Annotated in this window: 52 protein-coding genes, 1 other RNA gene and 1 pseudogene (1 of these 54 cut by a window edge); 34 read left to right on the plus strand and 20 right to left on the minus strand. The window is 68.7% G+C overall.

What is annotated here, in order from left to right; genetic code table 11:
* From K2X73_RS10035 to K2X73_RS10070, 8 genes and pseudogenes are all read left to right on the plus strand, one after another.
* Nucleotides 1-422, plus strand: a pseudogene (locus K2X73_RS10035) (hypothetical protein); the annotation flags it as partial.
* Between the two features lie 41 nt (nt 423-463).
* The gene (gene ptsP / locus K2X73_RS10040) at nt 464-2,734 is read left to right on the plus strand and encodes a phosphoenolpyruvate--protein phosphotransferase (protein ID WP_294110474.1); all 2,271 of its coding nucleotides are present in this window, start codon (nt 464-466) and stop codon (nt 2,732-2,734) included.
* Nucleotides 2,735-2,834: 100 nt separating this feature from the next.
* Nucleotides 2,835-3,788 carry a helix-turn-helix domain-containing protein gene (locus tag K2X73_RS10045; RefSeq protein WP_294110475.1) on the plus strand — a complete coding sequence of 318 codons (954 nt, stop codon included), beginning with the start codon at nt 2,835-2,837 and terminating at the stop codon, nt 3,786-3,788.
* 50 nt (nt 3,789-3,838) lie between these two features.
* Nucleotides 3,839-4,765: a hypothetical protein gene (locus K2X73_RS10050; RefSeq protein WP_365980553.1), complete on the plus strand. Its 927-nt coding sequence runs from the start codon at nt 3,839-3,841 to the stop codon at nt 4,763-4,765.
* Complete coding sequence (gene tilS, locus K2X73_RS10055; RefSeq protein ID WP_294110477.1) at nt 4,753-5,820, plus strand: tRNA lysidine(34) synthetase TilS; 1,068 nt, start codon at nt 4,753-4,755, stop codon at nt 5,818-5,820. Before K2X73_RS10050 ends, tilS begins: the two co-directional genes overlap by 13 nt.
* Nucleotides 5,821-5,883: 63 nt before the next feature.
* Nucleotides 5,884-7,827 carry an ATP-dependent zinc metalloprotease FtsH gene (gene ftsH / locus K2X73_RS10060; protein ID WP_294110598.1) on the plus strand — a complete coding sequence of 648 codons (1,944 nt, stop codon included), beginning with the start codon at nt 5,884-5,886 and terminating at the stop codon, nt 7,825-7,827.
* 54 nt (nt 7,828-7,881) lie between these two features.
* Complete coding sequence (locus tag K2X73_RS10065) at nt 7,882-8,262, plus strand: hypothetical protein (protein ID WP_294110478.1); 381 nt, start codon at nt 7,882-7,884, stop codon at nt 8,260-8,262.
* A gap of 68 nt (nt 8,263-8,330) precedes the next feature.
* Complete coding sequence (locus tag K2X73_RS10070) at nt 8,331-8,699, plus strand: hypothetical protein (RefSeq protein ID WP_294110479.1); 369 nt, start codon at nt 8,331-8,333, stop codon at nt 8,697-8,699.
* A 461-nt stretch (nt 8,700-9,160) separates the two neighbouring features.
* Here the strand turns inward: K2X73_RS10070 and K2X73_RS10075 are convergent, their stop codons facing one another.
* The gene (locus tag K2X73_RS10075) at nt 9,161-10,219 is read right to left on the minus strand and encodes a putative sulfate exporter family transporter (RefSeq protein ID WP_294110480.1); all 1,059 of its coding nucleotides are present in this window, start codon (nt 10,217-10,219) and stop codon (nt 9,161-9,163) included.
* Between the two features lie 209 nt (nt 10,220-10,428).
* Between K2X73_RS10075 and K2X73_RS10080 the strand changes: the two genes are divergently transcribed.
* From K2X73_RS10080 to K2X73_RS10115, 8 genes are all read left to right on the plus strand, one after another.
* Nucleotides 10,429-11,664 (plus strand): MFS transporter, encoded by a 1,236-nt coding sequence (locus K2X73_RS10080; RefSeq protein ID WP_294110481.1) that lies wholly within the window; start codon nt 10,429-10,431, stop codon nt 11,662-11,664.
* 278 nt (nt 11,665-11,942) lie between these two features.
* The gene (locus K2X73_RS10085; RefSeq protein WP_294110600.1) at nt 11,943-12,977 is read left to right on the plus strand and encodes a serine hydrolase; all 1,035 of its coding nucleotides are present in this window, start codon (nt 11,943-11,945) and stop codon (nt 12,975-12,977) included.
* A 110-nt stretch (nt 12,978-13,087) separates the two neighbouring features.
* Nucleotides 13,088-13,645, plus strand: a complete 558-nt coding sequence (locus K2X73_RS10090) for a fasciclin domain-containing protein (protein WP_294110482.1) — start codon at nt 13,088-13,090, stop codon at nt 13,643-13,645.
* A 233-nt stretch (nt 13,646-13,878) separates the two neighbouring features.
* Nucleotides 13,879-15,096 (plus strand): DUF3419 family protein, encoded by a 1,218-nt coding sequence (locus tag K2X73_RS10095; protein ID WP_294110483.1) that lies wholly within the window; start codon nt 13,879-13,881, stop codon nt 15,094-15,096.
* Nucleotides 15,096-15,737: a class I SAM-dependent methyltransferase gene (locus tag K2X73_RS10100; protein ID WP_294110484.1), complete on the plus strand. Its 642-nt coding sequence runs from the start codon at nt 15,096-15,098 to the stop codon at nt 15,735-15,737. Before K2X73_RS10095 ends, K2X73_RS10100 begins: the two co-directional genes overlap by 1 nt.
* Before the next feature lie 38 nt (nt 15,738-15,775).
* The gene (locus K2X73_RS10105; RefSeq protein ID WP_294110485.1) at nt 15,776-16,333 is read left to right on the plus strand and encodes a Uma2 family endonuclease; all 558 of its coding nucleotides are present in this window, start codon (nt 15,776-15,778) and stop codon (nt 16,331-16,333) included.
* Nucleotides 16,330-16,773 carry a DUF3429 domain-containing protein gene (locus K2X73_RS10110; protein WP_294110486.1) on the plus strand — a complete coding sequence of 148 codons (444 nt, stop codon included), beginning with the start codon at nt 16,330-16,332 and terminating at the stop codon, nt 16,771-16,773. The genes K2X73_RS10105 and K2X73_RS10110 overlap by 4 nt, the downstream gene beginning before the upstream one ends.
* Before the next feature lie 62 nt (nt 16,774-16,835).
* Nucleotides 16,836-18,368, plus strand: coding sequence for a DUF1570 domain-containing protein (locus tag K2X73_RS10115; protein WP_294110487.1), 1,533 nt, complete (start codon nt 16,836-16,838; stop codon nt 18,366-18,368).
* A 116-nt stretch (nt 18,369-18,484) separates the two neighbouring features.
* On the opposite strand, the gene hemA is transcribed toward K2X73_RS10115, so the two are convergent.
* The 3 genes from hemA to bamE all read right to left on the minus strand — a co-directional run bounded on the left by hemA (nt 18,485) and on the right by bamE (nt 20,943).
* The gene (hemA, locus tag K2X73_RS10120; RefSeq protein ID WP_294110489.1) at nt 18,485-19,720 is read right to left on the minus strand and encodes a 5-aminolevulinate synthase; all 1,236 of its coding nucleotides are present in this window, start codon (nt 19,718-19,720) and stop codon (nt 18,485-18,487) included.
* Between the two features lie 103 nt (nt 19,721-19,823).
* A complete protein-coding gene (locus tag K2X73_RS10125; protein ID WP_294110491.1) occupies nt 19,824-20,324 on the minus strand; it encodes an RcnB family protein in 501 nt (166 codons plus the stop codon).
* 127 nt (nt 20,325-20,451) lie between these two features.
* A complete protein-coding gene (bamE, locus tag K2X73_RS10130; protein WP_294110493.1) occupies nt 20,452-20,943 on the minus strand; it encodes an outer membrane protein assembly factor BamE in 492 nt (163 codons plus the stop codon).
* An 84-nt stretch (nt 20,944-21,027) separates the two neighbouring features.
* On the opposite strand from bamE, the gene K2X73_RS10135 reads away from it, so the two are divergent.
* The 6 genes from K2X73_RS10135 (at nt 21,028) to K2X73_RS10160 (ending at nt 26,431) form a co-directional block, all read left to right on the plus strand.
* The gene (locus K2X73_RS10135) at nt 21,028-21,540 is read left to right on the plus strand and encodes a ubiquinol-cytochrome C chaperone family protein (protein ID WP_294110495.1); all 513 of its coding nucleotides are present in this window, start codon (nt 21,028-21,030) and stop codon (nt 21,538-21,540) included.
* Nucleotides 21,534-22,067, plus strand: coding sequence for a DUF177 domain-containing protein (locus K2X73_RS10140; RefSeq protein ID WP_294110497.1), 534 nt, complete (start codon nt 21,534-21,536; stop codon nt 22,065-22,067). Before K2X73_RS10135 ends, K2X73_RS10140 begins: the two co-directional genes overlap by 7 nt.
* 48 nt (nt 22,068-22,115) lie before the next feature.
* The gene (crtY, locus tag K2X73_RS10145; RefSeq protein ID WP_294110499.1) at nt 22,116-23,288 is read left to right on the plus strand and encodes a lycopene beta-cyclase CrtY; all 1,173 of its coding nucleotides are present in this window, start codon (nt 22,116-22,118) and stop codon (nt 23,286-23,288) included.
* Nucleotides 23,285-24,763: a phytoene desaturase gene (locus K2X73_RS10150; protein WP_294110500.1), complete on the plus strand. Its 1,479-nt coding sequence runs from the start codon at nt 23,285-23,287 to the stop codon at nt 24,761-24,763. Before crtY ends, K2X73_RS10150 begins: the two co-directional genes overlap by 4 nt.
* Nucleotides 24,764-24,926: 163 nt before the next feature.
* Nucleotides 24,927-25,508 (plus strand): TIGR00730 family Rossman fold protein, encoded by a 582-nt coding sequence (locus K2X73_RS10155; protein WP_294110502.1) that lies wholly within the window; start codon nt 24,927-24,929, stop codon nt 25,506-25,508.
* Complete coding sequence (locus tag K2X73_RS10160) at nt 25,505-26,431, plus strand: phytoene/squalene synthase family protein (RefSeq protein ID WP_294110504.1); 927 nt, start codon at nt 25,505-25,507, stop codon at nt 26,429-26,431. Before K2X73_RS10155 ends, K2X73_RS10160 begins: the two co-directional genes overlap by 4 nt.
* A gap of 12 nt (nt 26,432-26,443) precedes the next feature.
* Here K2X73_RS10160 and K2X73_RS10165 read toward each other — a convergent pair whose 3' ends face one another.
* Nucleotides 26,444-26,869: a hypothetical protein gene (locus K2X73_RS10165; protein WP_294110506.1), complete on the minus strand. Its 426-nt coding sequence runs from the start codon at nt 26,867-26,869 to the stop codon at nt 26,444-26,446.
* A gap of 45 nt (nt 26,870-26,914) precedes the next feature.
* Nucleotides 26,915-27,163, minus strand: a complete 249-nt coding sequence (locus K2X73_RS10170; RefSeq protein ID WP_294110507.1) for a hypothetical protein — start codon at nt 27,161-27,163, stop codon at nt 26,915-26,917.
* 92 nt (nt 27,164-27,255) lie between these two features.
* Here K2X73_RS10170 and K2X73_RS10175 point away from each other — a divergent pair, with 92 nt between their 5' ends.
* Nucleotides 27,256-29,070: an ABC transporter ATP-binding protein/permease gene (locus K2X73_RS10175; RefSeq protein ID WP_294110508.1), complete on the plus strand. Its 1,815-nt coding sequence runs from the start codon at nt 27,256-27,258 to the stop codon at nt 29,068-29,070.
* A 27-nt stretch (nt 29,071-29,097) separates the two neighbouring features.
* Nucleotides 29,098-29,763 (plus strand): hypothetical protein, encoded by a 666-nt coding sequence (locus K2X73_RS10180; protein ID WP_294110510.1) that lies wholly within the window; start codon nt 29,098-29,100, stop codon nt 29,761-29,763.
* A 52-nt stretch (nt 29,764-29,815) separates the two neighbouring features.
* Here the strand turns inward: K2X73_RS10180 and K2X73_RS10185 are convergent, their stop codons facing one another.
* Entirely contained in the window at nt 29,816-30,397 is a 582-nt protein-coding gene (locus tag K2X73_RS10185) for a pyridoxamine 5'-phosphate oxidase family protein (protein WP_294110511.1), read from the minus strand.
* Entirely contained in the window at nt 30,394-30,978 is a 585-nt protein-coding gene (locus K2X73_RS10190) for a TlpA disulfide reductase family protein (RefSeq protein WP_294110513.1), read from the minus strand. The genes K2X73_RS10185 and K2X73_RS10190 overlap by 4 nt, the downstream gene beginning before the upstream one ends.
* Before the next feature lie 16 nt (nt 30,979-30,994).
* Between K2X73_RS10190 and argH the strand changes: the two genes are divergently transcribed.
* From argH to K2X73_RS10215, 5 genes are all read left to right on the plus strand, one after another.
* Complete coding sequence (gene argH, locus K2X73_RS10195; RefSeq protein ID WP_294110515.1) at nt 30,995-32,374, plus strand: argininosuccinate lyase; 1,380 nt, start codon at nt 30,995-30,997, stop codon at nt 32,372-32,374.
* The gene (locus K2X73_RS10200) at nt 32,371-32,604 is read left to right on the plus strand and encodes a hypothetical protein (RefSeq protein WP_294110517.1); all 234 of its coding nucleotides are present in this window, start codon (nt 32,371-32,373) and stop codon (nt 32,602-32,604) included. Before argH ends, K2X73_RS10200 begins: the two co-directional genes overlap by 4 nt.
* Before the next feature lie 162 nt (nt 32,605-32,766).
* The gene (lysA, locus tag K2X73_RS10205; protein WP_294110519.1) at nt 32,767-34,023 is read left to right on the plus strand and encodes a diaminopimelate decarboxylase; all 1,257 of its coding nucleotides are present in this window, start codon (nt 32,767-32,769) and stop codon (nt 34,021-34,023) included.
* Nucleotides 34,014-34,790 (plus strand): NAD(P)-dependent oxidoreductase, encoded by a 777-nt coding sequence (locus K2X73_RS10210; protein ID WP_294110521.1) that lies wholly within the window; start codon nt 34,014-34,016, stop codon nt 34,788-34,790. The genes lysA and K2X73_RS10210 overlap by 10 nt, the downstream gene beginning before the upstream one ends.
* Nucleotides 34,787-35,737, plus strand: coding sequence for a CorA family divalent cation transporter (locus tag K2X73_RS10215; RefSeq protein WP_294110523.1), 951 nt, complete (start codon nt 34,787-34,789; stop codon nt 35,735-35,737). The genes K2X73_RS10210 and K2X73_RS10215 overlap by 4 nt, the downstream gene beginning before the upstream one ends.
* Nucleotides 35,738-36,093: 356 nt before the next feature.
* Here the strand turns inward: K2X73_RS10215 and K2X73_RS10220 are convergent, their stop codons facing one another.
* The 4 genes from K2X73_RS10220 to K2X73_RS10235 all read right to left on the minus strand — a co-directional run bounded on the left by K2X73_RS10220 (nt 36,094) and on the right by K2X73_RS10235 (nt 40,151).
* Nucleotides 36,094-37,236, minus strand: a complete 1,143-nt coding sequence (locus K2X73_RS10220) for an aminotransferase (protein ID WP_294110525.1) — start codon at nt 37,234-37,236, stop codon at nt 36,094-36,096.
* 115 nt (nt 37,237-37,351) lie between these two features.
* Nucleotides 37,352-37,684, minus strand: coding sequence for a DMT family protein (locus K2X73_RS10225; protein WP_294110527.1), 333 nt, complete (start codon nt 37,682-37,684; stop codon nt 37,352-37,354).
* Nucleotides 37,685-37,761: 77 nt separating this feature from the next.
* Nucleotides 37,762-38,103: a transfer-messenger RNA gene (gene ssrA / locus K2X73_RS10230) on the minus strand.
* Nucleotides 38,103-40,151, minus strand: coding sequence for a thioredoxin family protein (locus K2X73_RS10235; protein ID WP_294110529.1), 2,049 nt, complete (start codon nt 40,149-40,151; stop codon nt 38,103-38,105). The genes ssrA and K2X73_RS10235 overlap by 1 nt, the downstream gene beginning before the upstream one ends.
* Nucleotides 40,152-40,201: 50 nt before the next feature.
* Between K2X73_RS10235 and K2X73_RS10240 the strand changes: the two genes are divergently transcribed.
* Nucleotides 40,202-41,851 (plus strand): alkaline phosphatase family protein, encoded by a 1,650-nt coding sequence (locus tag K2X73_RS10240; protein ID WP_294110531.1) that lies wholly within the window; start codon nt 40,202-40,204, stop codon nt 41,849-41,851.
* Nucleotides 41,848-42,192 carry a VOC family protein gene (locus K2X73_RS10245; protein WP_294110532.1) on the plus strand — a complete coding sequence of 115 codons (345 nt, stop codon included), beginning with the start codon at nt 41,848-41,850 and terminating at the stop codon, nt 42,190-42,192. Before K2X73_RS10240 ends, K2X73_RS10245 begins: the two co-directional genes overlap by 4 nt.
* Here the strand turns inward: K2X73_RS10245 and K2X73_RS10250 are convergent.
* The 6 genes from K2X73_RS10250 to K2X73_RS10275 all read right to left on the minus strand — a co-directional run bounded on the left by K2X73_RS10250 (nt 42,189) and on the right by K2X73_RS10275 (nt 48,343).
* The gene (locus K2X73_RS10250) at nt 42,189-43,130 is read right to left on the minus strand and encodes a right-handed parallel beta-helix repeat-containing protein (protein WP_294110533.1); all 942 of its coding nucleotides are present in this window, start codon (nt 43,128-43,130) and stop codon (nt 42,189-42,191) included. The genes K2X73_RS10245 and K2X73_RS10250 overlap by 4 nt on opposite strands.
* A gap of 85 nt (nt 43,131-43,215) precedes the next feature.
* Nucleotides 43,216-43,791, minus strand: coding sequence for a DUF427 domain-containing protein (locus K2X73_RS10255; protein WP_294110535.1), 576 nt, complete (start codon nt 43,789-43,791; stop codon nt 43,216-43,218).
* Nucleotides 43,788-44,612 (minus strand): protein phosphatase 2C domain-containing protein, encoded by an 825-nt coding sequence (locus K2X73_RS10260; RefSeq protein WP_294110537.1) that lies wholly within the window; start codon nt 44,610-44,612, stop codon nt 43,788-43,790. The genes K2X73_RS10255 and K2X73_RS10260 overlap by 4 nt, the downstream gene beginning before the upstream one ends.
* 46 nt (nt 44,613-44,658) lie before the next feature.
* Entirely contained in the window at nt 44,659-45,966 is a 1,308-nt protein-coding gene (locus K2X73_RS10265; protein ID WP_294110539.1) for a dihydrolipoamide acetyltransferase family protein, read from the minus strand.
* Between the two features lie 3 nt (nt 45,967-45,969).
* The gene (locus tag K2X73_RS10270) at nt 45,970-47,028 is read right to left on the minus strand and encodes an alpha-ketoacid dehydrogenase subunit beta (RefSeq protein ID WP_294110541.1); all 1,059 of its coding nucleotides are present in this window, start codon (nt 47,026-47,028) and stop codon (nt 45,970-45,972) included.
* 7 nt (nt 47,029-47,035) lie between these two features.
* Nucleotides 47,036-48,343, minus strand: coding sequence for a 3-methyl-2-oxobutanoate dehydrogenase (2-methylpropanoyl-transferring) subunit alpha (locus tag K2X73_RS10275; protein ID WP_294110543.1), 1,308 nt, complete (start codon nt 48,341-48,343; stop codon nt 47,036-47,038).
* A 337-nt stretch (nt 48,344-48,680) separates the two neighbouring features.
* Here K2X73_RS10275 and K2X73_RS10280 point away from each other — a divergent pair, with 337 nt between their 5' ends.
* From K2X73_RS10280 to K2X73_RS10290, 3 genes are read left to right on the plus strand one after another with little or no spacing between them, the layout of a single operon-like run.
* On the plus strand, nt 48,681-50,954 hold the full coding sequence (locus K2X73_RS10280; protein WP_294110545.1) for a glycosyltransferase family 4 protein: 2,274 nt from the start codon (nt 48,681-48,683) through the stop codon (nt 50,952-50,954).
* Between the two features lie 49 nt (nt 50,955-51,003).
* Nucleotides 51,004-52,305, plus strand: a complete 1,302-nt coding sequence (locus tag K2X73_RS10285; RefSeq protein ID WP_294110547.1) for a glycoside hydrolase family 130 protein — start codon at nt 51,004-51,006, stop codon at nt 52,303-52,305.
* A gap of 48 nt (nt 52,306-52,353) precedes the next feature.
* Entirely contained in the window at nt 52,354-52,845 is a 492-nt protein-coding gene (locus K2X73_RS10290; protein WP_294110549.1) for a hypothetical protein, read from the plus strand.
* A 7-nt stretch (nt 52,846-52,852) separates the two neighbouring features.
* On the opposite strand, the gene pbpC is transcribed toward K2X73_RS10290, so the two are convergent.
* Nucleotides 52,853-54,949 carry a penicillin-binding protein 1C gene (pbpC, locus tag K2X73_RS10295; RefSeq protein ID WP_294110551.1) on the minus strand — a complete coding sequence of 699 codons (2,097 nt, stop codon included), beginning with the start codon at nt 54,947-54,949 and terminating at the stop codon, nt 52,853-52,855.
* On the minus strand, nt 54,949-56,269 hold the final stretch of the coding sequence (locus K2X73_RS10300) for an MG2 domain-containing protein (protein ID WP_294110554.1). 4,421 nt of this gene lie beyond the right edge of the window; only the last 1,321 of its 5,742 coding nucleotides appear in the window; its start codon lies beyond the right edge, outside the window; its stop codon occupies nt 54,949-54,951. Before K2X73_RS10300 ends, pbpC begins: the two co-directional genes overlap by 1 nt.

Genomic DNA, 56,269 nt, shown 5'->3' on the forward strand with positions numbered 1-56,269 from the left:
CGCCCGCCCCCGCCCCCGCCGCACCGGCCACGCCCGGCGCCGCCGCGCCGCCGCTGCCCGGGGCGGGGGAGGCGGTCTATGATCTCGATCGCGGCGGCGGCGCGCTGCCCGGCTATGCCCCGCCGCGCTGGCTCCACAAGGCGACCGACGAGGAATTCTTCCCGTTGGTCGACCCCGAGCTGATGCAGCTGGAGCTGGAGGTCGAATATCGCGTGCAATGCACGATCGCGCTCGACGCGCGCGTCGCCTGCCGGGTGCTGCGCGAGGTGCCCTTCTATCCCGGCCTGCGCCGCGCGATCCAGGCGGCGGTGCCGCTGCTGCGGATCGCCCCGCCCAAGCGCGACGGTCGCCCGATCGAGGGCCAGCGCGTCGAGTTCAACTGGCGGGTGACCGTCTCGCACGGCGATCTACGCCTGCGCTGAGGGCATTGGCGCAGTCGCCGGCCATCTGCTAGCCTTGTCCCATGCCGAGTACCGCCGCCGCCGCCGCCCGCGAAATCCTGGTGCGCCTGCACGACGTGATGGCCGCGAAAAGCTCGGCCCAGGCCAAGCTCAATCAGGTCGTCCAGATCATCGGCGAGATCACCAACAGCGAGGTCTGCTCGATCTATCTGCTGCGCGAGGGGCTGCTCGAACTCTACGCGACGCGCGGGCTCGATCAGGCGGCGGTCCATGTCACAAAGCTCGCGCCGGGCGAGGGGTTGGTCGGCACGATCGCCGAGGAGGTGGAGACGCTCAACCTCGACGAGGCCGCCGCCCATCCCAATTTCGCTTATCGCCCCGAAACCGGCGAAGAGCGCTTCCACAGCTTCGCGGGGGTGCCGATCATCCGCCGCGAGCGCGCGGTGGGCGTGCTCTGCGTCCAGCACATCGAATCGCACCGCTATGCCGATGTCGAGGTGGAGGCGCTGCAGACGGTGGCGATGGTGCTCGCCGAGCTGATCGCCAACGCCGATCTGATCGATGGCGCCGCCGGCCCCACCCGCGCCACCCCGCAAAACGCCAAGCGGATCACCGGGCTGAAACTGGTCGAGGGGATGGCGCGCGGGGTCGCGGTGTTCCACCAGCCGCGCATCACCATCGAGCATACCGTCGCCGAGGATATCGAGACCGAGCGCCACCGCGTCTATGCCGCCTTCGCCAAGATGCGCGAGCAGATCGAGCGGATGGCGGCGCAGGCCGAGTTCGGCGTCGGCGGCGAGCATGAGGAAGTGCTCGAGACGTACAAGATGTTCGCCTATGACGAAGGCTGGTCGCGCCGGATCAACGAGGCGATCGACGCCGGCCTGACCGCCGAGGCGGCGATCGAGCGCGTCCAGCAGCGCACCCGGATGCGGATGCGCCAGATCGACGATCCGCTGCTCGCCGAGCGGATGCACGATCTGGAGGATCTCTCCAACCGGCTGCTGCGGATCGTCTCGGGCCAGATGGGCACCGCCGCGCAGATGGGGCTGCGGCAGGATTCGATCCTGATCGCGCGCAACCTGGGGCCGGCCGAGCTGCTGGAATATGATCGCCGGCGGCTGAAGGGCGTGATCCTGGAGGAAGGCTCGCTCACCGCGCATGTGACGATCGTCGCCCGCGCGATGGGGGTGCCGGTGCTGGGGCGGGTGCGCGACATTCGCCGGCTGGTCGCCGAAGGCGATCTGCTGCTGCTCGACGTGACCGAGGGGACCGCCTTCGCGCGGCCGACGCCCGCGATCGAGGAGGGCTTCGCCGCGAAGCTGCTCTTCACTCAGAAGCGCCGCGCCTCGTTCGCCGCGCTGCGCGAGCTGCCGCCGACGACGCGCGACGGCAAGCGGATCACGGTGATGGTGAATGCCGGCCTGCGCGACGATGTCGGCGCGGTGGAGCTGACCGGCGCCGACGGGATCGGGCTGTTCCGCACCGAATTCCAGTTCCTCGTCTCCGCCACGCTCCCGCAGCGCGAGCGCCAGCAGCGGCTGTACCGCGACGTGCTCGACGCGGCGGGCGACAAGCCGGTGGTGTTCCGCACGGTCGATATCGGCGGCGACAAGGTGCTCCCTTATCTGCGCGACGAATCGGGCGAGGAGGAGAATCCGGCGATGGGCTGGCGCGCGCTGCGGCTCGCGCTCGAACGTGACGGACTGATGAAGGTCCAGGCGCGCGCGCTGATCGAGGCGGCGGCGGGCCGCACGCTCCATGTGATGTTCCCGATGGTGAGCGAGCCCTGGGAATATGAGCAGGCACGCGACCTGTTCGAGGCGCAGTATCGCTGGGTCGCCGAGCGCGGGCGCAAGCTGCCGAGCGCGATCCGCTATGGCTGCATGCTCGAAGTGCCGGCGCTGGCCGAAACGCTCGACCTGCTGCTCCCCCGGCTCGATTTCCTGTCGGTGGGGACCAATGACCTGACGCAGTTCCTGTTCGCCGCCGACCGCGCCAACCCCAAGCTCGCCGAGCGTTACGACTGGCTGAGCGCGTCGATCCTGCGCTTCCTCGCCCGCGTCGTCGGCCAGGTGCGCGCGCATGGCGTCGATCTGGGGGTGTGCGGCGAGATGGGCGGGCGCACGCTGGAGGCGATGGCGCTGATCGGGCTGGGGATCGATCGGCTGTCGATCACCCCGGCGGCGGTCGGGCCGATCAAGGCGATGATCCGCTCGCTCGATCACGGCGCGCTCACCGCCGAGCTGGCGCGGCTGCTCGCCGCCCCGCCACGCGACCTGCGGGGCACGCTGCGCGCCTGGGGACAGGCGAATGGCGTTGAATTGAGCTGATTCCATGGGCGGGGCGCGGTCCCGCGCGTTGACAGGGCCAAACCGCTTTGAAACAAGCCTTGCGAAATCCTGCCATCAGCTTTCTCGCGCGGAGACCCGCATGACCGACGCCGAGCCCGGCGCAGATCCCACGCTCTTCGCGAAGAGCCCCGGCGAGAAATTGCGCGAGGCTCGCGAGGCGCAAGGCCTGTCGCTCGCCGAGATCGCCGCGCGCACGCGGGTGCCGATCCGCCACCTGCAGGCGATCGAGGCGGCGGATTATGCGGGGCTCCCCTCCCCCACCTACGCAGTGGGCTTCGCCAAGGCCTATGCCCGCGCGGTGGGCGTGGACGAAGTGGTGATCGGCCGCGAAGTGCGCGGCGTGGGCGACGGCGTGCCGCGCACCGCCGCCCCCTCGGTGCCGCTGCGGCGGATCGATTACGGCCCGCGCGATCCCAGCCGCCTGCCCCCCAGGGGGCTCGCCGCCGCGCTCGCGCTGGTCGCCTCGATCCTGCTCGGCGGCGTCGCGATCTGGTATGGCACCGGCTGGTTCCGGGGCGACAGCAGCGCGGTGATCACGGTGCCCGAGCCGGCGCCCACCACCCGCCCGACGCCGACCCAGACGGTCGCGCCCAAGCCCGCCGGCGGCCAGGTCACGCTCGCCGCCACCGATCTGGTGTGGCTGCGCGTCTATGACGCGACCGGCAAGACGCTCTACGAGCATGAGCTGAAGCCCGGCGAACGCTATGACGTGCCGCCCGAGGCCGATCGGCCGATGATCAATGTCGGCCGGCCCGACAAGCTCACCGTCACCGTCAATGGCAGCACCGTGCCGCCGCTGGGCGACGGCAAGCGCGCGATCAAGGATGTCGAGATTTCGGCCACGGCGCTGCTTGCGCGCGCCGCCGCGCCGGTCGCGGGGACGTCGCAAGCGACACCCGCCGCCCCGCCCCCCGCGACCACGGCGCCCTCGAAACCGCGTGCGAGCGCCACGCCTGAGGCAGGCGTTCCGCCCGCCTTCCGTCCCGCGGCGGCCGAGGATAGCGACAACGCCACCGCGCCGCGGCTTCCCTAGGCTGGCGCGCGCCCGGCGAGGCGCTATAAGCCGGGCCGGGAGACCTGATGATGACGCGCTTCTGGACCGCCGCCCTGCTCGCCACCCTGTCGTTCGCCAGCGTATCGCTCGGCGGCGCCGCCCATGCCCAAAGCGCGATCGAGGGCCGGGTCGACCGGCTGGAGCGCGAGATGCGCGCGGTGCAGCGCAAGGTGTTTCCGGGCGGCAACGGCCAATATTTCCCGCCCGAGATCACCCCGCCCGAACAGACGGCCCCAGCCCCCGGCGTGCCCGCGACCAGCCCGGTCGCCGACCTGACCGCGCGCGTCGCCGCGCTCGAAACCCAGCTCTCGACGATGACGGGCCAGGTCGAGCAGAACCAGTATAAGCTGCGCCAGCTCGAAGATGCCTTCGCCGCCTATAAGCGCGCGACCGATGCCCGGCTGAAGGCGATCGAAGATGCCGCCGCGCCACCGCCGCTGACGGGCGCGAGCACCGCCCCGGCCGGCGCGCCCGCGACCACGCCGCCGCCCGCCAAGCCCGCCACGGCCGACCCGGCGCGCGCCAAGGCGGTCGCCGCCGTCGAAAAGCCCGCGACCGGCGATCCGGCGGAGGACGGCTATGTCTATGGCTACCGCCTGTGGTCGGCCAAATATTATGCCGAGGCCGAGACGCAGCTGGGCGATGTGGTGGCGAAATATCCCAAGCACCGCCGCGCCAGCTGGGCGCAGAATCTGCTCGGCCGCGCCTATCTGGACGATAACCAGCCGCAGCAAGCGGCACGCGCTTTCCTGACCAACTATCAGAAATTCCCCGAAGGCGAGCGTACGCCCGACAGCCTTTATTACCTGACGGTCGCGCTCAAGAAGCTCGGCAAGCCCTCGGCCGATATCTGCAAGGTCTATGCGGAGCTGGAGGAAGTGTACGCCGCCAAGCTGACGCCGCAGCTGAAGGCCGATGTCGCGCGCGGGCGCGCGGCGGAGAAGTGCAAGCCCTGACCGGCCTCGACTCTCTGGCGGTCGAGCGGCTCCGCGCCGATCTGACCGCGCTCGTCGGGCCGCTGGCGGATCGGCGGCTGGGGGTGGCGGTGTCGGGCGGTCCGGACAGCATGGCGCTGCTTGCGCTCGCGGCGGCGGCGTTTCCGGGCCAGGTGATCGCGGCGACGGTCGATCACGGCTTGCGCGCGGAGAGCGCCAACGAAGCGGCGATGGTCACGCGCTGGTGCGAAGACGCCGGGGTGCCGCACGCGACCCTTGCGATCGCGGACCGGCCGGGCGCGCGGGACAATCTCCACGACTGGGCGCGACGCCAGCGTTATCGCCTGCTCGGCGACTGGGCGGTCGCCGGCGGGGCATCGCTATTGGCGACCGCGCACCATGCAGACGATCAGGCCGAAACCTTCCTGATGCGCGCCGCGCGGGGTTCGGGCGTCGCGGGGCTGGCGGGCATCCGGGCGGTGCAGCCGTTGGCCGATCTGATCGCGCGCGCTGGCCAAGTTCCTCCCCCGCCGGGGGATGAGCTTGGTGGCATCACCCTCCTCCGCCCACTCCTCACCTGGCGCCGCGCCGAACTGCGCGCGCTCGCCGAAGCCGCCAGGTTTCCCTTCATCGACGACCCGAGCAACGCCGATCCCCGCTTCGATCGCGCCCAATATCGCGCGCTGCTCGCCCGCACGCCATTGCTCGACGCCGCGCAAGTCGCCCGGAGCGCGGCCCATGTCGCCGAGGCCGAAGCGACGCTCGCCGCGATCGAAGCGTGGCTCTGGCGCGAGCGCGTCAGGCGCGAGGAGGATAGTCTGGCGCTCGACATCGCCGAGCTTCCCCGCGAACTCCGCCGCCGCCTCGCGCGCGGGGCGATCGAGCAAGTGCGCTTGATCCGTGGCATCACCCGCCCAACCTTTTCCGCCGCGACCAATATCGAGTCGCTGCTCGACGCGCTGGAGGCCGGCAAGGCGGCGACCCAGGCCGGGGTGATCGCGCGCCCCGTCGGCACGCTCTGGCGATTCGCCGAAGCGCCGCCGCGCCGATTGTCCGGATCGGCGCAATCCGGTTGATGTTCCATTGCCATTAATCCTTCGCGTCCTATGTTGGACGCTGAAGAGGTCCATGCGATGCCGATGAACGACAACGACAAGCAGCCCGAAAACAACCCCTGGATGAAGAGCCTGATGGTGTGGGTGGCGATTCTCGTCGGCCTCGCGCTGTTCGTCACGCTCATCGAAACGGGGACGCAGAGCAGCGCGGCGAGCAACACACTCGCTTATTCGCAGTTCCTCGGCAAGGTCGAGGAAGGCTCGGTGCGCGAGGTGAACGTCGCCGGCGATGTCGTCACCGGCGTGCTCACCAATGGCGACAAGTTCCGCACCTACGCGCCGCAAGACCCGCAGCTGACCGACCGACTGCTGCGCAAGAACGTGACGATCACCGCCCGGCCCGAGGAAGGCCCGTCGATCTGGCAGTATATCCTTGTCCAGTCGCTGCCGTTCCTGCTGTTCCTCGGCATCGCCTTCTTCGTGCTGCGCCAGATGCAGAAGAATTCGGGCTCCGGCGCGATGGGCTTCGGCAAGTCGCGCGCGCGGCTGCTCACCCAGAAGGAAGGCAAGGTCACGTTCGATGATGTGGCCGGCATCGACGAAGCGCGCGAGGAATTGCAGGAAATCGTCGAATTCCTGAAGGATCCGACCAAGTTCGCGCGCCTGGGCGGCAAGATTCCCAAGGGCGCGCTGCTCGTCGGCTCGCCCGGCACCGGCAAGACGCTGCTCGCCCGCGCGATCGCCGGCGAGGCGGGGGTGCCGTTCTTCACCATTTCGGGCTCCGATTTCGTCGAGATGTTCGTGGGCGTCGGCGCGAGCCGGGTGCGCGACATGTTCGAGCAGGCGAAGAAATCGGCGCCGTGCATCGTCTTCATCGACGAAATCGACGCGGTCGGCCGCCATCGCGGCGCCGGGCTCGGCAATGGTAATGACGAGCGCGAGCAGACGCTCAACCAGCTGCTCGTCGAGATGGACGGGTTCGAGGCGAACGAAGGCATCATCATCATCGCCGCGACCAACCGGCCCGATGTGCTCGATCCCGCGCTGCTGCGCCCGGGCCGCTTCGACCGCCAGGTGCAGGTGCCGCGCCCCGATATCGAGGGCCGGATCAAGATCCTGCAGGTCCATATGAAGAAGGTGCCGCTCGCGCCCGACGTAGACGCTCGCGTGATCGCGCGCGGCACGCCGGGCTTCTCGGGCGCCGATCTCGCCAATCTGGTGAACGAGGCGGCCCTGCTCGCCGCCCGGCGCGGCAAGCGGCTCGTCGCGGCGCGCGAGTTCGATGACGCGCGCGACAAGGTGCTGATGGGCGCCGAGCGCCGATCGATGGTGATGACCGAGGACGAGAAGCGGATGACCGCCTATCACGAGGCGGGCCACGCCCTGGTCTTCGCGCACGAGCCGACCGCCGATCCGATCCACAAGGCGACGATCATCCCGCGCGGCTTCGCGCTCGGCATGGTCCAGCCGCTGCCCGAACGCGACACCTACAGCTATCACCGCGACAAGATGCACGCCGATCTGGCGGTGGCGTTCGGCGGGCGCGTCGCCGAGGAGCTGATCTTCGGCTATGACAAGGTGAGCTCGGGCGCCTCCAACGACATCATGCAGGCGACCCGCCTCGCCCGCGCGATGGTGACGAAATGGGGCCTTTCAGACCAGGTCGGCCCGCTCGACTTCAGCGAGAGCGAGGACAGCTTCACCGGCTATAGCATGGCACGCGCCAAGCCGATGTCGGACGAAACCGCGCGGCTGATCGACGCCGAGGTGAAGCGCTTCGTCGAGCAGGGGCTGAGCCGTGCACGGCAGCTGCTGACCGATCATATCGATCAGCTCCACACCATCGCCAACGCGCTGCTCGAATATGAGACGCTGACCGGCGAGGAGATCAAGCGGCTGATCGGCGGCGGCAATATCGATCGCCCCGATCCGAACGCGAACAAGCCGACGCTGCCGGCGATCGGCACCTCGGTGCCCAAGACGCGGCGCCCGGGGCCGTTCGGCTCGCCGAGCCCACAAGGCGCCTGACCGCTTCAGCCGGGGTTCATTGTGATACCGCAATGAACCCCGGCGGAGGTGTTCATGAAGAAGATCATTTTGGCGGCGCTGGCCGCCTTCGTCGCTTCGGCGGCGGTCGCGCAGGCAGCGCCGCCGACGCTCGGCCAATGGCTCGCGCGCCAACGCGCCCTGGCGGCGCAAGGGCCGGTGGACCTGGAATCGGCGGCCTTCAAAGCCCTATATGCGGATGTGGCCACGGCCCTCGCGGCGGGCCGCGCCGCCCATAACGCCGATCTCGCCGCCGGTCGCCCCCCTGCGGCCTGCTTGCCGCCCCCCGGGCAACAGCAGCTCGACTGGAACACAGTCAATGGCTGGCTCCGCGCCCGCCCCGAGGCCGAGCAAGCGCAAAGCCTGAACGAAGTGATCGGGCGTTTCCTGCGGGAAAAATTCCCCTGCGCACGCTGAGCCCGCCGCCCTTTTGCCGCCATGCTGTGCCGCTATCCGCGCCCGCGCCAATCATTGGGGAGAGAATGATGCGCCTGATTACCAAGCTGTTCGCCGTCACCGCGATCCTGCTGCCCGTCGCCGCGCAGGCGATGACGGTGCAGGAATTCCTCAACAAGGCCGACGCGCTGAAGGCGCAGGGCGTGCTCGCGCTCGCCTCGCCCGACATCGCGCTGCTGCGTGACGAGGTGAAGGCGGCGGGCGCCGCCTATCGCGCCGATCTCGCGCGCGACGCCGCCGCCGGCAAGAAACCGAGCAGCTGCCCGCCGCCCGTCGGCAAGACCGGGATCACCAGCGACGAGATCATCAAGGAATTCCGCGCCCTGCCGCCCGCGCAGCGCAAGCTGAGCGTGAAGCAGGCCTGGGTGGGCCTGATGACCAAGCGTTATCCCTGCTGAGCATGATCGACTTGGTCTGCTCCTCCTCCCCTTCAGGGGAGTTGCAGGTAAACCGTGCCCCGCACGGTTTAGGATCGTCCGGGGGACGATCCGACCTGCAACTGGTTGGGAGGTGGCGGCTGTATGCCGAGCGCGGCGCTTGTTAACTGCCCCCACCCCAACCCCTCCCCTAAAGGGGAGGGGCTTAACGAGAATGCTATCTCGACTGATGATGCTCTATCGACAGCGAGCAGACTTCGAACCTAGAACCACCTATCGAACGGCGCGCGCTTTCCCTTGAAACCTGCTTCCCCGGCGAAGGCCGGGGCCCAGCATCGTGGCGGTGGTAGGGAAAGCGCCACGTCCGAAGCGGCGCACCGCTGGGCCCCGGCCTTCGCCGGGGAAGAAAACGATAGCAGGCGCGCTGGCGCGTGCGCTGTGCCGTCATCGCTTCGCGCCAACGCCCGCTCGTAAGGAGTCCTTCACCCCACCAGCCACAATGCAGCCCCGGTCGCGAGCGCCAATGCCACCAAGGTCGCGCTCGCGATCACGTAGAGCGGCCGCGCGCCGCCTTCCATCAGCTGGCGCATCGGGGAGCGGATCGCAGTCGCCGTCACCGCGGTCGCCAGCATCGCTCCCGCCAGTCCTTCCGCCCCGATCGTCACCATGCGCGGCAGCGGCACCAGCGAGTTGACGCCCGCCAGCACGAAAAAGCCGATCACGAACCACGGCACCCCGGCCTTGGGGCCGCTGCCCTCGCCCTTGAAGAACAACGCGATCACCCCGAGAACGGGGGCGAGCAGCGCAACCCGGGTGAGCTTCACGATGGCCGCATTCTGCCCGGCGCCGGGCGAATAAGCATAGCCCGCGCCCAGGGTCTGCGCGACATCGTGGATCGACGCGCCGAGCATATAGCCCGCCTTCACGTCGCTCAGCATCATCAGCTGGGCAAGGCTGGGGTAGAGCACCAGCGCGAGCGCGCTCATCGCCGAAATGCCGACCAGCACCAGCGTCAGCTGCCCCTGGTTGATCCGTCGCTCGCCCAAGGTCGTCGCGATGGCAAGCGCCGCCGACGCGCCGCAAATCGCGACCGCGCCCCCCGCGAGCACCCCGAACGCGCTCGAAAACCCGAAGCGCCGCGCGGCGATCACCCCGCTGCCGATCACCGCCGCCACCGTCACCACCACGCACAGCAACGCGGTGGGGCCGAGCGCGACGATCTGCGCGAAGGTGACGCGCACGCCGATCAGCACAATTCCCCAGCGCAGCAGCGCGCGCGAGGCGAAGCCGAGCCCCGCGTGCAGCCGCGCGTCGGCCGACAGGAAATTGAGCGCGAGCCCGATCAGCAGCGCCATCAGCGTGAGCGGCGCGTGATAATGATCGGCGATGAACCCCGCCGCCGCCGTCCCCGCCCCGGCGACGACCAGGCCGGGCACATAATCGCGCCAGCCTTCGCGCGGTGTCGGCTCGATATCGCCGAACAGGTCCGCCGCCATCGGCAAGCGGCGCTTGTCGCCCTCCCCAGGCGGATTTGCTTGCATCGTCGCTCCTGCCAGTTGAGCATCGTGAGTGATCCACTTGCGTGGATCCGGTACCGGCCCGCTCCCCCACCCGACCACCCAGATGATACTGCCGTTGGGTGGTCGGGTGGGGGAGCGGGCCGGTACCGCGCGGTTCAACTTGTTGAACCGCACCCTAGCCAAGCCAAGCGCAAGCTGACAACGTTGGCGGAAAAATCGGGGAGAGGGTGTTGAGCGAAGGATCGGGCGCCGCGCGTTGGCTGATCGTGGCGATGGTGTTCGCCGCCGTCACCCTCAATTATGTCGATCGCCAGATATTGGCACTGCTCAAACCCACGCTGGAAGCGGCGTTCAACTGGTCCGAGCGGGACTATGCGAACATGGGCAGCGCCTTCCAGTTCGCGACCGCCTTCGCGTTCCTCGGCACCGGCTGGTTCATCGATCGCGTCGGGCTGCGCTGGGGGTTCGCGCTCGGGGTCGCGGTGTGGAGCCTCGCCGGGATGGCGCACGCGCTCGCGACCGGGGTGGTGGGGTTCATCACCGCGCGCGCGGTGCTGGGGATCGCCGAATCGGTCGGCACACCCGCCGCCGTGAAGACCGCCGCCACCTATTTCGATCAGCGCGAGCGGCAATTGGCGCTCGGCATCGGCAACACCGCGCCCAATTTCGGCGCGATCGTCACCCCGGCGCTGATCCCGCCGCTCGCGGTGGCGTTTGGCTGGCAGGCGGCGTTCCTGCTCGCGGGCGGGCTGGGGCTGGTGTGGGTGGCGCTGTGGTTCACGATCCGCGTCCGCCCGGTCGCGCAGGATGCGGTCGCGCCCGCGCCGGTGCGCTGGATCGAGGTCGCGCGGTCGCGCACCACGCTCGCGATCGCGGTCGCCAAGGTGCTGTCGGACCAGGTGTGGTTCTTCATGCTGCTCTGGCTGCCCGATCTGTTCCACCGCCTGTTCGCGATGAAGCAGGGCCAGTTGGGGCTACCCTTGGTGCTCGTCTATGCGATGGCAGCGGCCGGCGCGCTCACCGGCGGGGCGCTGCCGGCGCGGCTGCTCGCGCGCGGATGGACCACCAACCGCGCGCGCAAGACGACCATGCTGCTCTACGCGCTGCTGGTGCTGCCGATCGCCTTCGTCCAGTCGATCACCGATCCCTGGGCGGCGGCGCTGGTGCTGGGGCTGGGGCTGTTCGCGCATCAGGGCTTTTCGACCAATGTGTTCGGCGTCACCACCGATATCGTCCCCGCGCGCGCGGTGGGGACGACGATCGGGATCGCGGCGTTCTGCGGCAATCTCGGCTCGATCGGGATGATCCAGTTCCAGGCGCGCGCGATCGAATGGGGATGGGGCTATGCGCCCGCGCTCGCGATCTGCGCGTCGAGCTATCTGATCGCGCTGACGCTGCTCCACCTGCTGATCCCCCGGATCGAGCCGGTCGAGAGCGGCGGCGCGCCCATGGTGATGGCGCACTGAGCGCAACGGGCGATATAGCGCTTGACTTGTTCGCAGCGAGTTTCCGGCGCGCGATCGACTCACCGCAGAAAAACGGTCTTTCGTCGCAGCCGCGGAATCCTATCTATAGTCCCGTAAGGCGCCCTCCCGCATGATGGCGCCACATGGAACGCATCGTCTTGAAACGGCAGGAGATTGACGCGCGCAATCACCGCGCGCTGCTCGGCACCGCGGTGGCGGCGATCGTGCTCGCCGGCTGCCAGACGACCGAGGCCGCGCGGCTGATCCCCGCCGCCGGCATGGCGAGCGCGCCGACGCTGGCGACGGTCACCCCGGTGCCGCCCGCGCCCCGACTGGTGCCGCCGCCCGCTGGCCTGCAGAATTCGGTGCAGCTGCTCGTCCGCCAGTTCCAGGGGAAGGTCGGCGTCGCGGTCGCAAGTGTCGATCAGGGCTGGCTGCTCTCGGCCAATGGCGATGTCCGGCTGCCGCAGCAGAGCGTCTCGAAGCTGTGGGTGGCGATGACGGTGCTCGACGGGATCGACGCCGGCCGCTTCACGCTCGACACGCCGGTGAAGGTGACGCGCGAGGATCTGACGCTGTTTCACCAGCCGATCGCGGCGATGGTGAAGCCCGGCCAGGGCTTCGATACCACGGTCGGCGATCTGCTCCAGCGCGCGCTGACGCAGAGCGACAACACCGCCAATGATCGGCTGCTGCGCTTCGTCGGTGGCCCCGAGGCGGTGCGCGGCTTCATCGCGCGCAAGGCGCTCGGCAATATCCGCTTCGGCCCCGGCGAGCGGCTGCTCCAGGCGCAGACCGCCGGGCTGCAATGGCAACCGGATTTTGCCTTCAACAACGGCTTCATCCGCGCCCGCGCCGCGCTGCCGCTGGAGGCACGCAGCGCCGCGCTCGACGCCTATGTCGCCGATCCGCCCGATGGCGCCGCCCCGGCCGCGATCGCGACCGCGCTTTCCCGGCTGAAGCAGGGGCAATTGCTGCGCCCGTTCACCACCGGCTATCTGATCGCGACGATGGAATCGTCCAAGACCGGGCGGATGCGGCTGCGCGGCGCGGTGCCGCCGGGCTGGAGCTTTGGCCACAAGACGGGCACCGGCCAGGATCTGCTCTCGCGCACCGCCGGCTATAACGATGTCGGCATCCTGACGGCGCCCGATGGCCGCAGCTATACGCTGGCGGTGATGATCGGCGACACCCGCCGCCCGATCGCCGAGCGCCAGGCGCTGATGCAGCAGGTGGTGGCGAGCATCATCGCCTATCACGGCCCCGGCAACATGGCGGCGGTGAGCAGCCCGGGAAGCTCGGCCACGCCCTGAAGCGTCACCGAAGGTCGGCGAGCGTACCGCGCGTCCATCCGCGCCGCGTCCGGCGCCGTAGCTGTGCCCGGCACCGCTTGACGGTGCTCCCGCACTTTGGAGGCAATCCGATGAAGAATATTCTGCGCGCGGCGACCTTCGCCGCGGCCGTGACGACGCTTGGGCTTTCGGCCGGCGGCCTGGCGCTCGCCAAGAACCCGATGGTCGGCGGCGCGGCGATGTACCCCACCAAGACGATCGTCCAGAACGCGGTCAACTCGAAGGACCACACCACGCTCGTCGCCGCGGTGAAGGCGGCGGGGCTGGTCGATACGCTGTCGAGCCCCGGCCCGTTCACCGTGTTCGCGCCGACCAACGCCGCCTTCGCCAAGCTCCCCGCCGGCACCGTCGACACGCTGCTGAAGCCCGAGAACAAGGATCAGCTGACCGCCGTGCTCACCTATCACGTCGTCCCCGGCCGGATCGCGGCGGGTGAAATCGCGGCCAAGGTGAAGGCCGATGGCCAGGCGACCTACACCACCGTCCAGGGCGGCACGCTCACTTTCAAGAAGGGCGCCAAGGGCTATACCGTCACCGACGCCAAGGGCGGCACCGCCAATATCACCATCGCCGACGTGGCGCAGTCGAACGGCATGATCCACGTGATCGATCGCGTCCTGCTGCCGTAAATCTTCATCGAAGCGCGCATCCGGGGGCCTGGCGTTACCGTAGCTGGCGACAGCGCACCCGGACGCGCTCGAGCGCCTTCCCATCCCCGGCGCTCGTGGGGCCTGCCGTTTAGCCCGCGGCAGGCCCCTTCACGCCACCGCCAGCGAGCGCATGGGCCAGTAAGCGTAAGCGATTGTCACCGCGCGGCCCTTCGCGTATCTGGCGGCACTCTTTGGCCCTTGGAGACCCGGTGATGAAAGCCCCGCGCAACCGCGCCGTTCGCAGCGCGGTGATCCGCCACGAACATTTGAGCAAACAGGGCATTCTGGAACGGACCTTCACTTTCGCGTTCCGCGGGCTGGTCTATGCGCAAATTTGGGAAGACCCGGCGGTCGATCTGGAGGCGCTCGCCGTTACCCCCGATTGCCACATCGTCCAGATCGCCTCGGGCGGGTGCAACGTGCTCAGCTATCTCACCGCCAATCCCAAGGCGATCACCGCGGTCGATCTCAACACCGCGCATATCGCGCTCAACAGGCTGAAGCTCGCCGCCGCGCGGCATCTGCCCGATTACGCGCATTTCCACCGCTTCTTCGGGCGGGCGAACACCAAGGAGAATATCGGCGCCTATCGCCGCTATGTCCGCCCCTATCTCGACGATACGACGCGGCGCTATTGGGAAGGCCGCGATCTGATCGGCCGGCGGCGCATCTCGGGCTTCACCCGGGGGGTGTACAAGCAGGGGCTGCTCGGCAGCTTCATCGGCGCCGCGCACCTGCTCGCGCGGTTGAACGGGGTGAACCCCAAGGTGATCCTGCGCGCCAACTCGCGCGAAGAGCAGCGCGAGATTTTCGACCGCGAATTCGCCCCGATCTTCGACAAGGCGTTCGTCCGCTGGCTCACCGATCAGCCCGCCTCGCTGTTCGGGCTCGGCATCCCGCCCGCGCAGTACGAGGCGCTGGCCGGCGATTCGAAGATGGCGGTCGTCCTGCGCGAGCGGCTAGAAAAGCTCGCCTGCGATTTCGATCTGCGCGAGAATTACTTCGCCTGGCAGGCATTCGGCCGCGGCTATCAGGATGCACCCGATGCCTCGCTACCGCCCTATCTCCAGGCGGCGAACTACCAGGCGGTGCGCGAGCGCGCGCCGCGCGTCGAAGTGCGCCACGCCAATTTCATCGAATATCTGAAGACCTGCCCCGATGCCTCGCGCGATCGCTACGTGCTGCTCGACGCGCAGGACTGGATGACCGACGAGATCCTCACCAGCCTGTGGACCGAGATCACCCGCACCGCCAAGCCGGGCGCGCGCGTGCTGTTCCGCACCGCCGGCGCGCCGACGATCCTGCCGGGCCGCGTGCCCGACGCGGTGCTAGGCCGCTGGGATTACCACGCCGAGGAGTCGCTCGATTACACCCGGCGCGATCGCAGCTCGATCTATGGCGGCGTCCATCTTTACGTGCTGAAGGACTGATGGCGGGCGATCACGCGGGGCACATGGATGCGATCTATCGCAGCCAGCGCCACATCTATGACCTGACGCGCAAATATTATCTGCTGGGGCGCGACCGGCTGATCGCCGAACTCGCGCCGCCGCCGGGGGGCACGGTGCTGGAGATTGGCTGCGGCACCGGGCGCAACCTGATCGCCGCCGCGCGCCGCTTCCCCCAGGCGCGCTATTTCGGGATCGATATTTCCGAAGCGATGCTCGAGACCGCGCGGGCGAGCGTGGCCAAGGCGGGCCTCGCCGACCGGATCACGCTCGCCCAGGGCGACGCGACCGCGTTCGACGCGCCGGCGCTGTTCGGTGTCGAACGCTTCGACCGGATTTTCCAGAGCTATACGCTTTCGATGATCCCCGATTGGACGGGCGCCCTGCGCGAGGGGGCGGGGAAGCTGGCGCCCGGCGGGCGGCTCGACGTGGTCGATTTCGGCCAGCAGGAGCGGCTGCCGGGGGCGTTCAAGGCGCTGCTCTTCGCGTGGCTAGGCCAGTTCGACGTGACGCCCCGCGCGGCGCTGCCCAAGGTGCTCGATGAGGTGGCCGCCGGCGCCGGGCTGACCGCGCGCTTCACGCCGCTGTATCGCGGCTATGCCTGGGCCGGGCGGCTGAGCTGAGCTTGGTGACGGTGGGCGGGGGTGCTATCTATGGCGCCATGAACAAGCCTTCCACCCTATCCGCTCCCGAGCGGGACACCGAGGGCTTCACCGCCGCCGAGTTCGCGATGATGGTCGGCTGCGGGGCGTTCGCGGATATGCGGGTCGAGTTGGTTCGGGGAAAGATCGTCAGGATGTCGCCGGCTTACGTCGCTCATAGCAGGCGCGTCGCATTGGTAACCGGCGCGCTTTATGCAGCGCTGGGTAAGGATGCGCTGCTGCTGGTTGATCCGATGGTCGCGCTCGACGACACGTCCGTTTTGGCGCCCGATATTGTCCTGGCAGTGCCCGGCCCGCTGCCCGAGGGCCAGCTGCCTGCCAGGGCGGTATCCCTGGCCATCGAAGTCGCCGACACCACCCTAAGCCGCGACTTGGGCTGGAAGGCACAGGATTATGCGCGTGCCGGCATCGGACAATATTGGGTGATGGACGTAACGGCGGAGGTGACTCACGTTTTCACCGAACCGAATCTTGAGGGTTATGGGAAAAGGGTGGTCATCCGCTTCACCGAACCTCTCCCCGTCCCCGGCTACGACACCAGCATCACCCTCGCATGAGCCCGCCTCCGCTGCCCCGTTGGCTCGGCCTTGCCGGGCTGTTGCCGCAACTAGCGGCACTCGCGATCGTGCTGAGCGGGGATCGCGCGCATCACTTCCAGGCGCTGACGCTCGCATACGCCTATGCCGCGCTGATCCTGTCGTTCCTCGGCGGGCTGTGGTGGGGCCTCGCCGCCCGCGCCGAGGCGCCGCCCGCCTGGCTATGGGTGGCGGCGGTGGTCCCCTCGCTCGTCGCGCTGGCGAGCGCGGTCCCCTGGTCCGAAGGGCGGCCCTGGCCCGGCCCGTCGCTGATCGTGCTGGGGGTGGCGCTCATCGCCGCGCTCGGCGTCGATTGGCGCCTCGCCCGCGCGCGGCTGGCGCCTGATTGGTGGCTCGCGCTGCGTGTGCCTTTATCGCTCGGTTTGGGGCTCGTGACGCTCGCGATCGCCGCCTTCGGCTGATTGCCCCTTCACAACTCCCCGCTTTTTCATAGAGTTGGTGGAGAACGGGCGGAGAAGCGACGATGCGTTGGTGGGCTTTGGCGGTGGTGCTGCTCGGGCTCATGTCGCCCGCCCGGGCGGAGTGGTTCGAGGCGAGCAACGCCCATTTCGTGATCTATGGCGATCTGCCGCGCGCCAAGATGCAGCAATTCGCCGATCGGCTCGAACGCTTCGATGCGGCGCTGCGCCAAGGGCTGAACCTGCCCGCGACCCCCGGCACCCCGGGCGACCGGGTGACGATCTATGTCGTGCGCGATCAGGACGCGGTGGTGAAGCTCCACGGCAAAGGCGCCGGCTCGGTCGCGGGCTTCTACATCCCCCGCGTCGAGGGGCCGATCGCGATCACCCCGCGCGAGACCGATGGCGACGATCAATTTTTCAACGCCCAGCTGGTGCTGTTCCACGAATATACCCACCACGCGATCCTCAGCAGCAGCAGCGGCTATTATCCCGGCTGGGCGGGCGAAGGCCTCGCCGAGTTCTTTTCGGTGGCGCGCTTCCAGCCCAATGGCGATGTGGTGATGGGGGCGGCCAACAATGCGCGCGCCTATTCGATCCTGACCGATCTGCCGATGAGCGTCACCGATCTGATCGCGACCGACACCCGCAAGCTCGACGCCGAGGCGAACGATCAGAAATACGCCCGGGGCTGGCTGTTGATCCATTATCTGCTGCTCGGCGGCAAACGGCCAGGCCAGTTCGACAAATTCATGGCGCAGGTGAACAAGGGCGTGCCGGCGATGGACGCGGCCAAGGCGGTGTTCGGCGATCTGCGCCAGCTCAACCGCGAGCTCGATCGCTACCGCGAAGGCAAGCTGCGCGCGGTGGTGATCGCCGGCGACAAGCTGAAGCCGCTGCCCGTCTCGCTGCGCGCGCTCGATCCGGGCGAGGCGGCGATGATGCCGCTGCGCATCCGCTCGACCGCGGGCGTGAATGACGAGCAGGCCAAGGCGCTGATCGCCCCGGCGCGCGCGATCGCGGCGCGCTATCCCGAGCATCGCTGGGTGCAGCGCGTGCTCGCCGAAATGGAGTTCGACGCGGGTAACCTGGCCGAGGCCGAGGCCGCGTGCGACCGGGTGCTCGCCGCCGAGCCCAGCAATGTCGATGCACTCGTCTACAAGGGCTCGATCGAGGCGCGCCGGGCGCGGGCCGCCAAGGATGATACGGCGCGCGATCATTGGAAGGCGGCGCGGCGCTGGTTCGTGAAGGCCAACCGCGCCGATCCCAATTACGCCTATCCGTTCGTGCTGTTCTATTCGACCTTCGCGCCGCTCGGCGAAACACCGAATGCGAGTGCGATCAAGGGGTTGGAGGAAGCGGTCGCGTTGGTACCGCAGGCCGATGGGCCACGGGTGATGCTAGCTTACGAGAAGCTGCGCGCGGGCGATCTCGCCGCCGCGCGCACCGCGCTCGCCCCGGTCGCCGCGAACCCGCATGGTGGGGCGGACAACCCGGCCTCGAAGCTGATCGCGCTGATCGATTCCGGCGCCGATGTCGATGCGGTGCGCAAGGCCGCCGCCGCGGCGGGCACGCCCGAGGGCGACACGGGTTCGTAAGCGGTGGGAAGCGCCTAGCGCGATTTCGAGGCAGGCGGTATCACCTGCCGGCTCGGAAAGCGCGGATAAACAAAAGCCTGGAGCGGCGATCCGATTTTATCGGATCGAAAGCCGCTCTAGGCCGCGAGCTTCAGCGACAGCCGGTCCCAGATTTCGACCAGCGCCGCCGTCAGCTCGCGCATCATCGCCTCGTCATGCGCCGGGCCTGGCGTGAAGCGCAGCCGTTCGGTGCCGCGCGGCACGGTCGGGAAATTGATCGGCTGGACGTACACGCCATATTCGGCCAGCAGCACGTCGCTGATCCGCTTCGCCTTCACCGGATCACCCACCATCAGCGGCACGATGTGCGTGGTCGAGTCCATCACCGGCAGCCCGGCCTCGCGAAACAGCCGCTTCAGCATCGCCGCCGCCGCCTGCTGCCCCTCGCGCTCTTCGCTCGACGCCTTCAGGTGGCGCACGCTCGCCAAGGCGCCCGCGACCAGCACCGGCGAGAGCGAGGTGGTGAAAATGAAGCCCGGCGCGTAAGAGCGGATCACGTCGACGATCACCCGATCGGCGGCGATATAGCCGCCCATCACCCCGAATGCCTTGCCCAGCGTCCCCTCGATGATCGTCAGCCGGTTGGCGACCGCGTCGCGGTCCGAAATGCCGCCGCCGCGCACGCCGTACATGCCGACGGCGTGGACCTCGTCGAGATAGGTCAGCGCGTTGAAGCGATCGGCCAGGTCGCAAATCTCGGCGATCGGCGCGACATCGCCTTCCATCGAATAAACGCTTTCGAACGCGATCAGCTTGGGCGCGGCCGGATCGGCCTCGGCGAGCAGTGCCTCGAGATGCGCGAGATCGTTATGGCGGAAGATGCGCTTCTCGCACCCCGAATTGCGGATGCCCGCGATCATCGAGGCGTGGTTCAACTCGTCCGAAAAGATGATCAGACCGGGGAGGATCTTGCCCAGCGTGCCCAACGTCGCCTCGTTCGAGACATAGCCGCTGGTGAACAGCAGCGCGGCTTCCTTGCCGTGAAGATCGGCGAGTTCGGCCTCCAGATCGACGTGATAATGGGTGTTGCCGCCGATGTTGCGGGTACCGCCCGAGCCCGCGCCGACATCGTGCAGCGCCTCCTCCATCGCCGCGATCACCTTGGGATGCTGGCCCATCGCCAGATAATCGTTCGAGCACCACACCGTGATCGGCTTCGGCCCGTTATGCCCGGCGAAGCAGCGCGCGTTGGGGAAGGCGCCCTTGTTGCGCAGGATGTCGATGAAGACGCGGTAACGGCCCTCGGCATGGAGGCGATCGATCGCCTGGGCGAAGGCACGGCCATAATCGGGGCCGGGGGCGCTGGAGTCCATGCCGCCCCATAGCGCCGCTTCGGCCTGTGGAAAAGCCGGTGCCGCCCCAATGTGCGCTGCCGGCGGGAAGCGGGAAAGGCGCATCGCCCTTCCCGCCGCTCGATCAGAAGAAGAAGCCGCGATAGACGTCGACCACCACGCCGCGCCGCGTGTCGATCAGCAGCACATCGTCATAATGGCGGACCCAGCGCTGCCAGGGGCGCGCGGGCGGCAGGTGATAGCGCCACGGATCGGCGATGTAATAGCGGCCGCCCCAATAACCGGGCGCGATCCGCACGCCCGGGCGGAACGCCTGGTAGCGGAAGGGCGCATCCCAGCGGCCGCGCGCATAAACGTCGCGGTGGTCGCGGCGCCAGTCACGCCAATCGTCGCGGCCCCAGGCGCGGTCGCGATAATCCTCGCGCAGTTCCTGGCGGGCCTGCCGCACGTCGCGGCGTTCCTCCTGGATGCGATAGGGGTTGCCCGAGCGATAGGCACGGTCGAGCTCGCGCTGCTCCTGGCGCAGATCGCGCTGGTCGCGGCGGATTTCGCCCCACGACTGGGCGCTCGCCGCCGCCGGCATCAGCGTCGCGGCGATCAGCCCCAGGGTCATCAATTTGCGCATGACGTTTCTCCCTTCAACTCCGGCGGGCGGAAGCCGCCGATAGCCTTGGGGATAGCCAAGCCGCGCTGAACCGGCGGCGAACCAAGCGGTCAGCCAAGCGACAGGGTTGTCGCCAAGTGTAACAAGCCTACGGCCCGTTGCGGCCACCGCCCTGCTGCGGCCCACCGCCGATCGGCGCGCCGACCGCGCCGATATTGCCGAACAGGTCCTTGAAGAAGCTGCGCTGGCGGCCGAGCGTCGGGGTCGTCTTTCGGAACGGCGTGATCTTCGCGACCTGCTCGAGCCCGGTGCGCTCCACGCCGCGCACCACGCCCTTGTCGTCGAAGCGGATGCGCAGCACCGTCTGGCCGACGGGGTGCGGCCGGTTATAGGCGAAATAGCGCGTGTCGCGGGAGACGTAGTACCATTCACCCTGGCCGAACTGGCTCGTGAAGGTCGGCTGGCCGAGCACCCGCGCGACTGAATTGCGATTGTCGACTCCGGCCTGCACCGAGTTCACCAGATCGGGGTCGAGCACATAGCCCTGATGCCCGCGCAGCCGGGTGCAGCCCCCCATCGCCAGCGCGGCGCCCGCGAGCAGCACCACCAGCCGCGCCCGCGGCCCCGAAATCACGCGCATTCGAACTTCCTTTCGCGCGCGCCGATTGCAACCGGCCCGCCCAGGCTCAATATGCGGCCTTGGATGGAGGGGCAAGGGAGCGCGATGAAGGCTTTTCTGGCACGATTTCTGGGCACCGCACCGGCAGCTCTGCCGGCCGATGGACTCTATGCGGCGGTGGTCGCCGAGGGGCGCCAGCCGCATTGGTATGCCCAGGGCGGCGTTGCCGATAGCGTGACCGGCCGCTTCAACATGATCGCGACGGTGCTGAGCTTCGTGCTGCTGCGGCTGGAGCGCGAATCGGCGGCGATGCAGCTGGGGGTGCAGCTCACCGAACGCTTCATCGACGACATGGAGGGCCAGCTCCGCCAGGACGGGGTGGGTGACACCGGGGTCGCGGCGAAGATGGGCAAGCTCGTCAGCCTGCTCGGCGGGCGGCTGGGGGCGTTCCGCGACAGCTTCGGCACCACCGAGTTCGAGGCGGCGCTGGTGCGCAACCTGTACGGCGGCGCGCATCCGGCGCGCCCCGCGCTCGCGCATAGCGTAGCAAAGCTGGAGGCGCTCGCCACGCGACTCGCCGCCGCCCCGCTCGAGGCGATCGAGGCAGGCCGATGGTAGCCCCCGAATTCTCCCGCCCGGAACGGATCGACACGATCGGGGAGCGCGCGCGGCGTGTGGCGATCGAAGCGACGCCGGATGAGCGCGCCGCGCTCGCCCAGCGCTTCGGCCTCGCCGCGCTCGACGCGCTGAGCGCCGATTTCGAGGTGCGACGCGAGGCGGCGGGGATCACCGCCACAGGCCAGGTGCGCGGCGCGGTGACGCAGCATTGCGTCGTTACCGGCGATCCCGTGCCTGCCGCGATCGACGAGATGGTCGCGCTGCGCTTCGTGCCCGAGGATCAGCTTGGCGCGGGCGAGGAGATCGAGATCGAAGGCGACGCGCTCGACACGATCGGCTATGCGGGCGGGGCGATCGATCTGGGCGAGGCGGCGGCGGAAACGTTCGCGCTCGCGCTCGATCCCTTCCCGCGCAGCCCCGCCGCGGCGCAGGTGCTACGCGATGCCGGGGTGCTGAGCGAAGAGGAGGCGGCGCAGGCCAACAGCCCCTTCGCCGCGCTCAAAGGGCTGGGCACGGTACGCCGGTGAACCGATTGGCGGCTTGCCAGCGCGCAAGGATCGGCTAGGCGAGGGGTTATGGCGAGCACCATCCGATGCGATCTGGCGATTGTCGGCGGCGGGCTCGCCGGTGGGCTGATCGCGCTCGCGCTGAAGAAGAAGCGCCCCGATCTCGATGTGCGGCTGATCGAAGCCGGCCCCAATATCGGCGGCAATCACCTCTGGTCGTTCTTCGCGAGCGACATCGCCGATGCCGATCGCTGGATCGTCGCCCCGCTCGTCTGCCACGGCTGGAACGCGTACGACATCAAGTTTCCCGCCTATAATCGCAGCTTCGACACCGCTTACTATTCGATCGAAAGTACCCGGCTCGACGCGCTGGTGCGCGCGGCGCTGCCGCCCCAGGCGCTGCTGCTGGGCGAGCGCGTGCTCGGCGTCTCCCCCCGCGCGGTGGTGCTGGGGAGCGGCGACCGGATCGAGGCGGCGGGCGTGATCGACGCGCGCGGCGCGGCTGACCTCTCGCAGCTCGAACTCGGCTGGCAGAAATTCGTCGGGCGCGACTATCAGCTTGCCGAACCGCACGGCGTCGAGCGCCCGATCGTGATGGACGCGACCGTGCCGCAGATCGACGGCTATCGCTTCGTCTATGTCCTGCCCTTCTCGCCGACGCGGCTGTTCATCGAGGATACTTATTACAGCGACACGCCGGACCTCTACCGTCCCGCGCCTGGCGGCAACGCCGATCCCATCGTCGAGCGGATCGAGGCGTATCGCACCGCCGGCGGCTGGACGGCCGGGCAGGTGGTGCGCGAGGAGCAGGGCGCGCTGCCGGTCGCGCTTGGCGGTGATTTCGAAGGCTATTGGAAAAGCGGCGGCGCCAAGCTCCCCAAGGCCGGGATGCGCGCCGGGCTGTTCCACCCGACCACCGGCTATTCGCTGCCCGACGCGGTGCGCACGGCGAGCCTGATCGCACGCGCGAGCGACTTATCGGCGGACGGCCTCCACGATCTGCTCCACGGCTTCGCGAGCACCACCTGGGCCAAGCGCGGCTTCTACCGCCTGCTCGACCGGATGCTCTACCGCGCCGCCGAGCCGCAAGAGCGCTACCGCGTGCTCCAGCATTTCTATCGCCTCAACCCCGCCCTTGTTGGGCGTTTCTATGCAGGACAAACGACCATGTTCGACCAAGCGCGCATCCTGATGGGCAAACCGCCCGTCAAGCTCTCCGCCGCCGCGAAGGCGCTGCGATGAAGCGCGCGGCGGTCATCGGCGCCGGCTTTGGCGGGCTCGCGCTCGCGATCCGGCTGCAATCGGCGGGCATCGAGACGACGATCATCGAAGCGCGCGACAAGCCCGGCGGGCGCGCTTATGTGTGGGAGAAGGACGGCTTCGTGTTCGACGCCGGCCCCACCGTCATCACCGATCCCGATTGCCTGCGCGAGCTGTGGGCGCTTTCCGGCCGCGAGATGGATGAGGATGTGACGCTGAAGCCCGTCATGCCCTTCTACCGGCTGAACTGGCCCGACGGCACCAATTTCGATTATTCCAACGACGAACCGCAACTGGCGGCCGAGATCGCCAAGCTCGATCCCGCCGATGTCGACGGCTATCGCCGCTTCCTCGAATATTCGGCCGGGGTCTATCGCGAGGGCTATGAAAAGCTCGGCCATGTCGCGTTCCTCGATTTCGCGACGATGATCAAGGCGGCGCCCGCGCTCGCCAAATATCAGGCGTGGCGCAGCGTCTATTCGATCGTCTCGAGCTTCGTGAAGAACGAGAAATTGCGCGAGGCGTTGTCGTTCCACACCCTGCTCGTCGGCGGCAATCCGATGACGACGAGCGCGATCTACGCCTTGATCCACAAGCTGGAAAAGGATGGCGGCGTCTGGTTCGCGATGGGCGGCACCAACCGGCTGATCGCCGGGATGGTGAAGCATTTCGAGCGGCTGGGCGGCACGCTCCGCCTCGCCGATCCGGTGGCGAGCATCGACACGCTCGGCGACCGCGCGACCGGCGTGACGACGCAGAGCGGCTGGCATCTCGACTGCGACATGGTGGCGAGCAACGCCGATATCATGCACAGCTATCGCGATCTGCTGAAGGGCTCGCGCAGCGCGCAGCGCACCCGCGCTTCGCTCGAACGCAAGAGCTACAGCCCGTCGCTGTTCGTGGTTCATTTCGGGGTGAAGGGCACCTGGCCCGGCATCCCGCACCACATGATCCTGTTCGGGCCGCGCTATAAGGGGCTGCTCGACGACATCTACCGCCACGGCGTGCTGGCGGAGGATTTCTCGCTGTACCTCCACCACCCGACGGTCACCGATCCGTCGATGGCGCCCGAGGGGCATTCGACCTTCTACGCGCTTGCCCCCGTGCCGCATCAGGGCAAGTTCCCGGTCGACTGGAAGGAAGTCGGCCCGATCCTCGAAAAGCGCATCCTCGACGAGGTGGGGCGCCGGCTGATCCCCGACATTCACGATCGGATCGTGACCAAGTTCCACTATGCGCCGAGCGATTTCTCGGCGGACCTGAACGCGCATCTGGGGAGCGCCTTCAGCCTGGAGCCGGTGCTGCTGCAATCGGCCTATTTCCGCGCGCATAACCGCGACGATCATATCCCGAACCTGTTCTTCGTCGGCGCCGGCACCCATCCGGGGGCGGGGATCCCGGGCGTGGTCGGGAGCGCCAAGGCGACCGCAAGGCTGATGCTGGAGGGGGCGCGCTAACTTGCAATCCTCCCCAAGCTTGGCTTGGGGAGGGGGACCATCGCGTAGCGATGGTGGAGGGGCGGGGGGCGTTGAGCGATCGTTGCGCAAGCCCCCTCCACCATTCGCTATCGCGAATGGTCCCCCTCCCCCGCTATCGCAGGGGAGGATTTACGAGGACTATATGAACCGTCTCGCCGTCTATTGCGGCTCGGCCACGCCGGCCGATCCGGTGTACATCGAAACCGCCCGCCTCGTCGGGCGCACGTTCGCCGAGCGGGGCATCGGCCTCGTCTATGGTGGCGGGCGGCTGGGGTTGATGGGCGCGGTCGCGGATGCAGCGCTTGCCGCGGGCGGCGAAGTGATCGGCATCATGCCCCAGGCCTTGGTCGATGCCGAGGTCGCGCACCGCGGGCTGACCGAGCTTCACGTCTGCCGGACGATGCACGAGCGCAAGCAAGCCTTTACCGATCTCTCGGACGGGTTCGTCACGCTGCCCGGCGGCACCGGCACGATGGACGAATTGTGGGAAGCGCTCAGCTGGGCGCAGCTCGGCTATCACGCCAAGCCGGTCGGGCTGCTCAACGTCGCGGGCTTTTATGACGGGCTCCTCGCCTTCAATGCCAAGATGATCGAGGTCGGCTTCATCCGCGCGCACCACGCGAACATCCTGATCGTGAGCGAGACGATCGACGCGCTGCTCGCCAAGATGGCGGCCGCCGAGCCGGTGAAGACGATCCAGCAGATCGGCGCGGCCGACCTGTGACCCGTGCCGAGCTGGTCGCGGCGGCGCGCGCCTCGATCGCGCGCGGCTCGAAAAGCTTCGCGGCCGCCAGCCATTTGTTCGCGCCCAAGATGCGCGAGCGTGCCTGGCTGCTCTATGCTTGGTGCCGCGCGTGCGACGATCTCGCCGACGGGCAGGATCACGGCCATGGCATGACCCGGATCGACGACGCCCCCGCCCGCCTCGCCCGGCTGACCGCGCTCACCGAAGCCGCGCTTGCGGGGCGCGAGACGGGTGAGATGCCGTTCGATGCCTTGCGCGTCGTCGCCGCCGAGACCGGGCTGCCGGCGGGCTTCGCGCGCCACCACCTCGCCGGCTTCGCGCGCGACGCGGCCGAGTGGCGCCCCGCGACCGAAGCCGAACTGCTCGATTATTGCTATCAAGTGGCCGGCGTCGTCGGCTGCATGATGGCGGTGGTGATGGGGGTTTCGCCCAGCGACGAAACCACGCTCGACCACGCCTGCGAGCTGGGGCTCGCCTTCCAGCTGGCGAACATCGCCCGCGACGTGGCCGAGGATGCGAGCGTCGGCCGTTGCTATCTGCCGGGTGACTGGCTCGCCGAGGCCGGTATCGCCCGCGAGGCGTTGCTGGCCGATCCCGCGCGCCTCGTGCCGCTCGTCCGCCGCCTGACCGACCGCGCGGCGCAGTTCGAGGCGCGCGCGCGCCACGGCACCCCGGCGCTCCCGTTCCGCGCCGCCTGGGCGGTGCTGGCGGCGGCGCGCATCTATGGCGATATCGGCCGCAAGGTGGCGACGCTTGGCGCGGGCGCGCTCACCCAGCGGGTGGGCACCTCGCGCGGAGAGAAGATCGGGGCGATCTATAGCGCCTGGCATCAGGCGCGGCAGCGGGAACGGCTCTATCCGCCGATTGGAGGGCCGGCGCTTTGGGAAAGGCCGAGGCTCTAGCGACGCCAGCCTCTATCCCGCCGCGCGCCGTCCCCAAGGCAGCGCGAGCGACGGCACCGGCACCCGCGCCGCGATCCAGCCGCCGGCGAGCGGGGCGAGCACCGCGCCGAGCCGCATCCACAAGGGGTGGGGAATGGTGAACACCGTCACCAACCCGCCCGCGATCACCAAGGCGACAATCACCCCGCCGAGCCGCCCCGGCCCCGCGATCGCGCGGACCGCGAACGCGCCGACCGCGCTTCCCAGGCCCCAGCCGAGCAACGCCAGCGCCTTGGCGGCGAAGGGCAACTCGTCCATCACCTCGCCCTGATCGACGCTGTCCATGTTCGCGAAATTGGCCGGGATCGGGAAGAATTGCGCCGATACCGCCTCGATCCCGACGATCACCGCGAACGCCAACACGGCGCCCGCCAAGAGCGCCAAAACCATGCGAACCATCACCGCCTCCCTGAGCCATGATGATAGCAGATCGGCGCGTGGTGGTCAGCCGCCGCGGCGCACGGCTCGCCGCAAATCGGCACCGCCCACATTGGCCATATGGATGCCCGCCGCGCGACAGGTGGCGCTCACCACCGGATAGTCGAGGTCTGCGTGGCGTTGCAGCGCGATCGGCATCGCCTGCTGGCACGCCTCGATCGAGGCATAGCGCGTTGTTTCCAGGCGTTGCTCGACACAGGCGGCGCCATCATCGCCGCAACCGAGGATCGCCATCACATAATAAAATGGGCCCATCCGTCGTCTCCATGCGGCGGGTAGAACGTGGGGGCCTTGCCAAATGTTTCAACCGCTTTTGCGGCGGCCCCCGACGCCCTACATCAGGGGCAATGCCACCCGACACCCCGACCCGCGCCGAACCGCCGCTGCTGCCGACGCTCGCCCGTTTCCTCCCCTATCTGTGGCCGCGCGATCATCCGGGCTTGCGGCTGCGCATCATCGTCGCGCTGCTGCTCGTGATCGGTTCGAAGCTGGTGCAGGTCTATGGCGCGCCGTTCGCGCTGGCGGGCGTGGTCGATGGCATGGCGCGGGGCGAGCGCGGCGCCTTCGTGCTGATCGCCGCGCTCGCGCTCGGCTATGCGGCGGCGCGCTTCGGCAGCGTGTTGTTCGACAATCTGCGCAACGCGGTGTTTGAGCGCGTCGGGCAGGAAGCGACGCGGGCATTGGCGGTCAACGTCTTCAGCCATCTCCACCAGCTGTCGCTGCGGTTCCACCTCGAACGCCGCACGGGCGCCGTTTCCAAGGTGGTCGAGCGCGGCACCAAGAGCATCGACACGATGCTCTATTTCCTGCTGTTCAACATCGCGCCGACGGTGCTGGAATTGGTGCTGGTGCTGCAGATTTTCGGCAGCCGCTTCGGCGCCTGGCTGGTGATCGCGACGCTGGCGATGGTCGGCAGCTACATCTGGTTCACCCGCGTTGTCACCGATTGGCGCAATGCCTTGCGCGCGCAGCTCAATGATCTCGATACCGGCGCCGTCGCGCATGCGGTCGATTCGCTGCTGAACTTCGAGACGGTCAAATATTTCAACGCCGAAAGCCGCGAGGCGGCGCGGTACGACCGGGCGATGGCGGCCTATGCCCGCGCGGCGGTGAAGAACGAAACCTCGCTCGCCTGGCTCAATATCGGGCAGAGCTTCATCACCAACGCGATGATGGCGATTGGCCTGGGCATCGTGATCTTCGGCTGGCGCGACGGGCGGTTCGACGCGGGCAGTGTCGTGCTGGTCTCGACATTGCTCGCGCAGTTATTCCGCCCGCTCGATTTGCTCGGCATGGTCTATCGCACCGTGCGGCAGGGGGTGGTCGACATGGCGGCGATGTTCGACCTGATCGACGCCCCTGCCGAGATCACCGACGCCCCCGGCGCGCCGGCTTTGATGGTGCGCGCGGGGCATGTGCGGTTCGAAGGAGTCCACTTCGCTTATGATCCGGCGCGCCCGATTTTGAAGGGCATCGATCTCGACGTGCCCGCCGGCCACACCCTCGCGGTCGTCGGCCCTTCGGGCGCGGGCAAGTCGACGCTGGCGCGGCTGTTGTTCCGTTTTTACGATGTAAATGCCGGGCGGATCACCATCGACGGGCAGGACATCGCCCAAGTGCAGCAAGAGACGCTGCGCGCGGCAATCGGCATCGTTCCGCAGGACACGGTGCTGTTCAACGACACGATCGGCTATAATATCGGCTATGGCCGCGAGGGCGCCGCGCTCGCGGAGATCGAGCAGGCGGCGCGCGGCGCGGCGATCGCCGATTTCATCGCCCGCCAGCCCGGCGGCTATGACGCGCGCGTTGGCGAGCGCGGGCTGAAGCTGTCGGGCGGCGAGAAGCAACGCGTCGCGATCGCGCGCACCCTGCTCAAGAACCCGCCGATCTTGCTGCTCGACGAGGCAACCAGCGCGCTCGACAGCCGCACCGAGGCCGAAATCCAGGCAACGCTCGAGGCGATCAGCGCGCGGCGGACGACGATCGTAATCGCTCACCGTCTGTCGACCGTGGTCAATGCCGACGAGATCGTCGTGCTCGACGGCGGCGTGGTGCGCGAACGCGGCACCCACGCCGCGCTGCTGCGGCTTGGCGGGCTTTACGCGGAAATGTGGAACCGCCAGGCACAGGAAAGCGCTGAACAGGCACTCGCCGCCGAATAACGGCTGATGTCATTTCGATCGGACCTGATGTTCATCAAGATGAACATCAGCTTTCGATGGCGTTCATCCTGCGTTTACAACCGACGAACCGTTTTTCTCTGCGATGAACGGAAGAACAAAGCCGCCGCTGGCGCGCTTCTTCCCACGTCACTCCCGACGAACTGGCGTGGCACGATTCACAGGAGAATGATGATGCGTAGCAAGATTTTGGTCGCCCTGGCCGCCGCGGGCCTGGTGAGCGGCGCGGCGATTGCCCAGACCACGGGCGGTGCGGGCTCGACGGGTTCGACGGGCTCCACCGGTTCGACCAGCAGCGATCAGACCGGCGCGAGTTCGGGTAGCAGCACCAGCGGCACGATGAGCAGCCAGTCGGACGATCAGCGCGGTCGCGGCAAGGCCAAGCGCGGCAAGCACGGCACGGGCTCGGGCAGCAGCACCTCGGGTGGCAACTACAACGACCCGAACGGGACGAGCAGCGGTACCGGCAACCAAAGCACGTCCGGCACCGATGCTTATGGATCGACCACTGGGCAGGGCACGGCTTCCGACCCCAAGGGCACCGCGTCGGGCACCACCACCGATCCGATGAGCGGCACGACCGGAACCACGGGAACCACCGGGACCACGGGTAGCGCCGGAACCACCGGCAGCACGGGCTCATCCAGCTCCAGCAGCACGCCTACTCCGCGCTAATCGCCGAACGGTCTTTCGGGGGAAGATCGCTCTTCCCCCGAAGTTTTTATCTTCACGGCACCAGCCAGTGCGCCACCAACGTGCCGCTCGACCAGTCGAACCGCGCGCGACGGTGGCCCTCGGCGCTCAGCCAGAGCCAGTCAAGGCTGTGATAGCGCACGATCAGCACAGCGAATTGATCTTCCGCCCCGGGCGAGAGCAAGGGCGCGGGCGGCGGCGTCGCGACGACGCTGCCCGGCGCCGGCTGAATGGCGTAGCAGGCGCGTGCCTGCGGCGCGCTGGCGAGCCAGGCGGCGCGGGTGTCGGCGCCGGTCAGCACCGTCGCCTCGCCCGCCAGCCGTAGCTGCAGCTTCGCCCCCGGATCATAACCATGAACCATGACGCGCGGATCGGCGGCGAGTTCGGCGATCTTCGCGCTACGGCGATCGGTGTGGAGCCGCAGTCGTCGCGCATCCGGGTCGAAGGCGCGCAGCACCAGCGTGCGGACATCGGGCGCGCCATCGGCGGCGATGCTCGCCAGTTGCAGCGTTCGCCAAGGGCTCCGGCGATCGGCGACCGCGCGGCGCAGCAGGCGTTCGGCCTCGGCGAGCGCTTCGCCCAGATCGTCGGCGAAGGCGGGCCGGGCGGCGCTCAACGTGCTTCGGCGAGGAGCTTCGCCGTTTCGGCGCTCGTCCAGTCGCGCTCGCCCGAGGTGCGCCACACCTCATTGCCCTGCGAATCATAGAGGATCGTCGTTGGCAGGTTGACCCCCATGCCGCCGCTGATCTTGGCCTGATCGTCGTAGAGCGGCGGCAGGTTCTTGATGCCGCGCGCCTCCAGGAACGGCTTCACCTTGGCGAGCCCTTCGAGATCCTGGCTCACCGCGATCACGCGCAGGCCGCCGGGCGCCTTGCCGGCGAGCGTATCGAGCTGGGGCAATTCCTTCACACACGGCGCGCACCACGTCGCCCAGAGATTGAGCAGCATCGGCCGCCCCAGGAAGCTGTTGAGCGGCACATAAGCGCCCTTCGCGTCCTGCACCGCATAGGTCGGCAGCCCCTGCCCCTTATGGCTGCGGTCAATCGCGCCGGCCGCCATTTTCGCCACGGGCTTCGCGCCAGCGGGCATTTCAGCCGAGTTGGTGATGGTGACCTCGGACGCTTGTGACTGGGGCGCGGATTGCCTATCGCACGCGCCGAGCAGCAGGATCGGGAGACAGAAGATCAAGCGCGACACCGAAAGCTCCAATGCCATGTGGGGCGGCCGCTTCGCCGAGGGGCCCGCCGCGGTGATGCGCGAGATAAACGCCTCGATCCCCTTCGACAAGCGACTGTGGCGGCAGGACTTGCGCGCCAGCCGGGCGCATGCGGCGATGCTCGCCAAACAGGGCATTATCGGCACGGAAGATGCCGCCGCGATCGACGCCGGGCTGGAAGCGGTCGGCGCCGATTACGCGGCGCATGGCGTCCCCGAGGACCTGGCGCTCGAGGACATTCACATGCTCACCGAGGCGCGGCTCGCCGAGAAGATCGGCACGGTCGCGGGCCGGCTGCACACCGCGCGCTCGCGTAACGACCAGGTCGCGACCGATTTCCGGCTATGGGTGCGCGACGCGATCGATCAGGTCGCGATGGCGCTCGGTGGGCTGCAGGACGCGCTGATCGCCCGCGCCGAGGACCATGCCGACAGCGTGATGCCCGGCTTCACCCATCTGCAGAGCGCGCAGCCGGTGACGCTGGGCCACCATCTGATGGCCTATCATGAGATGATCGCGCGCGACCGCCGCCGCTTCGCCGACGCCCGCGCGCGCCTGAACGAGTGCCCGCTGGGCGCCGCCGCGCTCGCCGGCACGGGCTTCCCGATCGATCGCCACGCGACCGCGGCGGCGCTGGGCTTCGATCGCCCGACGCGCAATTCGCTCGATTCGGTGTCGGACCGCGATTTCGCGCTCGATTATCTGATGGCGGCAACCCAGTGCGCGCTGCACCTGTCGCGTCTGGCCGAGGAGTTCATCAACTGGGCGTCGCAGCCCTTCGGCTTCGTCGCCTTGAGCGATCAATGGTCGACCGGCAGCTCGATCATGCCGCAAAAGCGCAATCCCGACGCCGCCGAGCTGGTGCGCGGGCATAGCGGGCGGATCGCCGGGTGCATGATGGCGCTCACCATGACGATGAAGGGCCTACCGCTCGCTTATTCCAAGGACATGCAGGATGATAAGCCGCCGGTGTTCGAAGCGCACGACCTGCTCGGCCTGTCGATCGCGGCGATGACCGGGATGGTGCGAAGCGCCACCTTCCGCACCGATCGGATGCGCGCGCTGGCCGAATCGGGCTTCGCGACCGCGACCGACCTCGCCGACTGGCTGGTCCGCGAGGGCGGCCTGCCGTTTCGTGAGGCGCATCACGTCACCGGCCGCGCGGTGAAGCTGGCGGAAGCGCAAGGCGTGCGGCTCGATCAGCTCGACATCGGGTCGCTGCGGGCGATTGACTCGCGCATCGACGAGCGGGTCTATGCGGTGCTGAGCGTTGACGCCTCGGTCGCGAGCCGCACCAGTTTCGGCGGCACCGCGCCGGTTCGGGTGCGCGAAGCGATCGCCGCGGCGAAGGCGGCACGGGCGGGAGAAGAAGCATGAAACGCGCGCTGCTGCTGATCGCGCTGAGCCTTGCCGGGTGCGGCACCAATAATGGCGTGCGCCCGCTGGAGGGCAAGGCGCTGCCGGTCGCGCCCTATGGCGCGCAGGCGCAACCCACGCCCGCCGAGCTGCTGACCCCCGCGCCCCAGGCACGGCCGCAGCGCTCGAACGAGTTGCTCAAAACCTCCGAAGCGCGCCGGCAGGACGAGTTCGACCTGCCGCCGAATTGACGTCGCGATGCACCCTGCCATGATCCTTCCAACCTTCCCCGGCGAAGGCCGGGGCCTAGTCGCGCCTCGACAGCTTCGTCGCCCTCGGCCCGCCACCGTCCGGCAGCTGGGCCCCGGCTTTCGCCGGGGAAGAGGTTAAGGGACGAGTACAGGACCCCCATCTTGGACCATTTCACCTATCGCGACGGCGCCCTGTGGTGCGAGGACGTGCCGCTGGCGCGCATCGCCGAGGAAGTCGGCACGCCCGTCTATGTCTATTCGACCGCGACGCTTCGGCGCCACGCCGAGGTGTTTCACGCGGGGCTGACCGCCGTGCCGGGCGCGCACCTGGCGTTCGCGGTGAAGGCCAACCCCAATCTCGCCGTGCTGCGGGTGCTGGCGCAGGCGGGCTATGGCGCGGACATCGTCTCCGGCGGGGAACTCGCGCGCGCGCTGGCGGCGGGGATGGCGCCGGCCGACATCGTCTTCTCGGGCGTCGGCAAGCGCCGTGACGAGCTTGAAGCCGGGCTCGACGCCGGCATTGGTCAGTTCAACATCGAGCTGGAGGAAGAAGGCGCCGTCCTCGCGGAACTCGCCGCCGCGCGCGGCCAGGTCGCGCAGGCGGTGCTGCGGGTGAACCCCGATGTCGATGCCCGCACCCACGCCAAAATTTCGACCGGCAAGGCCGAGAACAAGTTCGGCGTGCCGATCGATCAAGCCCCGGCGATCTTCGCGCGGCTCGCCGGGCGCCCGGGGCTGGCGCTGCGCGGGGTCGCGATCCATATCGGCAGCCAGCTGCAGACGCTCGAGCCGCTCGAGGCCGCCTACCGCCGGATCGGCGCGCTGGTGGCGCAGCTGCGCGCGGCGGGCCATGCGATCAGCCATGTCGATCTGGGTGGCGGGCTGGGCGTGCCCTACCGCGCGGGGGACGCTTATCCCAGCCCTGCCGAGCTTGGCGCGATGGTCGCGCGCGTCACCGCCGATTGGGGCGTGACGCTGATGTTCGAGCCCGGGCGGGTGATCGTCGGCAATGCCGGAGTGCTGCTCACGCGGGTGCTGTGGGTGAAGCCGGGGGTGGTCCATCCGCATGTGATCGTCGATGCGGCGATGAACGACCTCGCCCGCCCCGCGCTCTACGACGCCTGGCACGATTTCGCCGCCGTCGCCCCGAGCGGCGCACGGATGACCGCCAACATCGCCGGCCCGGTGTGCGAAAGCGGCGACACCTTCGCCGTCGCGCGCGAGATCGACGCGGTGGCGCGCGGCGACCTCGCCGTATTCCGCACCGCGGGCGCTTACGGCGCGACGATGGCCTCCACCTATAACAGCCGCGCGCTGGTGCCCGAGGTGCTGGTGTCGGGCGATCGCTACGCGGTGGTCGCCGATCGCATCGCCCCCGCGACGATCCTCGCCGCCGAGCGCGTGCCCGAATGGCTGTGAGCCTGCACAGCCTGCCGATCTTCGTCCGGCTAGCCGGGCGGCCGGTGGTGCTGCTTGGGCAAGGCGAGGCGGCCGAGGCCAAGCGCCGGCTGCTCGACCGCGCCGGGGCGGTGATCGTGGAAGAGGCGGACGCGGCGCGGCTCGCGATCGTCGCGATCGAGGATGCAGCGGAAGCCGAAGCGGCCGCGCACGCGCTGAAAGCACAAGGCCTGCTGGTGAACGTCGTCGATCGCCCGGCCTTGTGCGATTACACCCTGCCCGCGATCGTCGATCGCGCGCCGGTGCTGGTCGCGATCGGCACCGGCGGCGCTTCGGCGGGGCTAGCCGCCGCATTGCGCCAACGGCTGGAGGCATTGCTGCCGAGTTCGCTCGGGAAGCTCGCCGACGCGCTCAGCGGCGCCCGCGCGAAACTGCGCGCGCGCTTCCCGGACCCTGCCGAGCGCCGCCGCGCGCTCGGCGCCGCGCTCGCCCCGGGCGGACAACTCGATCCGCTGGGGATCGCGGCGGACGTCGATTTCTGGCTAGACGATTATGTCGCGGGGCCAGGGCGCGACCTGTTCACGATGCGCCTTACGTCGCCCGACCCCGACGATCTGACGCTGCGCCGCGCGCGCCACCTCGCGCTTGCCGACCGCGTGTATCACACCGCGCGCGTGCCGGCGGCGATCCTCGACCGCGCCCGCGCCGATGCCGAACGCATCCTGGCCGATACCGCGCCCGACAATGATTTGCCGGGCCTCTCCGTGTTCGTGGATTACGCGCCATGAGCGGCTTCGCCTTTTGCGTCTGCGGCGCCCGCGTCACCGCGCTCGCGCCCAAGCAGGCGGTGACCGAGTCGGGTGAATTGGTGTGGATTCACCTCACCAGTTCGAACGAAGAAGCCGAGGCCTGGCTGCGCGGCGACGCGGGGCTGCCGGACTATATCGTCGAATCGCTGATCGCCGCCGAAACCCGCCCGCGCTGCGACCAGATTGGCGAGGGCGCCCTGCTCAACCTGCGCGGCCGATCGAGCGACGCGATGCCGATGTCCGATCCGCTCGCCTCGGTCCGCATCTGGGCGACGGCGGGGCGGGTGATCTCGGTCACCCGCCGGCCGCTCACGGCGGTAAAGCTGGTGTGCGACCTGGTGAAGGCGGGCAAGGTTCATGATCCGGGCGATCTGATCGCCGAGTTCGCGGTGGCGATCACCGAGGAGCTCGATCCCGATGTCGCCGATCTGGGCGATCAGCTCGACGATTGCGAAGCGATGCTCGATCCGGGGATGGTGTTCGAGCTGCGCCGCACCGTGACGCGCGTGCGCAGCCAGGCGATCGGCTATCGCCGCTTCCTGAGCCCGCAGCGCGCGACGCTGGAAAAGCTGGCGGCGCTGCCGGTCGGCTGGCTGCGCGATGACGACCGGCTGCACCTGGTCGCCGCCGCCGATCGCGCCGCGCGCATGGCCGAAGAGCTGGAGGCGATCCGCGAACGCGCCGCCCTGACGCACGAAGCGCTCACCGACCTCCGCGCCGAACAAATCGACGCGCGCGCGCTGATCATCTCGATCGTCGCGATGGTGTTCCTGCCGCTCACTTTCCTCACCGGGCTGCTGGGGATGAATGTGAAGGGCATCCCCTATGCCGAACGTCCCTGGGCGTTTGACGGGGTGGTCGCGGTGTGCGTGGTGCTGGCGGTGGGGATTACGCTGTTCTTCGTGGCCCGGCGGTGGTTCCGGTAGCAAGCGCCTCCCCTGTAAGGGGAGGTGGCATTCGCCTCAGCGACTGACGGAGGGGTGTCCCCGGCGAATAGAGGGCGATACCCCTCCACCGCCCTGTGGGCGGTCCCAGTTTTGGGTTGACCGTGCCCCGCACGGTCAAGGATCGTCCGGGGGACGATCCGACCCAAAACTCCCTTGCAGGAGAGGCGCTTTACGGTGAACTCCGGCTCAGTTTGATCACAAACAGCACTCATGCACGTCGCCCCGGCGAAAGCCGGGGCCTGGCTGCCTTGCGGCGGAAGAACAAGAAGCCAAGCCCCGGCTCGGGGACCGGGGCGAGGTGGTCTGAGTTGCTCTGGCGGGCGACTTGGCCAGCCTTAAGGCCGCTTTTCAAACCGCTCCAGCGCGGCGTTGATCGTTGCGTCCTGCTTGGCGAAGCACAGCCGCACCACGCGGGTCACCGCATCCTCCGCGTAGAACGCCGAGACCGGGATCGCCGCCACGCCCGCTTCCTCCACCAGCCAGCGGCAATAGCTGACGTCATCCATCGCGATGCCGCTCTCAGGCAGGTCGATCGACAGGAAATAAGTGCCGTGGCTCGGCAGCACCCGATAGCCAAGCGTGGTGAGCCCCGCCGCGAGCCGATCGCGCGCGCGGGCGAAATCGGCGCGCATCCCGTCGAAATAAGCGCGTTCCTTGCCCAGCCCATGGGCGGCGGCGGCCTGCAGATTGGGCGGGGTGGTGAAGGTTAGGAACTGGTGCGCCTTGGCGAGCGCACCGCCAAGCGCCGGATCGGCGCACATCCAGCCCACCTTCCAGCCGGTGAGCGAGAAAATCTTGCCCGCCGAGCCGATCTTCACCGTCCGCGCGCGCATCCCGGGCTCGGCCATCAGCGACTGGTGCGGCGCACCGTCGAACCGGACATGCTCCCACACCTCGTCGCAGATCGCGATCAAGTCGCGCTCCTGGCAGAATGCCGCCAGCAGCCGGCGCTCCTCGGCGCTGGCGACGCTCGCGCTCGGGTTGAGCGGATCGTTGAACAGGATCAGCCGCGTGCGCGGGGTGGCGGCCGCCTCCAGCGCTTCGCGGGTGATGCGCCATTCGGGCGGCTCGAGCCGGACGAAGCGCGCGACGCCCCCCGCGCGCTCGACGAGCGGGAGATAGGCGTCGTACATCGGCTGGAACAGGATCACCTCGTCGCCCGGCGAAATCAGGGCGAGGAGCGCCGCCGCCAGCGCTTCGGTCGCGCCCGAGGTCACGATCACTTCCTCCGGCGTGAGATCGAGCCCCTGATGTGCGCGGTAATGCGCCGCCACCGCCGCGCGCAGCGCCGGAACGCCCAGCATCGGCGGATATTGGTTGGAGCCGGTCAGCAACGCCTCGGCGGCGGCCTGCAGCACATCCTCCGGCCCGCGCCCATCGGGAAAGCCCTGGCCGAGATTGACCGCCCCCGTCGCCCGGGCGCGGGCGGACATCGCTTCGAAAATCGTGGTGCCGAGCTTGGCGTAAACCGGGTTCATACCCCTCGCTTCCGATGACCTCATTGCGTCCCCCCGGCCTTGCGCCACGATCCCGCTGCTCGGCAAGGGTGAAGGGCAGCGGGACCCGTGACGAAGGCGGGATGACGGCCTCCGCTCACTTCCACACCAGCAGCGCGACCGCCCCCATGATCAGCACGAACGCCGCCGCGTGGCGCCAGCCGAGCGGCTCGCCCAGCACGAACGCGGCGAAGCCGGCGAACACCAGTAGCGAGATTGCCTCCTGCGCGATCTTGAGCTGCGACGCGCTCCAGCCATGCGCATAGCCGAGGCGATTTGCTGGCACGGCGAAGCAATATTCGATCAGCGCCAACCCCCAGCTAATCGCGATCACCCGCACTATCGGCACCCCGGCACCCGCCTTCAGATGCCAGTACCAGGCGGTCGTCATGAAGAAGTTGGAGGCGAGCAGCAGCGCGATCGTCGGCATCGCCGCGTGATGCGCGCAAAGCCTTGGGCTGGCAATGAAAGTGGGGAGCTTCTGTTGCTCGGTGCTCCCCGTACCGCCGGAATCCGCTTCTGTTGCCCGGTGCGGCCCCAACCGCGCTTTTGTCAAACTAACCTAGACCGTGAAGTCTTGGGTTAGGCCGCAATCGCGAGCGCCTCGTTATCGTTGGCACTTGTGTGATGGGCCGTTGCGGTGGTCCCATTCCGAGCGAAAACAGCGCCTTTCAACACACGTCGATCCTGGTTCGGCCCCGTCAAACCCGCTCGCTGCCGAGCGGTTTTGGTGGAGCCGCCGGGTACTGCCCCCGGGTCCGCTGCGTCTATTTCACGCCGCAGTTTATCGCCATAGCCGGACGAACCGGCAGCCCTTGATATAAGGCGTTGGCGGTTAAAGAAAAGGCTCAGCTGCCTGCCTTGGCGATCAACAGATCGGGGGTCAGCACCTGGGGCAGCACCTCGGGCTCGCGCGCGCCGACCGCGTAATAGAGGTAGAGCGGCACCCCGGCGCGGTTATGCGCCTCGATGAAGCGGCCGAGCTTGGCGTCGCCGCTGGTCCAGTCCCCCACCAGGGTGCTGACGCCGTGCTTGGCGAAGGCGGCTTGAACGGGGTCCGTGTCGATCGCGACGCGCTCGTTCACCTTGCACGTCAGGCACCAGTCGGCGGTGAAATAGACGAATACCGGCTTGCGATTGGCGCGCAGCGTGGCGAGCGCCTCCTCGCTGAAAGGCTGGGCACCCGTGCTCGTGGATGCCGCCTTGGCCTGCGGCTTAACCGCCCAGGCGGTCGCGCCCGTCACCGCGGCGAGTGCCACTAGGGCGATCAGTCCGGCGCCCAGACCACGCCGCTGGCGCTCGCCCACCAGGAACAGCACGGCGGCGATCCCGACGATGCCCGCCAGCCCGATCGCCATGCCATCGACCCCCGCCTCGCCGCCCAGCACCCAGGCAAGCCACACCGCGGTCAGGCCCATCGGCAGCGCCAGGAAATGGCGGAAATGCGCCATCCACGCGCCGGGCTTGGGCAGCGCGCGGCGCAACGCGGGCACAAAGCCGATCGCCAGGAACGGCAGCGCCAGCCCAAGGCCGAGCCCGGCGAACACGCCCAGCCCGGCATACCAGGGGAGCACCAGCGCCGCGCCGAGCGCCGCGCCCATGAACGGCCCGGTGCACGGCGTCGCGATGATCGCCGCAAGCGCGCCGGTCGCGAACGCGCCGCTCGCCCCGCTCGCCGAATCGACGAAACGGGGGGTGGGAATCTCGAACAGCCCGGCGAGGTTCAGGGTGAGCGCCGCAACCAGCAGCAACAGCACCGCGACGACGCCCGGGTTCTGCAACTGGAACGCCCAGCCGACCGCGGTGCCGCCCGCGCGCAGGGCCAGGATCGCCGCGCCCAGGCCGACGATCACGCTCAGCACCCCGGCGGTATAAGCGAGGGCCTCGCGCCGCGCCTCGCCCTCATCCACGCCGCCGCGCGCGAGCTGCAGTGCTTTCAGGCTCAGGATCGGGAAGACACAGGGCATCACGTTCAGGATCAGCCCACCAAGGAGCGCCCCGCCTAGCGCGAGCAGCGCCGCCGGCAGCCACGCCGCCATCGGCGCCTGCCCCACCGGCACCGGCACCACCCCTGGCTCGGCGCGCAGCAGCAGTCCTTGCGCCTTGCCGATCCGCAGCACGCCCTCGATCGGGCCATCGACGGGCTTGGAGGCTTGTGTCTCCAGGATCAGCCGATCGCCGTCGCGCGTTACTTTCTGCGATGCGTTATAGGCGACGCGGTTGGGGGTGGTCGCGAAGAAATAGGCGTCGCTCAGCGGCGCGCCGGCGGGATAAGGGATTGCGAGCCGCAACCCCTTGGCATCGCGTTGATAAGTGGCGGCGGCGCCGAGCGGCTTGGGCAGCGCCTGGCGGAATGCGTCGAAGCGCGCGCGCGCCTCGGGCGTGATCGCCCCGTCCCCCACCACCAGATCGAGCGCGAGATCGGCCTTTTCGGGCACGCAAATCTGATCGGTGCAGACGAGATAGCTCGCCTTCAGCCGGATCGGCAGCTTGGTCCCCGGCGCGAGATCGGGCGGAAGGTGCAGATCGATCAACGGGGTAAAGCGCTGGTCGAACACATAATTTTGCAGCGCGTCCGCCCCCTCGCCGATCAGCAACGTGGTTGGCACCGGATAGCGCGGCGCGTCCGCCGTCACTCCCGGGGGCAGCGTCCAGATAAGCTTGGCCGGAAACCCCGCATCGCCGGGATTCTGCCAATAACCATGCCAGCCAGGCTGCGGCACAGCGTCATAGGCGATCGTCACCGTCCCGCCCGGCGCGGGCGCCGTGCTTTCTGCGGTGAGGGTGATGGCGATATGCGGCCCCTTGGCATAAGGATCGGGCGATTGCGCCATTGCCGGCACGGCAAGGCCGAGCCAGAGCAGCATCGTCACGATCACGAAACCTAAGCGCCGCATGTCCGCCGTCCGTTAGCCCTTTTCACCGGCGCCAAGAAGGAGAAAAGCCGATGAAGCACGCAATTGCTTTCGCGAGCTTGCTCGCGCTGGTTACGCCCGCCGCGCTCGCGCAGGAAGCGGCGCCCGCCACTGCGCCCGCGCCACGCCCGGCGCCCAGGCTGATCGTGACGATCTCGGTCGATCAATTCTCCGCCGATCTGTTCGCGAAATATCGCAACCGCTTCACCGGCGGCTTCAAGCGGCTGCTGGAGGGGGCAGTATTCCCGGCGGGCTATCAAAGCCACGCCGCGACCGAGACCTGCCCGGGCCATTCGACGATCCTCACCGGCATGCACCCCGCGCGCACCGGCATCATTGCCAACAGCTGGACCGATCTGAAGACGGCCCGCGCCGACAAGACCGTCTATTGCGCCGAAGATGAGAGCGTACCCGGCAGCACCAGCGCCAGCTACACCGTTTCGGACAAGCATCTGCTCGTCCCGACGCTCGGCGAGCGGATGAAGGCGGCGAACCCGGCGGCGCGGATTGTCTCGGTCGCCGGGAAGGACCGCGCGGCGGTGATGATGGGCGGCCACAAGGTCGATCAGCTCTGGTGGTGGGACGGCAAGAAGTTTTCGAGCTATGCCGGCCGCGCCGAACCCGAAGCGGTGAAGCGCGCCAACGCCGCCGCGGTCGAGCGCGTCGCCGCCGGCCAGCCAGCGCTCGACGAGCCCGATTTCTGCCGCGCGCATGATCGCCCCGTGAGCATCGGCGCGGGCAAGATGATCGGCACTGGCCGCTTTCAGCGCGCGCCGGGCGATGCCCGCCCGTTGCGCGCCTCGCCCGAGTTCGATGGGATGGTGTTCAGCCTGGCGGCCGGGCTGATCGAGGAGATGCGGCTCGGCAAGGGGGAGACGACCGATCTGATCGCGGTCGGCGCTTCCGCCACCGATTATGTCGGCCACACCTATGGCACCAACGGAAACGAGATGTGCCTGCAACTCGCCGCGCTCGACGACACGATGGGCGATTTCTTCGACAAGCTCGATTCGCTGGGGATCGACTATGAAGTGGTGCTCACGGCCGATCATGGCGGACATGACGCGCCCGAACGCCTGCGCGAGCAGGCGATCCCCAATGCCGCGCGGATCGCGCCCGAGCTGACGACCAAGGCGATCAGCGATGCCGTCACGGCCAAGCTCAAGCTGCCGGGACAGGTGTTGTTCGGCGATTCGGGTTCGGGCGATGTGTGGATCGACCCCAAGCTCACCCCGGCGCAAAAGGCGGCGGTGACGCGCGAGGCGCTCGCGCTCTACCGCGCTCACCCGCAGGTCGCCGCCGCGTTCAGCCGCGCCGAGATCCTGGCCGCCACCCCCGCCACGCTGCCGCCGCCCGCCTGGAGCCTGATCGAGCGCGCCAAAGCGAGCTATAACCCGGATCGTTCGGGCGACCTTCTGATCGCGCTGAAGCCGAACATCACCCCGATCCCCGATGCGACGCGCGGCTATGTCGCGACGCACGGGTCGTTCTGGGACTATGATCGCCGGGTGCCGATCCTGTTCTGGCGCAAGGGCATGGTGCCGATGGAACAGCCGCTGCCGGTGGAAACGGTCGACATCGCGCCGACTCTGGCGGCGACGATCGGACTGAAACTGGGCGCGCCGGAAGTCGACGGCCGCTGCCTAGATCTCGACGCGGGGGCCGGGTCGACCTGCCCATGACCGCGCCGACGCTGCGCCGCGCGATCATCTTCACCCGCGATCTCGCGGGCATGACACGCTTCTATCGCGACGTGATCGGCCTCACCGTGATCGAAACGAGCAAGGGCTGGGTCGATTTCGAGGCGGGCGGCACCCGAATTGCCTTGCACGCGACCGATGCGGAGATGGGCGAGGGACCCATCAAACTCGCCTTCTTCGCGGCGGATGTGGCGGTGATGCGGGCCATGTTGGTGGCGCGCGGCGCCGCGTCATTCGGCCCGGTCAAAAGCTTTGGCGCGCTGCAGCTCTGCGACGGCTTCGATCCAGACGGGAACGCGGTCCAGCTGTCGAACCGGCCCTAGCGCGCCTCATACGGCCGCACCCCAGGCCCGAGCGTGTTCGCGCCGATCGCGAGCCGCTGCTTGCTCGCGTCCGCCACGAACGCGGGCGAGCGCGTCTCTCCCGGCGAAAGTCGCGCGCTGTTCCCCTCGATCCGCAACCCGGCCGAGGAATAAGTACGCGCCTCGGGCGCCACGCTGATGAACGCGGTCCAATTCTCCTTGTTGCGGCCCTGTACCATCGTGTTGCCGCTGATCGTCCCGGTCGCGCCTTCGGAGAGGTCGATCATGTAATTGGTCTTGGCGCCCTGCGTATCGTCGAAGCTGTTGCCGCTGATTTCGACCCGGGGAACACGCAGCTTCACATAATGGCCACCGCGACCCCGCTCGAAGCGGCTGGCGGTGACGGTCACCTGGCCCTGGTTGGCGAGGTAGATCGAATGGGCGCAATCGGGCGTCTCGTCGCACTGGCCGAGGCCGGCGAAGGTCGAATGATCGATCACGATCTTCTGCGGGCCCGAAACGCCGCCCAGAATACCCTCCTGGCTATCAAGGAACATCGAATTGCTGACGGTCAGGTCGCCGATCTCGGTGCGGATGCCGGCGCCGTTGCCATCGCTTACCCGGATGCCGCGAAAGACGATCCCGTCGACTACCGCCCCGCGACCCCGCAGCACGAATGCCGCCTTGCCCTCGCAAGCGGTGCCCTCGAACACCACCGTCCCCGGGGTCTGCGCCTTGAACACGGTGCGGCCCCAATTCTGCACCGCGCACTGGCGATAGCGGCCCGGCGCGATGACGATGGTGGACCAAGTGAACTCGCCGCGCGGCTTGGCCGCCTCCAGCGCCTGGTCGAGCGTGGCATAGCTCTGCCCGGTCTCGGCGATGGTGAAAGGGCGCGGTTCCTGCGCGGCGAGCGGCGCGGCGAAGGCAAGGGCGATCAGCGGGGGCAAGGGACGCATAAATCCTCCGCCCGCCGCTATCCCCCCGCGCGGCGCGGGACGGAAGCGCGATAAAGGGTAAACGCCGTCCCGAAAGGCGACAGCGCTACCAGGCGCCGGTGCCGGGCGCGCCCTTGATCGGTCCCTTGATCCGCGCCGTCACCCAGCCGCCATAATAGCCACCCGGCTGCGGCTGAACCCGCTCGTCATTCACGAAACAAGCGAGCTTGGCGGGATAAAAAGCGAACCGCCCCGCGATCGCGCCAAAGCCGCGCCCGAGATCGTCGAGCGGATCGGGATAGCTATACGCCGCCGCCACCACCCGCCCCGCGGGCGTGACGAGATCGTAATGCACCGCCGCGCCCTTCCACTCGCAGAGCGTGACATAATCAGTCGGTACCAGCTCCGCGCGCAGGCTCTCGGGCGCCAGATAGGGCACCGGCGCGCCGGCGGTCTCGCACACCCAGACCGGCGATGTCGTGTCGGCGACGATCAGCGCATGGTGCTGGACGCGCAGATGCTCATTGCCCTGGCGAACCAGCGGCGGGCGCGGATAGTCCCACACCGATTCCTCGCCCGGCCCCACCGGCTCGGGCACCGGGCGCGGGGCGTGCGCCCATTTGGCGCGCGCGGGGCCGACCATGGCGAGCAGCTCGGCGTGGGTGGGGAGAGTAACGCTCATGCCGCGCACCGCAGCCACAGGGCGGTGGCGTCGTCCGAAATCTTGAACCGCGGGTAGCGCGCGCAATCGGCATCCGCCCCCTCGATCGCGCGCAGCCGCCCGGCGAGTCCCGCGAGCCCCTGCTCGGCGAGAGCGGCGAACAGGTTGGCGGGATCGAAGGCGCGATATTGGTCGATCAAGGCGGCGAAACCGTCGGTCATCAACACGAGTTCATCCCCGGGCATGGCGGGCAAAGTCGCGAAGGCCAGCGGCGCGACGGCCTGCGGATCGACACCGAGGACCGCGCGCCCCGGGCGGGCGCGCTGCTCGCGCAAGCTCGCGAGGATCGGCGCCGGACGCTGCTTACGCGCCAGCCCATGCGGCGCGAGGGCCGCCGCGTGGGCGACCTCATCGTCGCGCCGATCGGCACGCGGCCCGGCGCGTTCGACGCGATCGCCACGCTTGACCAGCGCCATACAATCCCCAGCCCAAGCAAAACGCAAGCCGCCGGGCACCGCCTGCGCGGCGAGAAAGCTGGCCGAGGGTAGCTCCCACGCGCCCTGCGGCGCGCGCTGGCGCACTGCGGTGAAGCGCCGCGCAACCCGCGTCACCACCATGTCGCAGATCGCCTCGATCGTGTCGTCGCCGGCGGCGGCGAAGGCCAGATTAGCCTCTTGCGCGAGCCACGCCGCGCCGCCGCGCGCGCCGACGAGCCCGGGCTCGCCCAAATCGGTCGCGCCATCGATCACCCACGCGAGCGCATCGGCGCTACCCCCGCGATCGTCGTTCGGGGTAAGATCGTCCCCGGCGAGGCTCATCGACTGGATCAGATCGAAGTGCATGGCCATTGCCTCGCCGGGCAGAGTGAAGGCCCAGCGCCGTGCCGCCTCAATCGGCGAACAGCAGCACCGGGGTTTCGAGCAGCTTCTTCAGCGCCTGGACGAAGCTGGCGGCGTCCCAACCGTCGACCACGCGGTGGTCGCAGCTGATCGACAGGTTCATCAGCTTGGCGCGGACGATGTCGTCGCCCTGGAACACCGGGCGCTCGACGATCTTGTTGGGGCCGATGATCGCGACTTCGGGGCGGTTGATCACCGGCGTCGTCGCGATTCCGCCGAGCGGCCCGAGCGAGGTGACGGTGAGGGTGGAGCCGGACAGTTCCTCCGACTTGGCCTTGCCGGTACGCGCGGCCTCGGCCAGGCGGGTAATCTCGGCGGCGAGCTGCCAGATATTCTTGTCCTGCGCATCGCGGATCACCGGCACCATCAGCCCGGCCTCGGTCTGCGTCGCCATGCCGAGATGCACGCGGCCAAAGCGCGTCACCACCCCCGCTTCGTCATCATAGCGGGCGTTAAGCATCGGGAAGGCGGGCAGCGTCTTGCAAATCGCGACGATCAGCAGCGGCAGCATGGTCAGCTTGGGGCGCTGCCCCCGCGCGCCGTTCAGATCGGCGCGCATCGCCTCCAGCGCGGTCACGTCGATCTCGTCGACATAAGTGAAATGCGGGATGTGGCGTTTCGCCGCCGCCATATTCTCGGCGATACGACGCCTGAGGCCGATCACCTTCACGGCCGCATCATCGCGCGCGCGGCTCGCATGGGGGGAGTGATAGCCCTGGCCCGACTGGTAGCGCAGATAGGCGTCGAGATCGGCGTGGCGGACGCGATCGCCCTCACCCTTCACCAGCGCGAGATCGACGCCGAGATCCTTCGCCCGGGCGCGGACGGCGGGGGAGGCGAGAACGTGGCGCACCGCGCCCAGGCGCGGCGCGGGAACATCGCCACCGGGCTGATGAACGAAGGGTTCGGCCGCCGGCGACGCGAGAGATGCGGTTTCCTCCACTCCGTTGGAGGGGGCGGGAGCGTCGGGATTCTCGGCCTTATACTGTTCAGCGACTTCGGCCTGTTCGGCGCTCGCCGGCGCCGCGATCGCCTCGGCTTCGGCGGGCGCCTCGCCCGCGACCTCGATCACCACCAGCGCCGCGCCGATCGGCACCATCGCGCCGACCTCGCCGGCCAGTTCGACCACTCGGCCAGTGACCGGACTTTCCATCTCGACCGTCGCCTTGTCGGTCATCATGTCGGCGATCGGCTGATCCTCGCGGACCTCGTCGCCCACGTTGATGTGCCAGGCGACGATCTCGGCCTCGGCGATGCCCTCGCCGATATCGGGCAAGCGGAAGGTGAAACGCGCCATCGGTCAGTCCTTCAAAATCGTCTTGAGCGCCTCGCCGATCCGCACGGGGCCGGGGAAATAGGCCCATTCCAGGCTGTGCGGATAGGGCGTGTCGAAACCCGTGACGCGCAACACCGGCGCCTCCAGGTGATAGAAGCAGCGCTCCTGCACCAGTGCAGAAAGCTCGGCGCCGAAGCCCGAGGTACGGGTGGCTTCGTGGATGATCAGACAGCGCCCGGTCTTCTTGACCGAGGCCTCGATCGTCTGGATGTCGAGCGGCACCAGCGTGCGCAGGTCGATCACCTCGGCATCGACGCCGTGCTCGGCCGAGACCGCGAGCGCGACGTGTACCATCGTGCCATAGGCGAGGACCGTCAGCGCCTCGCCCTCGCGCACCACGTTCGCCTGCCCCAGCGGGATGCGGTAATAGCCGGTCGGCACTTCGCCGGCGGGATGCTGCGACCAATTCTGCGCCGGCTTGTCCCAATAGCCGTTGAACGGGCCGTTATAGAGCCGCTTGGGTTCGAAGAAGACGACCGGATCATTATCCTCGATCGCGGCGATCAGCAGCCCCTTGGCGTCATAGGGGGTGGCGGGGATCACCGTCTTCAGCCCGGCGACATGCGTGAAAATGGCCTCGGGTGACTGGCTATGCGTCTGCCCGCCGAAAATGCCGCCGCCCATCGGCGAACGCACCGTGATCGGGCAGGTGAACTCGCCCGCCGAGCGATAGCGCAGCCGCGCCGCCTCGCTCACCAATTGGTCGAGCGCAGGGTAGATATAGTCGGCGAACTGAATTTCGGGCACCGGACGCAGGCCATAGGCGCCCATGCCGATCGCCACACCGGCGATGCCGCATTCGGTGATCGGGGTATCGAACACCCGCGTCTTGCCATATTTCTTCTGCAAGCCCGCGGTCGCGCGGAAGACGCCGCCGAAATAGCCGACATCCTCCCCCATCACCACCACGTCGGGATCGCGCGCCATCACCACGTCGAGCGCGGAGTTGATCGCCTGGATCATGTTCATCCGCGCGGTCTCGCCTTCGGCGGCGACGGCGGGATCGTTCAGCACATCGCTCATCGCGCTCTCACTTGGCTTTCCAGAAGCGGCCCGAGGCTTCTTCCTCGGCGCGCATCTGCTCGCGCTGTTCCTGAAGGTGCCAGGGCAGTTGCTCGAACACGCCCTCGAACATCGTCTCGAACGGCTGGTGCAGCCCGTGGCCGAGAATGCCGTTGGCCTCGGCCTCTTTCTGGCTCGCCTTCACGAGCTCGGCGAGTTCGACGTCTTGCGCGGCGTGGCGCGCCTCGTCCCATTCACCGAGCGCGATCAGATGGTCCTTCAGCCGGCGCACCGGATCGCCGAGCGGCCAGGCATTGGGTTCGGCGGCCGAGCGATAGGCGGTGGGATCGTCCGAGGTCGAATGGCCCTCGGCCCGGTAGGTGAAGAGTTCGATCAGCGTCGGGCCTTGGTTGGTCCGCGCGCGCTCGGCGGCCCAGGCGGTCGCGGCGTAGACGGCGAGCGCGTCATTGCCGTCGACGCGCAGGCCGGCGATGCCATAGCCTACCGCGCGCGCCGCGAAGGTGGTCGCCTCCGCGCCGGCGAAGCCCGAAAAGCTGGAAATCGCCCATTGGTTGTTGACCACGTTCAGGATCACCGGCGCGCGATAAACGCTGGCGAAGGTGCAGGCCGAGTGGAAATCGCCTTCGGCGGTCGAGCCGTCGCCGCACCAAGTCGCCGCGATCCGGGTATCGCCTTTCGCCGCCGAGGCCATCGCCCAGCCTACCGCCTGGGGATATTGAGTGGTGAGATTGCCGGAGATGGAGAAAAACCCGGCTTCCTTCGCCGAATACATGATCGGCAGCTGCTTGCCCTGCAGGCGATCGGCGCGGTTCGAATAGACCTGGTTCATCATATCGACCAGCGACCAGCCGCGCGCGATCAGCAACCCCTGCTGGCGATAGCTGGGGAAGCACATATCGTCACGATCGAGCGCGAAGGCGGCGGCGACCGCCACCGCTTCCTCGCCCGTGCACTTCATGTAGAAACTCGTCTTGCCCTGGCGCTGGGCGCGGAACATGCGCTCGTCATAGGCGCGGGTGAGCGCCATCGCGCGCAGCATCCGGCGCAGCGTTTCGGGCGGCAGCTTTGGATCCCACGGGCCATGCGCCTGGTGGTCCTCGCCAAGCACACGCACCAGAGTATAGGCAAGCTCGGTGAATTCAGCGGCGGCGGCGGCGGGATCGGGCCGGGGCTGCGCCCCCGCCGGCGGCACCGCCACTTCGACAAAATCGACCTGATCGCCGGGACGGAAGCGCGGTTCGGGAACATGGAGCCGCAGCGGCGGCAGATTGCGCCCTGGCACCTGGTTGAGGGAATCGCCCTGTCGCTCGTCCATGACCTCTCCTCACCAGACTCGCCTCAAGCGGTACGGTCGCGAGCGGCATTGCGCGGACGGACATAAAATTTCAACGACGAATTTCTCGGCCGGGACGACCGCCCCGCGCCGCCGCCCATCGTGCTCGCACATGCCGGATCGGGCCGGCTTAACTTTACCCGCCCAGTCCCGCCACTGGGACGCCCGCGAAGCGCGGATGGTCGCCGGGGTGCGTTGGTGCATCGCACAATCGCCGCAACCAACCCCGCGCCCAATCGTTTTGGGTTCATTGTTCATTCAGGCGTCGATTGACCCGCGCGCGGCGCCGCGTGGGGCTTTGGCGCACGAGAGGATAGCCATGACGATCGCCAACCCCACGAAGCTTGATCGCCCGCTCGATCACATCGCCTTGATCGGCAATTTCCTCCCCCGCCAGTGCGGCATCGCGACATTCACCACCGACACCTATCACGCCCTGCGGGCGCGCTTCCCCGGGTTGCGGGTCGATGTCTATGCGATGGACGACCTTCCCGGCCAACACGCCTATCCCAGCGCCGTCACCGCCGCGATCCCGCAGCATGATCGCGGCGCTTACGTGGCCGCCGCCCACGCGATTCAGGCATCGGGCGCGCAGGCGATCTGGGTGCAGCACGAATATGGCATCTTTGGCGGCCCCGCCGGCGAGCATCTGCTCGCGCTGCTCGATCGCACCAACCTGCCGTTGATCGTGACGCTCCACACCGTGCTCGAACAGCCAAGCGATGATGAGCGCCGGGTGATGGAACGGCTGCTACGCCGCGCCGCGCGGGTGATCGTGATGGCTGAGCGCGGGCGCGACATTCTGCGGCGCGTCCATGGCATTGCCGGTCGCCAGGTGAGCGTGATTCCCCATGGCGTACCCGATCGCCCCTTCGCGCCCACCGAAGCCTTCAAGGCGCGTTTTGGTTGGGCCGGCCGGCAGGTCGTGCTAACCTTTGGCCTGCTTTCGCCCGGCAAGGGCATCGAAACGGTGATCGAGGCGCTGCCTGCCGTGATCGCCGCCGCTCCCCATCTGCTCTACGTCGTGCTGGGCGCGACCCACCCGCACCTGATCGCGCACGAGGGCCAGGCCTATCGGGAACGGCTGGAAGCGCTTGCCGCCGACCGCGGGGTCGCGGGGCATGTTCAGTTCATCGATCGCTTCGTCGAGCATGAGGAGTTGCTCGATTATCTTCAGGCGGCCGACTTGTACGTCACCCCCTATGTGAACCCGGCCCAGATCACCTCGGGCACGCTCAGCTATGCGGTCGCGCTCGGAAAGCCGGTGGTGTCGACGCCCTACGTCCACGCGACCGAAATCCTGGCCGATGGCCATGGGGTGCTGGTCGATTTCGGCGACAGCGCCGCCTTCGCGCGCGAGATCACCGCGCTGCTCGGCTCGGACCGCAACCGGCGGAAACTCGCCGAGCGTGCCTATGCGCGCGGGCGGACGATGCTGTGGTCATGCGCCGCTGAAGCGGCCATGGCGGAACTTTCGGCGGCAGTGGCCGCACGGCCAGCACGGCTGCCGCACGCCGCGCCGCTCGCGCCGCTCGCCCCCGATTTCAGCGCGGTCGAGCGGATGAGCGATGCGACCGGGATGCTCCAACATTCGATCTATTCGGTCCCCGATCGTCGCCACGGTTATTGCATCGACGACAATGCCCGCGCCCTGATGCTGGTGGCGCGGATGCCCGGTCTCGACGAGACACAGCGCGACAAATGGCTGACGATCTATGCCGCTTTCGTCCAGCACGGCTGGAACCCCGACCAGCAGCGCTTCCGCAATTTCATGCGGTTCGACCGAAGCTGGTGCGAGGACGTGGGATCGGAGGATTCGAACGGGCGCACGCTTTGGGCACTCGGCACCGTCGCCCGCCATGCCGCGCTCCACAAGCATCGCGATTGGGCGACGCGGCTGTTCGACGAGACCGCCGGGCTCGCGCTCACGCTCTGCAGCCCGCGCGCGCAAGCGTTCGCGATGCTGGGCGCGGCTGAAATGCTCGCCAGCCATCCCGGCCACGCGCTTGCCCGCGAGATATTGGAGCGGTTCAGCGCCGACCACCTCGCCCTGCTCGCCGAGGCGCGGCGGCCCGAATGGGAATGGTTCGAGATCGTCCTGGCCTATGACAATGCCCGCCTGCCCGAGGCGATGCTGCGCGCCGGACTCGCGCTCGAACGTCGCGACCTCGTCGACACGGGCCTCACGACGCTGGACTGGATCATCGCTTGCCAAACGAGTCCCGAAGGGCGCTTCCGCGCGGTTGGGACCGACAGTTTCGGGCGCGCCTACGCCCCGCCGCTGCCGTTCGACCAGCAGCCGCTCGAAGCACAGGCAACAGTCGACGCGTGCGCCGCCGCCTTTGCCGCGACCGGCGACGCGCGCTGGATCGCCGAAGCACAGCGCGCCTATCGCTGGTTCCTGGGTGCGAATGACCTCGACCTCGCGCTCGCCAGCGCCGAGGATGGCGGTTGTTTCGACGGATTGACGCCACAAGGGCTCAACCGCAACCAGGGTGCCGAATCGATCCTGGCGCTGCAGCTCGCCTCGATCACGATAGCCGAGCTTTGCCAATATCTTACCGCAGGCGAAACGGTTCGCGCGGTTGCTTGACGTCGTCCGGTTGCGTAGAGCCGGCCCGCTTGAGACCCAAGGGGGCCGTGTGCTCGACGTCTATCATCACCCGCTGCGCCTTCGCGCCGATCCGGCGCGGGTCGTCGTGCGGCCGTTCCAGCTCGCGCTTCAGGCCAATGGCAACGCGCCGAGCCGCACCGAGCGGCTGGTCCGCGAAGTGCTGGCGATGACCGCCACCCAGGCGCGCGACGAGCTGGCGGTGGTGCTCAAGGATTTCGAGGCGCGCCACTGGCAGACGCGACGCATCTTCATGGCGCGCTATCATGAGATCGCCGGTCAGCTCGGCCTCGACGGCGCCGCGATCGACGACGAGCACCGCCAGCTGATCGGCGCCTATTTCTGCCACGAATACAGCTATGCCGCCGCCGCGCTGATGAATCCCAGCGCCGTGCCGCATCCCGATCAATCCGGCATGAGCGCGGGATCGCTGCGCATCCTGATGTCGCTGCGCGCGGTGGGCGAGGGCCATATCAGCTCGGTTGCCTTCCGCGAGGGAATCATCACCGCCGATCGCGAGCTGATGCTGGCGCCCGAGCCACCTTTCGCGACCGCGACCGATACCGTGCACCAGGATAGCGCGCGCCTGCCGAGCGGGGCGGTTACCGTGCATCGCCACCGCGACTCAACGCTTTCGGGAACGGTGATTTTCCCGATGACCGCCGCCCAGGCCAAGGGGCTGGAGGATCTGCGCCTGGTCCGCTTCGATCACGGCGACGACGACCATGAGTGGCTCGGCACCTATACCGCCTATAACGGCGCGGCGATCCAGTCCGAACTGCTGCGCACGCGCGACTTTCGCCGGTTCGATCTGGTGCCGATGACCGGCGCGGCCGCGCGCAACAAGGGCATGGCGCTGTTCCCCCGCCGGATCGACGGCCGCTATTGGATGATCGGCCGGCAGGATGGCGAGAATCTGTTTCTGATCGCCTCCGACCGGCTGACGCATTGGGACGAAGGAACGCGGCTGCTGACCCCGCATTACTCGTGGGAGCTGGTCCAGATCGGCAATTGCGGCCCGCCGATCGAGCTTGACGAGGGCTGGCTGCTCCTGACCCACGGCGTTGGCGCGATGCGCAAATATTCGATTGGCGCGGTGCTGCTCGACAAGGCCGACCCGTCGCGCGTGATCGGTCGCACCGCCGCGCCGCTGCTCGCCGCCGCCGATCAGGACCGCGAAGGCTATGTCCCCAACGTCGTCTATAGCTGCGGCGGGTTGCGGATCGGCGATGATCTGTTCCTGCCCTATGGCGTGGCGGACAGCTCGGTCGCCTTCGCCTTCGTGCCGATCGCCGGGTTGTTGGCGATGATGGAGCCTGTTCAGCGCGGGTAAAAGCGCGCTAAGCTTTGTTGCCGCCCGATTAATAAGGGAGACCAGCTGATGACCCGCACTCTTGCCGCCCTGCTGATCGCCGGGCTCACCCTGCCGGCGCTGCCGGCGGCGGCCCAATCGCCGCAGGACGAGCAGCGCTTCCAGCAGGCGCAGCAGCGTTTCCAGAACGAGCTGAGCATCTTCCAGCAGGAATTCGATCGCTATCAGCGGTCGCGGGCCAATCGTCCCGCCTATGATCCGCGCTATGACGATCGCGGCGGCGGCTACGACGATGGCTACGACGCCGCCCAATATTACCGTCCTGGGCAGAGCGAGCGCGTGCTGGGCACCGACGACCGCGTCTATCGCGGCTCGGACGGGCGCTATTATTGCCGCCGCACCGACGGTACCACGGGGCTGATCGTGGGCGGCGCGGTAGGTGGTATCTTCGGCAACGCGATCGCCCCGCGCGGGTCGCGCACGCTGGGGAGCATCCTGGGGATCGTCGGTGGCGCCGCGCTCGGTGGTTCGATCGACCGCAACCGGGTGAGCTGTCGTTGAAGACCGCTCAGCGCACCGTGAACACGATCTGATCGACCACCCGCCCCCCGGCGTCCGCCAGTCGCAGCAGGTGGCGCCCGGGGGTGGGGAAGAATAGCGGCGCAGCTAACGCGCGCCCGTCAAGCCACAGCCGGTGGCCCTCCGCCGCGCCGGAAAGCTGAACGGCGAGTCGCTGATTAGCGGTCGGAATATCGGCGTCGAGCGCATAGACACTGCCTGATACCGGACTCACGATGCGAGGACGACGCGCGGCGGCGGGAGCGGCGGCAATCAGCGTCTGGCCCGTGCCGGCGAGGAAATAGTCGCGGCGCGGTGGCTCGGGGGTGCCGGCGAAAGTTACCCGCCGCGCCTCGATTCCCGGCGGCGGGGGCGGCGCCTTGGGCGGCGCATCGGCATGGAGCGCGCGCATCAGATCGCGCCAGACGGGTGCCGCGCCGCTGGTGCCCGAGACCGCGTGCATCGGGTCGCCCTCGGCATTGCCGATCCACACCCCCACGACATAGCGATCGGTGAAGCCGATGCACCAATTGTCGCGCATCGCCTTCGACGTACCCGTTTTCACCGCCGCCCAGAACGGCAGGCGCAGCGCCGAGTCGAGCCCGAAGGTCACCGCACGCGCATTGGCGTCGGCCAGCATGTCGCTGACCAGCCACGCCGCCTGCGGGCTCAGCACGCGCTGGGCGCGCGGCCCGGGCGCGGGCGTGACGCGTAGCGGCGCCCACAGCCCCCCGGTCGCGAGCGCGCGATAGGCCGCGACCTGCTCCAGCAAGGTCGCCTCCGCCGAGCCGAGCGCGAGCGAGAAGCCATAATAATCGCCGTCCTCGACCAGGCCGCGATAGCCCGTGTCCCAAAGCCGGTCGCGAAACGCCTCCACCCCAACCAGCAGCAGCGTCCGCACCGCGGGCACGTTGAGCGAGCCGGCGAGCGCGGTTCGCGCGGAGACCGGACCCTTGAACGCCCGGTCATAGTTCTGGGGGACATAGAGCCCAGAGGCGGTGTCCAGCTGCACCGGCGAATCGTCGAGGATCGAGGCGGGGGTCAGATAGCCGCGCTCGATCGCCTGTGCGTAGAGGAACGGCTTGAGCGTCGATCCCGCCTGACGATAGGCGCTCGCGCCGTCCACCGCCGGCGCGGTCGAGCTGCTGCCGCCACCGCCGACATAGGCCAGCACCTCGCCGCGCGCCACATCGGCGATCACCACCGCGCCGTCGCGCGCGCGGGCGCCGAGCGTCGCGAGCTGGTGGCGCAGCGCCTGCGTCGCCAGCCGCTGCAGCCGCGCGTCGAGCGTCGTCCGCAATTTCAGTCCGGGCCGGTTGAGAAGATGCTGCGCCAAATGCGGCGCGAGCCCCGGATCGAGCGCGAGGCTCCGTGCGGGGCCGAGCATCGCCCAGGCGCCGCTGGCGAGCGCGGCGCAGTCGCGCCCGGCGTTGAGGCGGCACGCGCGCGCCGCGAGCCGCGCCGGCGTCGCGCGCGGATCAGGCAGCAGCGCGGCAAGCAGCACCGCCTGCTCCCGGCTAAGCGCATCGGGCGTCTTGCCGAACAGACCGAGCGCGGCGGCACCCACCCCTTGCGCCTCGCCACGAAAGCCGGCGAGGTTGAGATAAGCCTCGAGAATCTCATCCTTGCGCCAGGCGCTTTCCAACGCCCAGGCGGCGCGCATCTGGCGCAGCTTGTCACGCCAGCCGCGCGCGCCCGGGGCGGCGAGTTCGGGCGCGAGGAAGGCGGCCAGCTGCATCGTGATCGTCGAGGCCCCGCGCCCGCCACGACCCGCCAGCCGGTCACGCACCGCCCCCGCCAGGCCAAGCAGATCGACGCCGCCATGCGCGCGGAATCGCTTGTCCTCGGCGGCGATGATCGTCGCGGGCACGACCGGGGCAACCGACTCAAGCGGCGTCCAGGCGAGCCGTCGCGCGGCGAAGTTCACTCGTTGGCTGTCGATCAACGTGCCATGGCGATCATAGAGCCACGCCTCGCTCGGCCGCCAGTGCCCGCGCACGCTCACATAGCCGGGCAGCGCCGGCGGCCGGGTCGCGAAATCGAGCGCGGCAAGTAACGCGATGGCGAGCAGCACCGCGGCGGTGATGACGCCCGACCGACGGGGCATCAGTTCACCGCTACCACGACGGGTGCGTTCGGGAGCGCCGCATGGAGTTCGGGGGAGTACATCGCCTCGACCCGGCTCGGCGGCAGCGCGAAGCGGCCAGTGCCGTTCAGGCGGACGGTATAGCTCATCTTGGTTTCGCCCTCGCCAAGCCAGGCGAAATAGCCGCGCCACGCCACACCGCCGCGCTCGACATAGCTCGGCCCACCCGTCTCGCCCTGCGCCAGAATCGTCGATTGGTTGGCGTTGTTGCCGAGGATGCTCGCGCCCGGCGGCACCGGATCGCTCACCACCACCCAATTGCGCGCCGCGCTCGCTTGCACGGTCAGCGTCACCCGCAGCACGTCACCGCGCGTCAGCCGCCCTGGATGCTTGGCCTGCACCACCTCGACCGTGCGGGTGAGGCGGTAGCCGGCGGCGACCGGCGCGCGGAGTGGCACCGCCGCCCTCACCGAAACATAGGCCCACGGCCCCGCGCCGCCCGTCTGCGTCATCACCAGCGGTGCGCGCGCCGGGGGAAAGGCAAGCGATACGCCGCGCGCTTCCGCTGCGAGCGGCCAGCCCCGCGTCGCCTCGGCGGGGCCGAGCACCAGCCGCGTCGTCCCGCTGATCGCGCCCGGCGGATAGAGCGCCGCGACGCGCCGGGCGAACAGCGCGCCCCAGGCATTGGCGGTGGTCGTATCCCAGGCACCGCGCTGCTGGCGCAGGGAAATGCCGGCGATCAGCTTCGGCGCATCCGCCTCCCAGCCGGGGCGCCCCAGGACGGCGAGCCCCGCCTTCACCGCGCCGGTGTCCTCGCTCGCCAGCAACCACCAGGGCTGGGCGTCGTCGGTCAGGTCGATCCGGGTGCCTTCAAAGGCCAGCCGGCGCCGCAGCTCTTCTTCCCCCGCGCGGCGCAGGTCGGCGGCGTTCGCCGCGCCGATCTTGTCGAGCGCCATCAGATAATCGGCGAGCAGCGCGGTGGGCATCTCCGCTGGCGTCAGCCGCAGCTGGCCAAGCATCGCCGGGCTCGCGGCCCCGGCGCGGGCGAGCGCGGCGACGGCACTCAGACGGGCAAGGCGAACATCGCCATAATCTTCATGCCGCAGCCGCCCATCGACCAGCGCACGCAAGCCGTCCACCATTCGGCCGCGCGTGGCATCGGGGATGGGGAGTCCGGCCTCGCTGGCCAGCGACAGGACATAAGCGGTAAGCGCCTCCGACCCCTCGAGACCGTCGGACGGCCAGAAGCGAAGCAGCCCATCGGGCGCCTGATAGGTGGGCAGAGCGGCGGCGAGCCGGGCCCAGCCGGGACCGTCACCAAGCGCGACGATCCGCGACAAT

Source organism: Sphingomonas sp. (genome assembly GCF_019746665.1).
Lineage (GTDB): Bacteria > Pseudomonadota > Alphaproteobacteria > Sphingomonadales > Sphingomonadaceae > Sphingomonas.

Excerpts from the sequence above, each read along its gene's own strand:
- ptsP (WP_294110474.1), top strand. The coding sequence starts at position 464 with ATGCCGAGTACCGCCGCCGCCGCCGCCCGCGAAATCCTGGTGCGCCTG.
- K2X73_RS10045 (WP_294110475.1), top strand. The coding sequence starts at position 2,835 with ATGACCGACGCCGAGCCCGGCGCAGATCCCACGCTCTTCGCGAAGAGC.
- K2X73_RS10050 (WP_365980553.1), top strand. The coding sequence starts at position 3,839 with ATGACGCGCTTCTGGACCGCCGCCCTGCTCGCCACCCTGTCGTTCGCC.
- ftsH (WP_294110598.1), top strand. The coding sequence starts at position 5,884 with ATGAACGACAACGACAAGCAGCCCGAAAACAACCCCTGGATGAAGAGC.
- K2X73_RS10065 (WP_294110478.1), top strand. The coding sequence starts at position 7,882 with ATGAAGAAGATCATTTTGGCGGCGCTGGCCGCCTTCGTCGCTTCGGCG.
- K2X73_RS10070 (WP_294110479.1), top strand. The coding sequence starts at position 8,331 with ATGCGCCTGATTACCAAGCTGTTCGCCGTCACCGCGATCCTGCTGCCC.
- K2X73_RS10075 (WP_294110480.1), bottom strand. The coding sequence starts at position 10,219 with ATGCAAGCAAATCCGCCTGGGGAGGGCGACAAGCGCCGCTTGCCGATG.
- K2X73_RS10085 (WP_294110600.1), top strand. The coding sequence starts at position 11,943 with ATGGCGAGCGCGCCGACGCTGGCGACGGTCACCCCGGTGCCGCCCGCG.
- K2X73_RS10090 (WP_294110482.1), top strand. The coding sequence starts at position 13,088 with ATGAAGAATATTCTGCGCGCGGCGACCTTCGCCGCGGCCGTGACGACG.
- K2X73_RS10095 (WP_294110483.1), top strand. The coding sequence starts at position 13,879 with ATGAAAGCCCCGCGCAACCGCGCCGTTCGCAGCGCGGTGATCCGCCAC.
- K2X73_RS10100 (WP_294110484.1), top strand. The coding sequence starts at position 15,096 with ATGGCGGGCGATCACGCGGGGCACATGGATGCGATCTATCGCAGCCAG.
- K2X73_RS10105 (WP_294110485.1), top strand. The coding sequence starts at position 15,776 with ATGAACAAGCCTTCCACCCTATCCGCTCCCGAGCGGGACACCGAGGGC.
- K2X73_RS10110 (WP_294110486.1), top strand. The coding sequence starts at position 16,330 with ATGAGCCCGCCTCCGCTGCCCCGTTGGCTCGGCCTTGCCGGGCTGTTG.
- K2X73_RS10115 (WP_294110487.1), top strand. The coding sequence starts at position 16,836 with ATGCGTTGGTGGGCTTTGGCGGTGGTGCTGCTCGGGCTCATGTCGCCC.
- hemA (WP_294110489.1), bottom strand. The coding sequence starts at position 19,720 with ATGGACTCCAGCGCCCCCGGCCCCGATTATGGCCGTGCCTTCGCCCAG.
- K2X73_RS10125 (WP_294110491.1), bottom strand. The coding sequence starts at position 20,324 with ATGCGCAAATTGATGACCCTGGGGCTGATCGCCGCGACGCTGATGCCG.
- bamE (WP_294110493.1), bottom strand. The coding sequence starts at position 20,943 with ATGCGCGTGATTTCGGGGCCGCGGGCGCGGCTGGTGGTGCTGCTCGCG.
- K2X73_RS10135 (WP_294110495.1), top strand. The coding sequence starts at position 21,028 with ATGAAGGCTTTTCTGGCACGATTTCTGGGCACCGCACCGGCAGCTCTG.
- K2X73_RS10140 (WP_294110497.1), top strand. The coding sequence starts at position 21,534 with ATGGTAGCCCCCGAATTCTCCCGCCCGGAACGGATCGACACGATCGGG.
- crtY (WP_294110499.1), top strand. The coding sequence starts at position 22,116 with ATGGCGAGCACCATCCGATGCGATCTGGCGATTGTCGGCGGCGGGCTC.
- K2X73_RS10150 (WP_294110500.1), top strand. The coding sequence starts at position 23,285 with ATGAAGCGCGCGGCGGTCATCGGCGCCGGCTTTGGCGGGCTCGCGCTC.
- K2X73_RS10155 (WP_294110502.1), top strand. The coding sequence starts at position 24,927 with ATGAACCGTCTCGCCGTCTATTGCGGCTCGGCCACGCCGGCCGATCCG.
- K2X73_RS10165 (WP_294110506.1), bottom strand. The coding sequence starts at position 26,869 with ATGGTTCGCATGGTTTTGGCGCTCTTGGCGGGCGCCGTGTTGGCGTTC.
- K2X73_RS10170 (WP_294110507.1), bottom strand. The coding sequence starts at position 27,163 with ATGGGCCCATTTTATTATGTGATGGCGATCCTCGGTTGCGGCGATGAT.
- K2X73_RS10175 (WP_294110508.1), top strand. The coding sequence starts at position 27,256 with ATGCCACCCGACACCCCGACCCGCGCCGAACCGCCGCTGCTGCCGACG.
- K2X73_RS10180 (WP_294110510.1), top strand. The coding sequence starts at position 29,098 with ATGTTCATCAAGATGAACATCAGCTTTCGATGGCGTTCATCCTGCGTT.
- argH (WP_294110515.1), top strand. The coding sequence starts at position 30,995 with ATGTGGGGCGGCCGCTTCGCCGAGGGGCCCGCCGCGGTGATGCGCGAG.
- K2X73_RS10200 (WP_294110517.1), top strand. The coding sequence starts at position 32,371 with ATGAAACGCGCGCTGCTGCTGATCGCGCTGAGCCTTGCCGGGTGCGGC.
- K2X73_RS10210 (WP_294110521.1), top strand. The coding sequence starts at position 34,014 with ATGGCTGTGAGCCTGCACAGCCTGCCGATCTTCGTCCGGCTAGCCGGG.
- K2X73_RS10215 (WP_294110523.1), top strand. The coding sequence starts at position 34,787 with ATGAGCGGCTTCGCCTTTTGCGTCTGCGGCGCCCGCGTCACCGCGCTC.
- K2X73_RS10220 (WP_294110525.1), bottom strand. The coding sequence starts at position 37,236 with ATGAACCCGGTTTACGCCAAGCTCGGCACCACGATTTTCGAAGCGATG.
- K2X73_RS10225 (WP_294110527.1), bottom strand. The coding sequence starts at position 37,684 with ATGCCGACGATCGCGCTGCTGCTCGCCTCCAACTTCTTCATGACGACC.
- K2X73_RS10235 (WP_294110529.1), bottom strand. The coding sequence starts at position 40,151 with ATGCGGCGCTTAGGTTTCGTGATCGTGACGATGCTGCTCTGGCTCGGC.
- K2X73_RS10240 (WP_294110531.1), top strand. The coding sequence starts at position 40,202 with ATGAAGCACGCAATTGCTTTCGCGAGCTTGCTCGCGCTGGTTACGCCC.
- K2X73_RS10245 (WP_294110532.1), top strand. The coding sequence starts at position 41,848 with ATGACCGCGCCGACGCTGCGCCGCGCGATCATCTTCACCCGCGATCTC.
- K2X73_RS10250 (WP_294110533.1), bottom strand. The coding sequence starts at position 43,130 with ATGCGTCCCTTGCCCCCGCTGATCGCCCTTGCCTTCGCCGCGCCGCTC.
- K2X73_RS10255 (WP_294110535.1), bottom strand. The coding sequence starts at position 43,791 with ATGAGCGTTACTCTCCCCACCCACGCCGAGCTGCTCGCCATGGTCGGC.
- K2X73_RS10260 (WP_294110537.1), bottom strand. The coding sequence starts at position 44,612 with ATGCACTTCGATCTGATCCAGTCGATGAGCCTCGCCGGGGACGATCTT.
- K2X73_RS10265 (WP_294110539.1), bottom strand. The coding sequence starts at position 45,966 with ATGGCGCGTTTCACCTTCCGCTTGCCCGATATCGGCGAGGGCATCGCC.
- K2X73_RS10270 (WP_294110541.1), bottom strand. The coding sequence starts at position 47,028 with ATGAGCGATGTGCTGAACGATCCCGCCGTCGCCGCCGAAGGCGAGACC.
- K2X73_RS10275 (WP_294110543.1), bottom strand. The coding sequence starts at position 48,343 with ATGGACGAGCGACAGGGCGATTCCCTCAACCAGGTGCCAGGGCGCAAT.
- K2X73_RS10280 (WP_294110545.1), top strand. The coding sequence starts at position 48,681 with ATGACGATCGCCAACCCCACGAAGCTTGATCGCCCGCTCGATCACATC.
- K2X73_RS10290 (WP_294110549.1), top strand. The coding sequence starts at position 52,354 with ATGACCCGCACTCTTGCCGCCCTGCTGATCGCCGGGCTCACCCTGCCG.
- pbpC (WP_294110551.1), bottom strand. The coding sequence starts at position 54,949 with ATGCCCCGTCGGTCGGGCGTCATCACCGCCGCGGTGCTGCTCGCCATC.